The organism is Pseudomonas sp. ITEM 17296 (genome assembly GCF_028895205.1).
Classification (GTDB): domain Bacteria; phylum Pseudomonadota; class Gammaproteobacteria; order Pseudomonadales; family Pseudomonadaceae; genus Aquipseudomonas; species Aquipseudomonas kermanshahensis.
In genome coordinates, this window is record NZ_WJRS01000004.1 from 281,370 (window position 1) to 335,939 (window position 54,570).

46 protein-coding genes and 1 pseudogene (1 of these 47 cut by a window edge) are annotated in these 54,570 nt (G+C 63.3%); 27 read left to right on the plus strand and 20 right to left on the minus strand.

From position 1 onward, the window contains the following. Positions 1-317, minus strand: partial view of a LysR family transcriptional regulator gene (locus GIB19_RS07315; protein ID WP_027592182.1) — the 5' end (the start) only. The gene continues 568 nt to the left of window position 1, outside the view; only the first 317 of its 885 coding nucleotides appear in the window; it begins with the start codon at positions 315-317; the stop codon falls past the left edge of the window. A 135-nt stretch (positions 318-452) separates the two neighbouring features. On the opposite strand from GIB19_RS07315, the gene amaB reads away from it, so the two are divergent. Further along, positions 453-1,943 (plus strand): L-piperidine-6-carboxylate dehydrogenase, encoded by a 1,491-nt coding sequence (gene amaB / locus GIB19_RS07320; RefSeq protein WP_012274799.1) that lies wholly within the window; start codon positions 453-455, stop codon positions 1,941-1,943. 181 nt (positions 1,944-2,124) lie between these two features. After that, on the plus strand, positions 2,125-3,411 hold the full coding sequence (amaA, locus tag GIB19_RS07325; RefSeq protein ID WP_027592183.1) for an L-pipecolate oxidase: 1,287 nt from the start codon (positions 2,125-2,127) through the stop codon (positions 3,409-3,411). A gap of 117 nt (positions 3,412-3,528) precedes the next feature. Here amaA and GIB19_RS07330 read toward each other — a convergent pair whose 3' ends face one another. Further along, a complete protein-coding gene (locus GIB19_RS07330; RefSeq protein WP_099430783.1) occupies positions 3,529-4,956 on the minus strand; it encodes a mechanosensitive ion channel family protein in 1,428 nt (475 codons plus the stop codon). 336 nt (positions 4,957-5,292) lie between these two features. After that, the gene (locus GIB19_RS07335) at positions 5,293-5,754 is read right to left on the minus strand and encodes a PBECR2 nuclease fold domain-containing protein (RefSeq protein WP_274884836.1); all 462 of its coding nucleotides are present in this window, start codon (positions 5,752-5,754) and stop codon (positions 5,293-5,295) included. A 434-nt stretch (positions 5,755-6,188) separates the two neighbouring features. Here GIB19_RS07335 and ycaC (GIB19_RS07340) point away from each other — a divergent pair, with 434 nt between their 5' ends. The 4 genes from ycaC (GIB19_RS07340) to GIB19_RS07355 all read left to right on the plus strand — a co-directional run bounded on the left by ycaC (GIB19_RS07340) (position 6,189) and on the right by GIB19_RS07355 (position 10,607). Beyond that, positions 6,189-6,818 (plus strand): isochorismate family cysteine hydrolase YcaC, encoded by a 630-nt coding sequence (gene ycaC, locus GIB19_RS07340; protein ID WP_027592185.1) that lies wholly within the window; start codon positions 6,189-6,191, stop codon positions 6,816-6,818. A gap of 117 nt (positions 6,819-6,935) precedes the next feature. After that, the gene (locus GIB19_RS07345) at positions 6,936-7,502 is read left to right on the plus strand and encodes an antibiotic biosynthesis monooxygenase (protein ID WP_027592186.1); all 567 of its coding nucleotides are present in this window, start codon (positions 6,936-6,938) and stop codon (positions 7,500-7,502) included. Between the two features lie 39 nt (positions 7,503-7,541). Further along, the gene (locus GIB19_RS07350) at positions 7,542-8,360 is read left to right on the plus strand and encodes an alpha/beta fold hydrolase (protein WP_085272179.1); all 819 of its coding nucleotides are present in this window, start codon (positions 7,542-7,544) and stop codon (positions 8,358-8,360) included. Positions 8,361-8,765: 405 nt separating this feature from the next. Next, complete coding sequence (locus tag GIB19_RS07355; protein WP_027592188.1) at positions 8,766-10,607, plus strand: amidohydrolase; 1,842 nt, start codon at positions 8,766-8,768, stop codon at positions 10,605-10,607. A 215-nt stretch (positions 10,608-10,822) separates the two neighbouring features. On the opposite strand, the gene GIB19_RS07360 is transcribed toward GIB19_RS07355, so the two are convergent. Together GIB19_RS07360 and GIB19_RS07365 are read right to left on the minus strand one after the other, a co-directional pair. Continuing rightward, positions 10,823-12,085, minus strand: a complete 1,263-nt coding sequence (locus tag GIB19_RS07360; RefSeq protein ID WP_274884837.1) for an OprD family porin — start codon at positions 12,083-12,085, stop codon at positions 10,823-10,825. Positions 12,086-12,374: 289 nt separating this feature from the next. After that, positions 12,375-13,286 (minus strand): LysR substrate-binding domain-containing protein, encoded by a 912-nt coding sequence (locus GIB19_RS07365; RefSeq protein ID WP_027592190.1) that lies wholly within the window; start codon positions 13,284-13,286, stop codon positions 12,375-12,377. Positions 13,287-13,421: 135 nt separating this feature from the next. Between GIB19_RS07365 and ycaC (GIB19_RS07370) the strand changes: the two genes are divergently transcribed. After that, positions 13,422-14,051, plus strand: a complete 630-nt coding sequence (gene ycaC / locus GIB19_RS07370) for an isochorismate family cysteine hydrolase YcaC (protein ID WP_274884838.1) — start codon at positions 13,422-13,424, stop codon at positions 14,049-14,051. Positions 14,052-14,126: 75 nt separating this feature from the next. On the opposite strand, the gene ycaC (GIB19_RS07375) is transcribed toward ycaC (GIB19_RS07370), so the two are convergent. Beyond that, a complete protein-coding gene (gene ycaC / locus GIB19_RS07375; RefSeq protein WP_004375560.1) occupies positions 14,127-14,753 on the minus strand; it encodes an isochorismate family cysteine hydrolase YcaC in 627 nt (208 codons plus the stop codon). Positions 14,754-14,835: 82 nt separating this feature from the next. Then, on the minus strand, positions 14,836-15,216 hold the full coding sequence (locus tag GIB19_RS07380; protein ID WP_274884839.1) for a helix-turn-helix domain-containing protein: 381 nt from the start codon (positions 15,214-15,216) through the stop codon (positions 14,836-14,838). 179 nt (positions 15,217-15,395) lie between these two features. On the opposite strand from GIB19_RS07380, the gene GIB19_RS07385 reads away from it, so the two are divergent. Both GIB19_RS07385 and GIB19_RS07390 read left to right on the plus strand, forming a co-directional pair. Further along, on the plus strand, positions 15,396-16,370 hold the full coding sequence (locus tag GIB19_RS07385; RefSeq protein ID WP_274884840.1) for a GlxA family transcriptional regulator: 975 nt from the start codon (positions 15,396-15,398) through the stop codon (positions 16,368-16,370). A 145-nt stretch (positions 16,371-16,515) separates the two neighbouring features. Continuing rightward, a complete protein-coding gene (locus GIB19_RS07390; RefSeq protein ID WP_252826214.1) occupies positions 16,516-18,303 on the plus strand; it encodes a monovalent cation:proton antiporter-2 (CPA2) family protein in 1,788 nt (595 codons plus the stop codon). Positions 18,304-18,463: 160 nt separating this feature from the next. Here GIB19_RS07390 and GIB19_RS07395 read toward each other — a convergent pair whose 3' ends face one another. Next, the gene (locus tag GIB19_RS07395; RefSeq protein ID WP_274884841.1) at positions 18,464-23,566 is read right to left on the minus strand and encodes a trifunctional serine/threonine-protein kinase/ATP-binding protein/sensor histidine kinase; all 5,103 of its coding nucleotides are present in this window, start codon (positions 23,564-23,566) and stop codon (positions 18,464-18,466) included. Positions 23,567-23,811: 245 nt separating this feature from the next. On the opposite strand from GIB19_RS07395, the gene GIB19_RS07400 reads away from it, so the two are divergent. Both GIB19_RS07400 and GIB19_RS07405 read left to right on the plus strand, forming a co-directional pair. Beyond that, positions 23,812-24,804: a response regulator gene (locus GIB19_RS07400; RefSeq protein ID WP_274884842.1), complete on the plus strand. Its 993-nt coding sequence runs from the start codon at positions 23,812-23,814 to the stop codon at positions 24,802-24,804. 29 nt (positions 24,805-24,833) lie between these two features. After that, positions 24,834-25,187 (plus strand): response regulator transcription factor, encoded by a 354-nt coding sequence (locus tag GIB19_RS07405; RefSeq protein WP_099430982.1) that lies wholly within the window; start codon positions 24,834-24,836, stop codon positions 25,185-25,187. A 99-nt stretch (positions 25,188-25,286) separates the two neighbouring features. Here GIB19_RS07405 and GIB19_RS07410 read toward each other — a convergent pair whose 3' ends face one another. Beyond that, positions 25,287-26,774 (minus strand): YifB family Mg chelatase-like AAA ATPase, encoded by a 1,488-nt coding sequence (locus tag GIB19_RS07410; RefSeq protein ID WP_027592198.1) that lies wholly within the window; start codon positions 26,772-26,774, stop codon positions 25,287-25,289. A gap of 256 nt (positions 26,775-27,030) precedes the next feature. Between GIB19_RS07410 and GIB19_RS07415 the strand changes: the two genes are divergently transcribed. Next, entirely contained in the window at positions 27,031-29,058 is a 2,028-nt protein-coding gene (locus GIB19_RS07415) for a DUF4034 domain-containing protein (RefSeq protein ID WP_274884843.1), read from the plus strand. 3 nt (positions 29,059-29,061) lie between these two features. Here the strand turns inward: GIB19_RS07415 and GIB19_RS07420 are convergent, their stop codons facing one another. Further along, a complete protein-coding gene (locus GIB19_RS07420; RefSeq protein WP_027592202.1) occupies positions 29,062-29,322 on the minus strand; it encodes an accessory factor UbiK family protein in 261 nt (86 codons plus the stop codon). 385 nt (positions 29,323-29,707) lie between these two features. On the opposite strand from GIB19_RS07420, the gene glnK reads away from it, so the two are divergent. The 3 genes from glnK (at position 29,708) to sutA (ending at position 32,183) form a co-directional block, all read left to right on the plus strand. After that, complete coding sequence (gene glnK / locus GIB19_RS07425; protein ID WP_002555808.1) at positions 29,708-30,046, plus strand: P-II family nitrogen regulator; 339 nt, start codon at positions 29,708-29,710, stop codon at positions 30,044-30,046. Between the two features lie 47 nt (positions 30,047-30,093). After that, entirely contained in the window at positions 30,094-31,425 is a 1,332-nt protein-coding gene (locus GIB19_RS07430) for an ammonium transporter (protein WP_027592203.1), read from the plus strand. 431 nt (positions 31,426-31,856) lie between these two features. Next, a complete protein-coding gene (gene sutA / locus GIB19_RS07435) occupies positions 31,857-32,183 on the plus strand; it encodes a transcriptional regulator SutA (RefSeq protein WP_099430769.1) in 327 nt (108 codons plus the stop codon). Positions 32,184-32,277: 94 nt separating this feature from the next. On the opposite strand, the gene GIB19_RS07440 is transcribed toward sutA, so the two are convergent. From GIB19_RS07440 to lptM, 6 genes are read right to left on the minus strand one after another with little or no spacing between them, the layout of a single operon-like run. After that, complete coding sequence (locus GIB19_RS07440) at positions 32,278-32,973, minus strand: HAD family hydrolase (protein WP_085272188.1); 696 nt, start codon at positions 32,971-32,973, stop codon at positions 32,278-32,280. After that, the gene (gene xerC, locus GIB19_RS07445; RefSeq protein WP_274885108.1) at positions 32,970-33,869 is read right to left on the minus strand and encodes a tyrosine recombinase XerC; all 900 of its coding nucleotides are present in this window, start codon (positions 33,867-33,869) and stop codon (positions 32,970-32,972) included. Before xerC ends, GIB19_RS07440 begins: the two co-directional genes overlap by 4 nt. Next, a complete protein-coding gene (locus tag GIB19_RS07450) occupies positions 33,869-34,579 on the minus strand; it encodes a DUF484 family protein (RefSeq protein ID WP_099430767.1) in 711 nt (236 codons plus the stop codon). The genes xerC and GIB19_RS07450 overlap by 1 nt, the downstream gene beginning before the upstream one ends. Before the next feature lie 13 nt (positions 34,580-34,592). Continuing rightward, positions 34,593-35,423, minus strand: a complete 831-nt coding sequence (gene dapF, locus GIB19_RS07455) for a diaminopimelate epimerase (RefSeq protein ID WP_027592208.1) — start codon at positions 35,421-35,423, stop codon at positions 34,593-34,595. A gap of 4 nt (positions 35,424-35,427) precedes the next feature. Then, positions 35,428-36,675: a diaminopimelate decarboxylase gene (gene lysA / locus GIB19_RS07460; protein ID WP_274885109.1), complete on the minus strand. Its 1,248-nt coding sequence runs from the start codon at positions 36,673-36,675 to the stop codon at positions 35,428-35,430. A gap of 9 nt (positions 36,676-36,684) precedes the next feature. Beyond that, positions 36,685-36,888: an LPS translocon maturation chaperone LptM gene (gene lptM, locus GIB19_RS07465; RefSeq protein ID WP_033693895.1), complete on the minus strand. Its 204-nt coding sequence runs from the start codon at positions 36,886-36,888 to the stop codon at positions 36,685-36,687. Between the two features lie 190 nt (positions 36,889-37,078). Between lptM and cyaY the strand changes: the two genes are divergently transcribed. From cyaY to rnk, 3 genes are all read left to right on the plus strand, one after another. Continuing rightward, positions 37,079-37,411 (plus strand): iron donor protein CyaY, encoded by a 333-nt coding sequence (cyaY, locus tag GIB19_RS07470; protein ID WP_027592210.1) that lies wholly within the window; start codon positions 37,079-37,081, stop codon positions 37,409-37,411. 1 nt (position 37,412) lies between these two features. Beyond that, positions 37,413-37,625 (plus strand): DUF1289 domain-containing protein, encoded by a 213-nt coding sequence (locus tag GIB19_RS07475; protein WP_027592211.1) that lies wholly within the window; start codon positions 37,413-37,415, stop codon positions 37,623-37,625. A 132-nt stretch (positions 37,626-37,757) separates the two neighbouring features. Next, positions 37,758-38,168: a nucleoside diphosphate kinase regulator gene (gene rnk, locus GIB19_RS07480; protein WP_027592212.1), complete on the plus strand. Its 411-nt coding sequence runs from the start codon at positions 37,758-37,760 to the stop codon at positions 38,166-38,168. A gap of 69 nt (positions 38,169-38,237) precedes the next feature. Here the strand turns inward: rnk and GIB19_RS07485 are convergent, their stop codons facing one another. After that, positions 38,238-41,096 (minus strand): class I adenylate cyclase, encoded by a 2,859-nt coding sequence (locus tag GIB19_RS07485; RefSeq protein WP_274885110.1) that lies wholly within the window; start codon positions 41,094-41,096, stop codon positions 38,238-38,240. A 199-nt stretch (positions 41,097-41,295) separates the two neighbouring features. Here GIB19_RS07485 and GIB19_RS07490 point away from each other — a divergent pair, with 199 nt between their 5' ends. Next, entirely contained in the window at positions 41,296-41,751 is a 456-nt protein-coding gene (locus tag GIB19_RS07490) for a YaiI/YqxD family protein (RefSeq protein WP_027592214.1), read from the plus strand. 189 nt (positions 41,752-41,940) lie between these two features. Here GIB19_RS07490 and elbB read toward each other — a convergent pair whose 3' ends face one another. After that, positions 41,941-42,609 carry an isoprenoid biosynthesis glyoxalase ElbB gene (gene elbB, locus GIB19_RS07495; RefSeq protein ID WP_027592215.1) on the minus strand — a complete coding sequence of 223 codons (669 nt, stop codon included), beginning with the start codon at positions 42,607-42,609 and terminating at the stop codon, positions 41,941-41,943. Between the two features lie 112 nt (positions 42,610-42,721). On the opposite strand from elbB, the pseudogene GIB19_RS07500 reads away from it, so the two are divergent. Beyond that, positions 42,722-43,348 (plus strand): annotated as a pseudogene (locus tag GIB19_RS07500) (sterol desaturase family protein); the annotation flags it as partial. 501 nt (positions 43,349-43,849) lie between these two features. Here GIB19_RS07500 and GIB19_RS07505 read toward each other — a convergent pair. After that, a complete protein-coding gene (locus GIB19_RS07505) occupies positions 43,850-44,494 on the minus strand; it encodes a DedA family protein (RefSeq protein ID WP_177323866.1) in 645 nt (214 codons plus the stop codon). A 216-nt stretch (positions 44,495-44,710) separates the two neighbouring features. Between GIB19_RS07505 and ppk1 the strand changes: the two genes are divergently transcribed. After that, positions 44,711-46,948: a polyphosphate kinase 1 gene (gene ppk1, locus GIB19_RS07510; protein ID WP_099430762.1), complete on the plus strand. Its 2,238-nt coding sequence runs from the start codon at positions 44,711-44,713 to the stop codon at positions 46,946-46,948. Here the strand turns inward: ppk1 and ppx are convergent. Further along, a complete protein-coding gene (ppx, locus tag GIB19_RS07515; protein ID WP_099430761.1) occupies positions 46,935-48,437 on the minus strand; it encodes an exopolyphosphatase in 1,503 nt (500 codons plus the stop codon). The two genes, ppk1 and ppx, sit on opposite strands and share 14 nt — an antisense overlap. Positions 48,438-48,681: 244 nt before the next feature. On the opposite strand from ppx, the gene trxA reads away from it, so the two are divergent. The 6 genes from trxA (at position 48,682) to GIB19_RS07545 (ending at position 54,546) form a co-directional block, all read left to right on the plus strand. After that, positions 48,682-49,011 carry a thioredoxin TrxA gene (gene trxA / locus GIB19_RS07520; RefSeq protein ID WP_009684153.1) on the plus strand — a complete coding sequence of 110 codons (330 nt, stop codon included), beginning with the start codon at positions 48,682-48,684 and terminating at the stop codon, positions 49,009-49,011. A 228-nt stretch (positions 49,012-49,239) separates the two neighbouring features. After that, positions 49,240-50,499 carry a transcription termination factor Rho gene (gene rho / locus GIB19_RS07525; RefSeq protein ID WP_003253661.1) on the plus strand — a complete coding sequence of 420 codons (1,260 nt, stop codon included), beginning with the start codon at positions 49,240-49,242 and terminating at the stop codon, positions 50,497-50,499. A 301-nt stretch (positions 50,500-50,800) separates the two neighbouring features. Beyond that, positions 50,801-51,133, plus strand: coding sequence for an addiction module antidote protein (locus GIB19_RS07530; protein WP_099455686.1), 333 nt, complete (start codon positions 50,801-50,803; stop codon positions 51,131-51,133). 81 nt (positions 51,134-51,214) lie between these two features. Then, the gene (gene ubiD / locus GIB19_RS07535) at positions 51,215-52,681 is read left to right on the plus strand and encodes a 4-hydroxy-3-polyprenylbenzoate decarboxylase (RefSeq protein WP_033702193.1); all 1,467 of its coding nucleotides are present in this window, start codon (positions 51,215-51,217) and stop codon (positions 52,679-52,681) included. Then, entirely contained in the window at positions 52,681-53,649 is a 969-nt protein-coding gene (locus GIB19_RS07540) for a CDP-6-deoxy-delta-3,4-glucoseen reductase (RefSeq protein WP_027592223.1), read from the plus strand. Before ubiD ends, GIB19_RS07540 begins: the two co-directional genes overlap by 1 nt. A 246-nt stretch (positions 53,650-53,895) precedes the next feature. After that, positions 53,896-54,546: a gamma-glutamylcyclotransferase gene (locus GIB19_RS07545; RefSeq protein ID WP_099455685.1), complete on the plus strand. Its 651-nt coding sequence runs from the start codon at positions 53,896-53,898 to the stop codon at positions 54,544-54,546. Positions 54,547-54,570: the final 24 nt, after the last annotated feature.

Consider the following 54,570-nt stretch of genomic DNA (forward strand, 5'->3'; position numbering starts at 1 on the left):
AAACTCGGTTGAGTGGCTACCTTCAATATCTCGGTCTGCTCGCCATAGGTCAGTACGTAGCGGCTGGACATGTCCACCTGGGTGAGGATCTTGTTGACCTCGGCCAGGTACAGGCTGCCCGCTGGCGTCAGTTGCAGGCGGCGGCGAATGCGCAGGAACAGGTGGTGGCGCAGCATGTCTTCGAGTTGCGCCACTTGCTTGCTGACCGCGCTCTGGGTCAGGTGCAGCTCTTCGGCGGCACGGGTGAAACTTAAATGACGGGCTGCAGCTTCAAAGCACTGCAGGGCGGTCATGGAGGGCACCAAGCGTTTGGACATAGCGGTCTCTGCGGCTCAAATCATTACCTGACGGAATGATATGCGGAATAAAGGTCGTTTGTTGCACTGGTGTGATCGGATTAATACTGATCCACATCATTTTTCCACCCCATCACCGATGTAGGAGATGCACAAATGGTTGCTGGATTGCTCGAGCGCCTTGGCGTTGCCGCCGAGGCTTACACCCAGGGCGACTACCCTGTTCACACGCCGATCGACGGCAGCCAGATCGCCTCGGTGAAACTGCTCGGCAAGGCCGAGACCATCGCCCGCATCGATCAGGCCCAAAGCGCCTTCGACGCCTGGCGCACCGTGCCGGCCCCACGCCGTGGCGAGCTGGTCCGCCTGTTCGGTGAAGTGCTGCGTGAACACAAGGCTGACCTCGGCGAACTGGTATCGATCGAAGCCGGCAAGATCACCCAGGAAGGCCTTGGCGAAGTCCAGGAAATGATCGACATCTGCGACTTCGCCGTCGGCCTGTCGCGTCAGTTGTACGGCCTGACCATCGCCTCCGAGCGCCCTGGCCATCACATGCGTGAAACCTGGCACCCGCTGGGCGTGGTTGGTGTGATCAGCGCCTTCAACTTCCCGGTTGCCGTCTGGGCCTGGAACACCGCGCTGGCCCTGGTGGCCGGTAACTCGGTGGTGTGGAAGCCGTCGGAAAAGACCCCACTGACCGCCCTGGCCTGCCAGGCGCTGTTCGAAAAAGCCCTGAAAGCCTTTGGCGATGCACCGGCTGGCCTGGCGCAACTGGTCATCGGTGGCCGTGAAGCGGGCGAAGCGATGGTCGATGACCCACGTGTGCCGCTGGTCAGCGCCACGGGCAGCACCCGCATGGGCCGTGAAGTCGGCCCACGTGTTGCCGCCCGCTTCGGCCGCAGCATCCTCGAACTGGGCGGCAACAACGCCATGATCCTGGCCCCGAGCGCGGACCTGGACCTGGCTGTGCGCGGCATCCTGTTCTCCGCCGTGGGTACTGCGGGCCAGCGCTGCACCACCCTGCGCCGCCTGATCGTGCACCGCTCGATCAAGGACGAAGTGGTTGCCCGCGTCAAAGCCGCCTACGGCAAAGTACGTATCGGCGACCCACGCAAAGACAACCTGGTGGGCCCGCTGATCGACAAACTGTCGTTCGACGCCATGCAGGGCGCGCTGGCCAAGGCCCGCGACGAAGGTGGCCAGGTGTTTGGCGGCGAGCGTCAGCTGGCTGACCAGTACCCGAACGCCTACTACGTGTCCCCAGCCATCGCCGAGATGCCGGCCCAGAGCGACGTGGTTCGCCACGAGACCTTCGCGCCGATCCTCTACGTGCTGGCCTACGATGATTTCGAAGAGGCCCTGCGCCTGAACAACGAAGTGCCACAAGGCCTGTCCTCGTGCATCTTCACCACCGACATCCGTGAAGCCGAGCGCTTCCAGAGTGCCTCGGGTAGCGACTGCGGCATCGCCAACGTCAACATCGGCACCAGCGGCGCCGAGATCGGCGGTGCGTTTGGTGGCGAGAAAGAAACCGGCGGTGGTCGTGAATCCGGTTCGGATGCCTGGAAAGGCTACATGCGTCGTCAGACCAACACCGTCAACTACTCGCGCGAGCTGCCGCTGGCGCAGGGTATCGTGTTCGACTGATGCTGCATGGCCGGGGGCTTTGCCCCCGGTTCGCGGGGCAAGCCCGCTCCCACAGGATCCCCGCTGCCTTTCAGGCCTGTGTGGTCCCTGTGGGAGCGGGCTTGTCCCGCGAATGGGCCGCAAAGCGGCCCCAACAAAACCAGATGCACCCGCAATAAGAACAACACTGCTGGAGCCGGCCATGTCCGAACTGCGTCAACAATGCTTGTGGGAATTCGTCAGCAAACCGACCGTCGCCGCCCAGGCCCTGGCCGGTGAGCACAAGGCCGATGTCTGTGTCATCGGTGGCGGCATCACCGGCCTGTCCGCAGCGATCCACCTGCTCGAACAGGGCAAGTCGGTGATCTTGCTGGAAGCCTGGAAGATCGGCCACGGTGGCTCCGGACGTAACGTCGGCCTGGTCAATGCCGGCACCTGGATCCGCCCCGACGACGTCGAGGCGACCCTCGGCCAGAAGCAGGGCAGCCGCTTGAACAAGGTGCTTGGCGAAGCACCGGGCGAGGTATTCGCCATGATCGAGCGCCTGGGCATCGACTGCCAAGCCCAGCACAAAGGCACGCTGCACATGGCGCACAACGCCACCGGCATTGCCGACCTCGAAGCCCGGCATGAACAATGGAGCCGCCGCGGTGCTGACGTCGAGCTGCTGACCGGCGCCCAGTGCCAGGAATACTGCGGTACCGACAAGATTTCCGCCGCGCTGCTCGACCGCCGCGCCGGCACCATCAACCCCATGGGTTACACCCAAGGCCTGGCCGCTGCGGTTTCGCGCCTGGGTGGCAAGGTGTTCCAGCAGTCCTCGGTCGAGGGCCTGGAGCGCGAAGGCGATGGCTGGCGCGTAAAAACGGCACGTGGCTCGGTGCGCGCCGACAAGGTGGTGATTTCCACCGGTGCCTACACCGAAGGCGACTGGAGCAACCTGCAGAAGCAGTTCTTCCGCGGTTACTACTACCAGGTCGCGTCCAAGCCGCTGCACGGCGCTGCCGCTGACAAGGTGCTGCCGCATGGCCAGGGCTCCTGGGACACCCGCACCGTGCTCAGCAGCATCCGCCGCGACGACCAGGGCCGCCTGCTGCTCGGCAGCCTGGGCCGGGTCGACAACAAGCCGGCCTGGTTCGTGCGCAGCTGGGCTGACCGTATCCAGAGCCATTACTACCCTGAGCTGGGCAAGGTCGAGTGGGAGATGCACTGGACCGGCTGCATCGACTTTACCCCCGACCACCTGATGCGCCTGTTCGAGCCGGCGCCGGGGCTGGTGGCGGTGACCGGTTACAACGGCCGCGGCAACACCACCGGGACCGTGATCGGGCGAGCGTTTGCCGAGTTCTTGCTCAAGGACGAAGCGGACAGCCTGCCGATTCCGTTCTCGCCGATGACCGGGGTGAGCGCGCCGTCGCTGCGCACGGCGTTCTACGAGTCCGGGTTCTCGCTGTACCACGCGGGGCAGTGCTTGAGGGTGGTGTTGTAGCCACTGGCCTCTTCGCGGGGCAAGCCCGCTCCCACAAATACACCGGTGTATTCAACCTTTGCGATGTATCTGTGGGAGCGGGCTTGCCCCGCGAAGAGGCCTGCACAGTGAAAAATATTACTTGTGCAACCAACTGAGAAAGCCACCTTTCTTGATCAGGGTCGGCTTCTGCAGCAATAACGACTCCCGGCTCTGCCGCCTGAACCGCTGCAACTTGCTCAACGCCGTCTGCACCTCGCCCCGCTGCACCAGGCAGCTCTTCACCTGTTCCTTGTCGATGCGGTAAAGCACGCAACTGGTCAGTGTGCGGAACTCGGCAAAGCCGTCGTCTTCGTCGATGATGCCCTCGATCCCCAGCACTTCCCCCGGCCCCATGCGCCCGGCCTCCAGCAGCTTGTCGCCATCGCGAATCGACGCTGAAACCACGCCGCTGCCAATCACCAACAGGTGATCCGAGCGCTCGCCCACACCCAGGATCACTTGGTCCGCCAGGTATTCCACGGCCGTCATGCGCTGGCTCAGCGCATCGCGCTCTTCATCGCTCAGCGAGCGGAACACCCGCACTTCATCCAGCACCTCGCGTTGGCGGCTGCGCGGCGGCAGGGCCAGGTCGACGTTCCACATCACGCCACTGGCCTCCAGGTGCCGATGGGCCAGGTCGAACAGCTGATTGCGCGCGTCGGTCTTGCCGCCCATGTCGGCAATGAAGCCACTGGCTTCGTACTCCACCGACTCCAGGGTCGACGCCTTCACCGTGACCTTGGGCTTTGGCGTGGCGAGTATCGCGCGCGTGCCCTGCAGGGCCTTTTCCAGCGCATCGAACACCCGCTTGGGGCGCACCTTGGCCGGCACCACCACACTGATCGACACCCCATGCACGTCAGGCGGGCGGCTGTGGTTGAGCAGTTTGGCTTTGGCCGCCACCGAATTGGGGATCACCGCCAGGCTGCCGGCACTGGTCAGCAGCCGCGTGGCACGCCAGTCGATGTCCAGCACCTTGCCTTCGGTGCCGTCGATGGAGATGGCATCGCCGATCTGATACGGCCGCGTCGTGTTCAGCACGATGCCGCTGAACACGTCGGCCAAGGTGCTTTGCAGCGCCAGGCCGATGACGATGGCCATCACCCCGGAGGTGGCCAGCAGCCCCTTCACCGGCAGTTGCATCACATAGCCCGCCGCAGCCACCACCGCCGCCAAAAAGATCAGCGCCCCCAGCACATCCTGCAGCAACCGCCCGCCATGGCTACCACGCGCCACCAGCAACAGCCCGAACACCACGGTCACCGTGCGCGCACCGAACAGCCACCAGCCGATCGTCAGCACTGTCGCCATCAGGTTGCGCGACACATCGTCAGGCCATGGCGGCGGCTGCAAAGGGCTCATGCCCGCGGCCAGCAGCACCCAGCTGAACAGCAGGAAAATCACCAGACGCGAGCCGATACGCCAGGCCCGGCGTTGGAGGGGGATCAGTTGCCAGAGAATCAGGTCGAGCAGGATCAGTGAAGTGCCGAGCAACAACGGGGACGACTGGATGAAAGCCAGCATGGTGGTCTCGGGGGTGAGGGGAGGGCTGTGCGTAGTAATAGAGCAGGTTGGGCAGGCAGGCAATGGGGGACGGGTGAGTTGTATCTGAAGGTCAAGGCCGTTGCCCTGTGGTCGAAGGGTTCGCGGCGCTGTGCTCCAACTACATCCCGCATTGCCGCAAAGCTGTTGACTTGCTCAAAGACTGTGATAGCGTTTTACCCGAGCGCGAAACCAGTTGCCATTCAGCGGCAGTAACTGGCGTAGGAACCCCGTCGATGGCTGAATCATCAGCGCAGGGTGAGACCTCCACACCCCGGCTTGAGGGTGTGTATATGAATATCAAGCGTCTATTCAGGGCTACTGGTGAAAGTGGCCCTTTTCTTTGCCCGGCAGAAACTCATAGCGCTTGTACAGCAGTTCGCCATGGCGGTGCTTGTTGAGTGCTTTCGCGTCGCACTGCATGAAATTCCACAGTATTTTTCCGCTCTCGAGCGTAACGATCGCCAGCATCTGCCGCTTGGCTTCATATACCCCTATAAATGCCAACCTATGTGTGTCGTTGGTATAGGCCACGCTCCACACCTCAAACGGCCCGGTCAGGGTATCCACAGCGACTTGGATGTAGCGCTCCCGCGCATCTTGCCTTTTCTCGACGATGTGATGGATGCAGCTGCGTCGAATCTGAACATCCCCCAAGGGTGTGTTGATGACCACAAAGGCGCTTGATGAGTTGCTCAAGCCTAGGTGGTGAGCAACGCGCTCAATGGCGCCCTCATGGGTGCCTGCTGCAGCGACCTCATCGATGGCTTGTGCACGCATTTCACGGTCAAGAGACCTGAGGTCTGGCAACCCCCTATCCAACCAAGTGCTCTGACACGTTTTCTCAGTGATTTTCTCGGGCGAGATAGGGGGGTTCAAAGAAGTACCTGGCGACTAGCGATTGCTGAAGCGACGGCAAGTCCACAAGCCTAGGTACCAGGGGCAACACGAGCAATCAGATCGGTATCGACACTACTTGTAGGGATTTTCCTCAGACGAAGTAATGGCGTAGGAATTGGCTTGTGGGCTTCAACAAGCCCAGCGTCCATGAAGCCGGCTTGCCCGTTTACAGGCCTGCCAATCCATCGTTCACAAAACAGAACGCTAAAGCCAAAAATCGCTATCTACCGCTCCAAAGGTGATGGTTTTAATCTTCTCCCATCAACGCGAAACACCCAACTTACTGAACATCAAAACCCTTAGGAGCAACGATCATGGCCCAATTCAAATACAACCGCCTGAACAAAGACGACGCCGCTGTGCTGCTGGTCGACCACCAGGCTGGCCTGCTGTCCCTGGTCCGTGACATCGAGCCAGACGCGTTCAAGAACAACGTGCTGGCCCTGGCCGACCTGGCCAAATTCTTCAACCTGCCAACCATCCTCACCACCAGCTTCGAGCAAGGCCCCAACGGCCCGCTGGTGCCTGAATTGAAAGCGCTGTTCCCAGACGCCCCTTACATCGCCCGCCCAGGCCAGATCAACGCCTGGGACAACGAAGACTTCGTCAAAGCGGTAAAGGCGACCGGCAAGAAGCAGCTGATCATCGCCGGTGTAGTGACCGAGGTCTGTGTCGCCTTCCCGGCATTGGCAGCCCTGGAAGAAGAGTTCGAGGTGTTCGTGGTGACCGATGCGTCCGGCACTTTCAACGCGATGACCCGCGATGCCGCCCATGACCGCATGAGCCAGGCCGGTGCGCAGCTGATGACCTGGTTCGGCGTGGCCTGTGAGCTGCACCGCGACTGGCGCAATGACGTCGAAGGCCTGGCGGCGCTGTGCTCCAACCACATCCCGGACTACCGCAACCTGATGACCAGCTACAACGCCTTCAACGCCGGCAAGTAAGCCGCCGCGCACCGGGCACCGACCGTCGGTGCCCGGCAAGGGCAGCACACCCATTCAATCCTCCGCCCGTTCGCTGTTGCACAGTGAGTGCGGGCCAGCTCATCCCAAGGAATGTCGATGAACACCGCACTCCAAGACAACCGCAACGTGGTCACCCTGGTCATCCAGCACAAGGTTCGCGCCGAGGCGCTGGCCGGCTACGAGGACTGGCTCAAGCACACGGTCAGTGCCGCGCGCCGCCAACCCGGCCACCTCGACGTCAACGTGATCCGCCCCGAAGACGGCGGCCGCCACTTCACCACCGTGGTGCGCTTCAGCGATGCCAGCCTGCTGCAGGCCTGGGTCAACTCCACCGAGCGCCAGACGCTGGTCAGCCAGGTGCTGCCGCTGCTGGAGGAGGGCGACAACACCCAGGTTCACGAAGACCCAGAGTTCTGGTTCACCCCACCGAGCACCACGGCGGCACAACCGCCGCGCTGGAAGCAGGCGTTGCTGACCTACCTGGTGATTTGCCCGATGACCATGGTCATTCCGCAACTGCTGGCGCCGTTGTTCGCGCGCTTTCCGCACTTGGGCGGCGCGATCACCGGCAACCTGATCGTCAACCTGTTTGTCATCCTGCCCGTGGTGTTCTACATCATGCCGTGGGTAACCCGCCGCTGCGCCAACTGGCTGCGTGGCTGATTCAGCCCCTTCCCCATAGACTTTCAAGGAGATACCGATATGAGCACACTCGTAACCCGCGATGGCACTTCGCTCTATTTCAAGGATTGGGGCAGCGGCAAGCCCGTGCTGTTCAGCCACGGTTGGCCGTTGGATGCCGACATGTGGGATTCGCAGATGGAATTCCTGGCCAGCCGTGGCTACCGCGCCATCGCCTTCGACCGCCGTGGTTTCGGCCGGTCGAGCCAGCCGTGGAATGGCTATGACTACGACACGTTTGCCGATGACATCGCCCAACTGATCGAACACCTCGACCTGCGTGAAGTGACCTTGGTGGGCTTCTCCATGGGCGGTGGCGATGTCAGCCGCTACATCGCGCGCCATGGTAACGAGCGGGTGGCCGGGCTTGTGCTGCTGGGGGCGGTGACGCCGGTGTTTGGCCAGCGGGATGACAACCCTGAGGGGGTCGAGGCTGCGGTTTTCGAGGGTATTCAGGCGGGCCTGCGTGCCGACCGGGCGCAGTTCATCGCCGATTTTGCCACACCGTTTTATGGCTTGAACCAAGGGCAGCAGGTGTCCCAGGGGGTGCTGACGCAGACCTTGAACATCGCGCTGCTGGCCTCGATCAAGGGCACGCTGGATTGCGTCACCGCGTTCTCCAAGACCGACTTCCGCCCGGACATGGCCAAGATCGAGGTGCCGACCTTGGTGATTCACGGTGATGCGGACCAGATCGTGCCGTTCGAGACCACGGGCAAGAAAGCCGCCGAGTTGATTCGTGGGGCCGAGCTGAAGGTGTATGAAGGTGCGCCGCATGGGTTTGCCGTGACGCATGCGCAGCAGCTGAATGAAGACTTGTTGGCGTTCCTCCAGCGATGACGGTGTGAGGCATTCGCGGCGGTCCGGCGCCCCGGTAAACCCGCTCCCACAGGTTCAACACAGCTTTTGGGGCATGTGATGCCCTTGTGGGAGCGGGTTCACCGGGGCGCCGGACCGCCGCGAAGAGGCCGGCCCTGGCAGCACAACACGTGAACAGGACTAACCTTCTTCAACCCACCGCACATCCATGCAATCCCTGACCAGGCTTGAACCGGCATGCTCGGCAGTTGCGCTTGCCGCTGCCGCACCCAGACGGAGAAGACCATGTCCCAGGACCCTAACGACAAGAGCCGTCGCCAGTTCCTCGCCACCAGCACCGTGCTCGGTGCCGCCGGCGCGCTCTGGTCCGCATTGCCCTTCGCCGGCTCCGCCGGTTCCGCCCATGCATCCACTCAAGGAGGCTCCATGACCGCCGACCTCATTCTGTTCAATGGCAAACTGCACACTGTCGACCGTGAGAAGCCCACCGCCACCGCCGTCGCCATCAAGGACGGCCGCTTCATCGCCGTCGGCAGCGACGCCGAAGCCATGGCCCACAAAAGCGCCACCACGCAGATCATCGACCTCAAGCAGCGCACGGTCATCCCGGGCCTGAACGACTCCCACCTGCACCTGATCCGCGGTGGCCTGAACTACAACCTGGAGCTGCGCTGGGAAGGCGTACCTTCGGTAGCCGATGCCCTGCGCATGCTCAAGGACCAGGCCGCCCGTACCCCGACCCCGCAGTGGGTGCGTGTGGTCGGTGGCTGGAACGAGTTCCAGTTCGCTGAAAAGCGCATGCCGACCCTGGAGGAAATCAACCAGGCCGCGCCCGATACTCCAGTGTTCCTGCTGCACCTGTACGACCGCGCGCTGCTCAACCGCGCCGCGCTCAAAGCTGTGGGTTACACCAAGGACACGCCGAACCCGCCGGGTGGCGAGATCCAGCGCAACAAGTTTGGCGAGCCGACCGGCATGCTCATCGCTCGCCCTAACGCGATGATCCTCTACGCCACCCTGGCCAAAGGGCCGAAGCTGCCGCTGGAGTACCAGGTCAACTCGACCCGCCAGTTCATGCGTGAGCTCAACCGCCTGGGCCTGACCAGCGCCATCGACGCCGGGGGCGGCTACCAGAACTTCCCCGACGATTACTCGGTGATCCAGGAGCTGGCAGACAACAACCAGCTGACCGTGCGTATCGCTTACAACCTGTTCACCCAGAAGCCCAAGGAAGAACTCGACGACTTCAAGAAGTGGACCTCCAGCGTCAAGCTGCACAGCGGCACCGACTTCCTGCGCCATAACGGCGCGGGTGAGATGCTGGTGTTCTCCGCGGCCGACTTCGAGGACTTCCTCGAGCCGCGCCCGGACCTGCCGCAAACCATGGAAGAAGAGCTGGAACCGGTGGTACGCCACCTGGTCGAGCAGCGCTGGCCGTTCCGCCTGCACGCCACCTACAACGAATCCATCACGCGCATGCTGGATGTGTTCGAGAAGGTCAACCGCGACATCCCGTTCAATGGCCTGCCGTGGTTCTTCGACCACGCCGAGACCATCACCCCGCAGAACATCGAGCGCGTGCGCGCCTTGGGCGGCGGTATCGCCATCCAGGACCGCATGGCCTTCCAAGGTGAGTACTTCGTCGACCGCTACGGCGCCAAGGCTGCCGAGCAGACCCCGCCGATCAAGCGCATGCTCGACATGGGGGTGCCGGTTGGGGCCGGTACCGACGCGACCCGTGTCTCCAGCTACAACCCGTGGACTTCGCTGTACTGGCTGGTCAGCGGCAAGACTGTCGGCGGCATGGAGTTGTACCCCGAGGGCCTGAGCCGTGACACCGCGCTGCAATTGTTCACGCAGGGCAGCGCCTGGTTCTCCAGCGAGCAGGGCAAGAAGGGCCAGATCAAGGTTGGCCAGTTGGCGGACCTGGCGGCGTTGTCACTGGACTTCTTCAGTGTCGAGGAAGAAGCGATCAAGGGCATCGAGTCGGTGCTGACCATCGTTGACGGCAAGGTCGTGTACGCTGCCGGCGAGTTCGACAGGCTCGGCCCACCGCAGGTACCGGTATTGCCGGAATGGTCGCCGGTGGCCAAGGTGCCGGGGCACTGGCGTGTGGGTACGCCATCGCTGGCAGCGGCGGTGCACCAGTGCAGCGGGCCGTGTGGGGTGCATGCACACAGCCACGAGAAGGCGCGGCATTCCAGCGTGCCGGTGAACGACTTCCAAGGGTTCTGGGGGGCGTTGGGTTGTTCGTGCTTTGCGTTCTAAGCTGATGTGAAGAAAGGGGCGCGCTCATTGGCCTTAATTGGGGCTGCTGTGCAGCCCATCGCAGCGGTTCGGCGCCCCGACAAGCCAGCTCCTACAGGTGAGCGAGATTCACAAGAAATATGCTACCCCTGTAGGAGCTGGCTTGCCTGCGATGGCCGCGCAGCGGCCCCTTGGCCCTAACTGACTGGCATTACCCGTAAAGCCCCCTTCTTTGTTCAAAAGCCGCCTTTGAGTGGGTATTCGATGATCAGGTAGAGGCGGTCGATATCATCGCCCGCCTGGGCTTGGTTGGCGCGGTGGCTGACGTGGGACAGCGCCAGGCTGAGGTCTTTGGCGGCACCGGACTGCACCACGTACTTGAGGTCGACATCGCGCTCCCAGTGACGCCCGTCCTGGCCCTGTTGCGCCGTGTAGGCGCCCCCTGCCGGGGCATGCGTGCCATCGACACCGCGGCCGCTGACGTAGCGGCCCATCAGGCTCAGGCCGGGCATGCCGAGGGTGGCGAAGTCGAGGTCGTAACGCAGTTGCCACGAACGCTCGCCGGGGCCGTTGAAGTCGGCGTACTTGATCGAGTTGGCCAGGTAGATGGAGTCGCCGCCGACGAAGTCGAAGGGGGTGTCGCCTTCGACCTTCTGGTAGGCCAGGGTCAGCGCCTGGGCACCGAAGCGGTACTTGCCCGCCAGGCTGTAGGCGGTGGTGTCGATGGCGCCAGCGCTGGCGTTGCCGGTATCGCGGGTTTTGTAGAGGTTGCCGTCCAGGCGCCAATTGCCCTCGGCCAGGTTGAGATTGAGGTAGGCCTGGCGCCAGGTGTCTTGCAGCTGGCTGGTGTACAGCGCACCGCCGAACGGGCCATCGGGGGCGAACGTGGCGCCGGCCAGGCTTATAGCGCGGCCATGGGTGGTGGCGCCGTAGCCGGCGAAATCGTCGTGGGTCGAACTGTTGTCCTGGTTGTTGAACGCAGTGAAGCGGCCCGCCTGCAGGCGCCAGTCGGGCAGGTCGGTGTTCTCCAGCAACCAACCCGTGGCGTATTCGGGGTGCAGGCGTTTGTCGCCGGTGTCGAACACCGGTGTCTCGACAGTCATCTCGCCGTAGCGCAGCAGGGTATTGCCCAGGCGTAGCTTGAGGGCTGCACCGGCGCTGGAATAGTCGGACTCGGCACGCCCATCGCTGTCACGCGGCAGCAAGCCGGTACCGGCATGGCCGCGGCCACCGTCGAGCTTGAGGCCGAGAAAACCATGCGCGTCGATGCCAACACCCACCGTGCCTTCGGTGAACCCCGAACGGATTTCACCGATGAAGCCTTGGGCCCATTCCTGGCGGTAGTTTTGGCCGCTGCCGGAAGGCGAGCGGAAGTCGCTGTGCAGGAAGTAGTTGCGGCTGAGCAGCGACCAGCCGGGTTCATCTGCCTGGCTAAGTGCGGGGCAGAGGGCGAGGGAGGCGAGCAGGGCGCGGCCTGGTCCGTGATTGGCGCGGATCATGAGGGCTCCGGGGTGGATGATCCGAGACTGTGAGGCAAGCGTAGGCCAAGGTCTTGTAAGGGTGTGCTGGCCTCTTCGCGGGGCAAGCCCGCTCCCACAGGAATCGCGTGGTCTCCAGGGCGCTGGTGCCCCGGAGGGAGGGCACCGGGGTGGATGATCCGAGACTGTGGCGCACACCTAGGCGAGGGGCAAGCCCGCTCCCACAGGGTTGGCGTGATCTCCAGGGCGCTGGTACCCCCTGTGGGAGCGGGCTTGCCCCGCGAAGAGGCCGGTACGGACAGCAACTGACTCAGGCCATGTCGCTGATCGCGAACTCCTCGGCCAGGTGATCGATCAGCGACCGCACCGACGGCAACAACCCGCGCCGTGACGGGAAGATCGCATGCACGATGCCGCACCGCGGGTGCCACTCCGGCAGCAACTCCACCAGCCGGCCCTCGGCCAAGTCTTCGCGCACGGCGACCCGTGGCAAGTGCGCGATGCCAACCCCGGCCACTACAAAATGCCGCAGCGCGAACAGGTCGTCGGTGACCATGCGCGGCGTGTGCGGGATCACGATGCTGCGGCTCATGTCCTCGCCCTGGAACAGCTCCCATTGGTACTCACGCTGGGCGCTGCCCCAATGCACGCTGGGCAGCGTGCCAAGCAGCTGCGGGTCGAAGCCTTCGGGCAGTTGCGCCAGGTACTGCGGATGCCCCACCAGGCACTGGGTGCTGTTGCTCAGCACCTTCATCACCATGTCGGTGTTTTCCAGTGGCGGAAAGCGCACGCGCAGCGCGACATCGAAGCCTTCGTGCAGCAGGTCGACGCGGCGGTTGGTGCTTTCGATGAACAGCTCCACCTGCGGGTACTTGAGCATGTAGCGGGTCAGCATTGGCCCGACCCAGGAATTGAGCAGGGTGGTCGGGCAGCTGATGCGCACCAGGCCGCGCGGCTCGCTGCGGTTGCGCTCGATGATCTCCGCCGCGCCCTCGGCTTCCACGCGCATGGCCAGGCAGCGGTTGTAGTAGGCCTGGCCGATTTCGGTCAACGAGCAGTGCCGGCTGGTGCGGTGCAGCAGGCGCACGCCCAGGCGGTCCTCAAGGTCGGCAATGCGCCGGCTGAGTTTTGACTTGGGCATGTCCAGCGCCCGCCCGGCCGGGGCGAAGCCGCCGTGCTCGACGACTTGGGTGAAGTAGTAGAGGGAGTTGAGGTCTTCCAATGATCGTTCTCCAAATGGAACGCTAAAGGCAATTTTCGCAGTCTACCGCAGCAAAGGTGATGAATTTAATCTGTGCCCATCAACGCGAAACACCCCACTTACTGAAAACATCGAAACCTTTTAGGAGCACGGACCATGAGCAAATTCACCTACAACCGCCTGAACAAAAATGACGCCGCTGTGCTGCTGGTCGACCACCAGGCTGGCCTGTTGTCCCTGGTCCGTGACATCGAGCCGGACAAATTCAAGAACAACGTACTGGCCCTGGCGGACCTGGCCAAGTTCTTCAACCTGCCAACCATCCTCACCACCAGCTTCGAGCAAGGCCCGAACGGCCCGCTGGTCCCCGAGCTGAAAGCGCTGTTCCCAGAGGCCCCGTACATTGCCCGCCCAGGCCAGATCAACGCCTGGGACAACGAAGATTTCGTCAAGGCAGTGAAGGCCACTGGCAAGAAGCAGCTGATCATCGCCGGTGTAGTGACCGAGGTCTGTGTGGCATTCCCGGCGCTGGCAGCCTTGGAAGAAGAGTTCGAGGTGTTCGTGGTGACCGACGCTTCCGGCACCTTCAATGCAATGACCCGCGATGCCGCCCATGACCGCATGAGCCGTGCCGGTGCGCAGCTGATGACCTGGTTCGGCGTGGCCTGTGAGCTGCACCGCGACTGGCGCAATGACGTCGAAGGGTTGGCGGCACTGTGCTCCAACCACATTCCGGATTATCGGAATTTGATGACCAGCTACAACGCGCTGACGGCGGGTAAGTAATCACCCGCTAGTGGCAAACGAAAAGGCCGGCGCCCTGTGAGGGCGCCGGCTTTTTTGTCGCTGTGCAGGCGTGGATCAGCGAGCGCTCAACGCCGCATAGCTGTTCATCAGGTTGCGGTAGTTGGGAATCCGCTGCGACAGCAGATTGCCCAGCCCTTCGATGTCGTTGCGCCAGTCGCGGTGCAGCTCACAGGCCACCGAGAACCAGTTCATCATTTGTGCGCCCGCTTGGGTCATGCGTACCCACGCGGCCTGCTGCACGGTTTCGTTGAAGGTGCCGGAAGCGTCGGTCACCACGAACACCTCGAAGCCTTCAGCTAGCGCCGACAAGGTCGGGAAGGCCACGCACACGTCAGTGACCACGCCGGCGATGATCAGCTGCTTGCGGCCTGTCGCCTTGATCGCCTTGACGAAGTCTTCGTTGTCCCAGGCGTTGATCTGGCCAGGGCGGGCAATGTACGGCGCGTCTGGGAACATCTCTTTCAGCTCGGGCACCAGCGGGCCGTTGGGGCCTTGTTCGAAGCTGGTGGTCAGGATGGTCGGCAGGCCGAAGAACTTGGCCAGGTCGCCCAGGGCCAGTACGTTGTTCTTGAACTCGTTGGGCGAGAAGTCCTGCACCAGGGAGATCAGGCCGGTCTGGTGGTCGACCAGCAGCACCACGGCGTCGTCTTTGTTCAGGCGCTTGTAATCCGGTTGGCTCATGAGGGTAACTCCTTGCATTGGGCTTAGGGTGTGAAACTCAGGTGTACTACCCGAAGGTGGTATACCAATGGATAAAAGGCGCTTAAGAATGCGTGCCGGACGCGGCACCTTGCGTGGTCAACCGCCACGCTTTGGGCGGCTGGCCGACCAGGCGGCTGAATGCCCGGGTGAAATGGGACTGGTCGCAGAAACCACATTCGAGGCTGACATGGGTGATCGGCGCCTCGGTGGCCAGCAGGCGCTTGGCCTTCTCCATGCGCGCCAGCAGGCGCCAGGCCTGGGGCGACAAACCGGTATTGACCTTGAACGCGCGCGAAAAATGGCTGCGGGTCAGGTTGCACACACCGGCGATCTCGATGATCGACAAAGGGCTGTGCAGCATCAGTTCCTTGGCCTGGCGCAGCCGCGCAGGGGTCAGCGCGCCTGGGGCCGGTGAGGTGCTGCGGATCGTCAGAGGGCTCATGGCGACTCTCCTGTTCAATGAGGAAAGTCTCGCCCCCGGGTCATGACAAAGTCCTGAGGCAAACCTGAAGAGTTCTTAATTGTGCAGTGCTGGCCCTGGCCGCTATACCAATACCTTAAGATGCGCGCGTGTTCAGTTTCAGGCCGCTACCGGCGGCCCGCATTCAAGGCGAAAGAGGCATGCAGGAAAATCCCGCCCACCGCACCGTGGCGATGGTGCTGTTCAATGATGTGCTGTTGCTGGATGTCACCGGCCCCATGGACGCCTTTGCCATCGCCAACCGGTTTTTGCCCGCTGAGCGGCAGTACCGGCTGATCACCTTGGCCGAAGGCCAGGGTACGGTGCGCGGCTCATGCGGGCTGAGGGTGATGGCCGACCTGCGCCTGGAAGAGCTGCCCGAAGCCGTCGACCTGTTGCTGGTACCCGGCGGCCCAGGGGCCTATGACGTCGCGCTGCCGGGCCTTGAGCACTGGCTGCCACAGGCCGTGCGCGGGGCCAAGCGGTTTGGTGCCATCTGCACCGGCGTGTTCTTGCTGGGCCGGGCCGGCCTGCTCGGCGGCTATCGCTGCACCACCCACTGGAACTACGTCGAACGGCTGGCGCGGGCCTTCCCTGAGGCGAACGTCGAGACCGAACAGATCTACGTGATCGACCGCTGCCTGATCACCTCGGGCGGCATCACCGCCGGTATCGACCTGGCGCTGGCCGTGGTCGCCGAAGACCACGGCAAGGCCCTGGCCCTGGAAGTGGCCAAGGTGCTGCTGGTCGCTCGCCATCGTCAGGGCGGGCAAACCCCGTATGGGCCGTTGCTGGCGGCCGTGCCGCGTGATGATTCGCCAACCGCGCGGGTGCAGGCCTATATCGTCGACCATATCGACCAGGCCTTTACCGTGCAGAAAATGGCCGACCTGGTGGCCATGAGCAGCCGCAACTTTGCCCGTACATTCCAGCGCGAGGTCGGTATCACGCCGTTGCAGTACCTGCAAAATGCGCGCATCGACCAGGCGCGCAAACTGCTCGAAGGCAGCGACCTGGCGTTGAAGGTGGTGGCGGCACGCTGTGGGTTTGGCAGTGATCGGCATATGCGCAAGGTGTTTTGCGAGCGCATCGGCATGACGCCAGCACAGTACCGGGCGCAGTTTGGCGAAAGCTGAGCCGATGCGCGTGTGATCAGCTGATTGTCTTGCTAAGCGGGACAATGTTTCTCCTGCAAGCCGGATTGTCTGATACCCGCACAATGCCCAGAATTGCCGGCCACATTGTTCAACGCTGCCCCGGCAGCTCATGGAGTACGAGCCAATGCCACACGAAGGCAGCCTTCTGCAAACCGCGGTGATCTTCCTGCTCGCTGCGGTCCTTGCTGTTCCCCTGGCCAAGCGCCTGCAACTGGGCGCCGTGATCGGCTACCTGCTGGCCGGCGTGGCCATCGGCCCGCAGGCACTGGGGCTGATACGCGATACCGAAAGCGTCGCGCACATCTCGGAACTCGGCGTGGTGCTGCTGCTGTTCATCATTGGCCTGGAACTGTCGCCCAAGCGTTTGTGGCTGATGCGCAAGTCGGTGTTCGGCGTGGGCGCTGCGCAGGTACTGCTGACCGGCGCGGTAATTGGCGCCATCGCCCTGTTCGGCTTCGCCCAGTCACTGGCCGCCGCCTTGGTGCTGGGCCTGGGCCTGGCGCTGTCATCCACCGCCCTGGGCCTGCAGAGCCTGGCCGAAAGCAAGCAGCTCAACGCGCCGCACGGTCGCCTGGCGTTTGCCATCCTGCTGTTCCAGGACATCGCTGCCATTCCGCTGATTGCCCTGGTCCCGCTGCTGGCCGCCAGCGGCCCGGATACCGGCCACGGTGACAGCCTTGAACATGCACTGAAGGTGTTCGCCAGCATCGCCGTGGTCATCGTGGGCGGCCGCTACTTGCTGCGCCCGGTGTTCCGCATCGTCGCGCGCACCGGCCTGCCAGAGGTTTCAACCGCCACCGCACTGCTGGTGGTGATCGGCACCGCCTGGCTGATGGAAGAGGCCGGTATTTCCATGGCCTTGGGTGCATTCCTGGCCGGCCTGTTGCTGGCCGACTCGGAGTACCGGCACGAGCTGGAATCGCAGATCGAGCCGTTCAAAGGGCTGTTGCTGGGGCTGTTCTTCATCAGTGTTGGCATGGGCGCCAATCTCAGCCTGCTGCTGGAAATGCCACTGGTGCTGCTGGGCCTGACCCTGCTGCTGATCGCGGTCAAGCTGACCTTGCTGATAGTGGTCGGCCGGCTGGCCGGCGGCCTCAACAGCGCCAGCGCCCTGCGCCTGGGCATGGTGCTGGCGGCGGGTGGCGAGTTCGCCTTCGTGGTGTTCAAGCTGGGCAAGGACCAAGGCTTGTTCGACACGCAGACCTACGACCTGCTGATGATGACCATCACCTTGTCGATGGCTATCACGCCCCTGTTGATGCTCGGCTGCGCCCGTGCCCTCAAGCGCCCGCAACCGCAGCGTGAAGTGCCCGAACAGTACAAGCAGATCCAGACCGATGCACCGCGCGTGGTGATCGTTGGCATGGGCCGCATGGGGCAGATCGTCTCGCGCATCCTGCGTGCCCAAAAGATCCCTTTCATCGCCCTGGAAACCTCGGTGGACGCCATCGAGATGACCCGCATGTTCGAGCAGGCCCCAGTGTTCTACGGTGACCCCCTGCGCCCCGAAGTGCTGCATGCGGCCAAGGTGGGCGAGGCGGAGTATTTCGTGATCACTACCGACGACCCGGAAGTCACCACCCGCACGGCGGAGCGGGTCAAGCGCCTGTACCCGCACCTGAAAGTGTTGGCTCGGGCACGTAACCGCCAGCATGTGCACAAGCTGGTGGACGTGGGTGCCGAGCCTATTCGCGAGACGTTCTACTCAAGCCTGGAGCTGACCCGCCGTGCGCTGGTGGGGTTAGGGTTGAGTGACGAACAAGCGGCGGACCGTATTGCGCGGTTCACCCAGCATGACGAAGAAGTGCTGGAGGCGCAGGGGCAGGTGCGCGATGACCGGGCCAAGGTGATGCAGACGGCGAAGGAAGCGCGGGTGGAGTTGGAGCGGTTGTTTGATTCGGATGCGGATTGAGTTTTGATTTTGCGCAGTGTCACCGTCCGCTATCTACATGGGATGTTTCCCAGAGTTTTTCCTTCATAGACTGGGGCTGCAGGGCAGCCCTTCGCGGGCAAGCACACGGCCCTGTGGGAGCGGGCTTGCCCGCGAAGAGGCCGGTGCAGGCTAAAACAGGTCAATCATCCGCCCGAACCGGCACCGTCAACCTGATCCGGCACCCGCCCAGCTCCGAAACCTGAGCCTGCAACTGCCCACCATGGGCCTGAATCACCGAGCTGCAGATCGCCAGCCCCATTCCCAGGCCGCCACTCTTGGTGGTGTAGAACGCACCAAACACCCGCTCCAGCTCCTCTGGCGCAATCCCTGGCCCATTGTCGTCCACGCAAATCTCCACCCCCGCCTCGACCACGGCAGACGTGATGCGCAACAGGCCATCGCCGCGGAACCCCGCCAGCGCTTCCAGGGCATTGGTGATCAGGTTGTAGATCAGCTGCTGCAGCTGCACCGGGTCGGCCATGAGGCTCGTTGCGGCCTGCAACCGGGTTTGCACCTTCACGCCGCCTTTCAAGGCATCCGAGGATGTCAGGCGCACCACTTCCAGAATCAGCGCATCGAGCTTCACCGGCTTGAGTTGCATCGGCGACTGTTTGGCCAGCGACCGCAGTGCGCGGACGATGTTGGCTGCCCGTTCACTGTCGTTGCGGATATCTTCCAGGCCGGCGATGGCTTCTTCCAGGTCGGGCTGGCCTCGCTTGAGCCAGCGCAGGCTGGCGGCCGCATTGGCGGCGATGCCAAGCAGGGGCTGGCTGATCTCGTGGGCGATGGAGGCGGACAACTCGTTCATCACCTGCAGGTGCGCGCTGCGGGCAAGCTCTGCACGTGAGCGGCGCAGCTCGGCCTCCATCTGCGCGCGGCTCTGGTTGTCTTCGGCCAGGCGCGTATAGAACTTGGCGGTTTGCAGCGATACCGCAGCCTGCGAAGCGAGAATCTCCAGCATGGCCAGGCGCTGGCTGCCGAACAGGTTCGGCACCAGGCGGTTTTCCAGGTAGACCAGGCCGATCAGCACACCCTGCAGCAGCAGCGGCAGGCACAGCACCGAGCGGGCGTTGCGTGCGTGCAGCTCCTGGCGAAACGCTTCTGGGCAGTCGCTGAGGGCGTCGTTCAGCACCATGGGTTTCTTGGTGCGCAGGGTGGCATTGATGATCGACAGCGGCGCCTGGGTCAGGAACTTCTGGCAGTTGTCCATGCGCACGTGCAGACCGGCATCGTCGATGTAGGCCAGCGCGGCCATCTGGAACTCGGCGCCGCTGACGATCAGCAGGGCACCGTGGTCGGCGCCGGAGTGCTGGGTCAGGTGGCCCATCAAGGTTTCGATCAGGCCCTCTAGCAGCACCTCTTCGGACAGCGCGCGCGCGGCTTCCAGGCCGACTTCCAGGTCGAGCCTGGCCTGGCTGGCAGAGCGGTAGGTTTCCTGCACGGGCTGGGTGCGCAAGAACGGGTGCAGGGTTTCGAGCTGGCGCACCTTGCCCGTGGCACCCCAGATGTGGAAGCAGTCACGGGCAATGCGCAGGTGCAGGTTGGCGCCAGAGATCAAGCCACTGGGGATGCACACTTCAGCCAGTTGCTCGTGGGCCAGGGCCTGCTCATGGATGAAACCGGCGGCCGTGGCGGCGATCTGGGCCTGGTCGAAGCAGCGGATGGCGGCCAGGCCATCGCCGCTGAGCTTGGCGATCACACCTTCGATCAGCAGGAGCTTGTTGCGGAAGGTGACCGGGTTGAAGCTCGCCCACGCAGCAAAGCGCTCGCGCAATTCGTGCAGCGCAGCCAATTTGCCCATCGCGCTGCCCGGGGCTTCCGGGCTGCCCAGGGTCAGGCCGCGGAACAGGTGGTAGTCGGCCAGGTTGATGTGTGCAGGGGCAGCCCAGGCATGGCTGCCGGCGCTGGCGAGTTGGCGTACGGCCTGTTTGATATCGCCCAGGTAAAAGGCCGACATGCCGGCGTAGAGGTGCTTGAAGAACAGCGTGGTGCAGGACTTTATGGTGTGCACGCGGGCTTCGGCAGGCGCTTGGCACCCCAAGCGCGACGCAAGGCCGACCCTGCCGCTGCTGCCGGTCATGACAGCGACGAACGCCTGCTGGGCCAAGAGGATGTGTTCGACATCGCTGTAGCCGTAGCCGCGAACGGTGACCAACCCTTGCTCCACTTCGCCGCTGACTTCCTGCAAGGGTTGGCCCATGAACAGTGAGTCGGAAACCAGGTGATTGCGGGCATAGCAGGCCATCGCCAGGTCGCCGCTCAGGCGCGGCGATTCGACTGCTTCCAGTGCCGTGCGCCGGGCAAACTCCATCGGCGCGGTCCAGGCGCTGACCTGGTCGAGGGCGAGCAGGGCGCTGGTCAAGTCGGCCTCGAAACCGTGCCGCTCGATCAGCTTGAGCGCTGCCAGGCAGTAAGCATGGCCGTCGTGGTAGGCGGCAAAGCGCTCGGCCGCCATCACGCCGAACCAGGCCAGGCCATAGGTACTGCCGGGGGCGACGCCGTGGAGCAATGACAGCTCCATGATCTTGGCCAGGTGCAGGAAGCAGAGGTCGTCCTTGACGAAGAACGATGATGACAGGGTCGCCAGCAGCGCGATTGCCACCGCCGCGTCTTCCGAGTCGGCCCTGGGCAACGATTCCAGGCAATGACGGCCCTTGTTCTCGATCAAGGCGTGGACACGGCCATAGGCTGCCTCGACTTGCTCGGGGTGGATGCCCTGGACAAGCGTGATGCCCAACAGCTCAAGGCCGCCGATGGCGCAGGCGATGGCGGCTGGGTAGTCCGAACGCAAGGTATGCAGGCGTGCTTCAAGCTTGCATACCCGGGCCTTGTCGAGCGCCGATAGCGCACGCTGGTGGCATTCGAGGATGCGAACGTTGGCCTGTGGCATGCGTGACAGTTGCATGTCGCACTCAGCGGCCAGGCAGGCGATGGCAAAGGCATGGTTTGCCTGGCTGCCGGGCGTGGTGCCGAGGCGCAGCAGTTCGTCGGCCGCCTGCAGGTAGCCGGCGGCCTGCTCATAGGCGGCATTGTCGCGCGCCCGCAACGCGGCCTCCTGCAGCAGCACCAGAAACCCTTCGCAGTCGCTGGCAGCAAATGCATGCGGGCTGGCCAACTGCACCTGGTTGGCGATTTCAAACAGCGCGTCGTGTTGAGCCGTTTGCCAGGCCGCCCGCATGGTTTGGGCAATATGCGCGTGCAGCGCCGGCCGCTCGCGCGATGGGGTGAGTGCGTAGGCGGCGTCCAGTACGCGATCGTGCGAGAACACCAGCGGCTTGTGCCCAGGTAGCAGGAAGCCCGCGCCAATCAAGGCCTTGAGCTGTTCGGCCAGTTGCTCGGCGGGCAGTGGCAGCATGCTGCGCAGCAGGCGCTCGTCGCATCGGCCACCCGCGGCGCTGGCAAAGCGCAGCACAGTGCGCTGGGCTTCAGGCAGGCGTGTCAGGCGATGGACCATCAGGTCGGCGACGTTGTCGGCATAGCGGTGTTGCGCTACTGCTGGCAGCGACCACGACCAGCGCATGGTCTGGGTGTCGAAGGTGAACAACTGGTCCTCGACCATCGCCCCGAGGATCTGGTGGATGAAGAACGGGTTGCCAGCGGTCTTCGCGTGCACCAGTTCGGCGAGCTGCAAGGCAGCGTCAGGCGCGGCGTGGTAGCGCTCGCTGATCATCTCCATCACGGCGCCGACGGTGAGGGGGCGTAGGTCTAGGGTGGTGCTACGGATGGACGCGGGGGTAACCAGGGGCTTGCTGCCGGGTGGTGCATCGCTGCGCCGGGCGAAGATCAACAGCAGGTTGCTGGGTGCTTGCTCCAGCAGCTCATCAAGCAAGTGCAGCGTGGCGTCGTCAGCCCACTGCATGTCATCGAGAAACAGCGCCAATGGTCGCCCGGGGCGGCTGAACACCTGCAGGAATTCGACGATCGCTCGCAGCTCTTTCTGCAAGGCGAGCCGTGTGGGCTTTTCCGGGAACTCGGCCATGGGCCCGATCACCAGCTTCAAGTCTGGGGCCAGCTTGCCCAGCAAACGGCCGCGCCCTTTGATGCGCCGCAGAATTTCACGGCGCAGCGCGTCAAGGTCATCGCGGTTCTTGGCCAGCAACTGGGTGGTCAGCGAACCGAGAATCTCGATCCAGGGCCCATAGGGCACCGCCCGTTCCAGGCTGTTGCACTTGCCGCTGGCCCAATAACCCTCGGCGCCGCCCTTGAGCGCTGCCTGTACCAGGCTGGACTTGCCCATGCCGGTAGCGCCCTTGATGAACAGGGCCTGGGGCGCGCTGTCGCGGCGCAATGCCTTGAGCAGCAGGGTGATGACCTTCTGCTCGGCTGTGCGGCCATAGAGGCGTTCGTGGTTGGGCGAAAGGGGGTCAGCGCTGCCAGGCTCGAAATCTTCGATGGCCTGGGCCGCCAGCCACTGCCGCTGGCAGTGAGCAAAGTCCACCGCCAGCGCACGGGCGGTCTGGTAGCGGGCATCGGGCTCTTTGGCCAGGGCCTTGGCGAGGATGCGGCTGAGTGGCTGCGGCACGCGGTTGTCGACCTCGACGGCCGCCCGTGGCTGCACGCCGGCATGCAGCTGGCGCCAGTGCAGTGTGTCGCGCCCGGCGAGCGGCAACTCGCCCAGCAAAAGCTGGTACAGGATGGCACCCAGCGCATAGATATCGCTGCGTTGGTCGCTGCTGGAGCCGAGGGGGCAGATCTGTTCCGGCGCCAGGTAGGACCAGTTGCCGATGGGGGCGCCTTGCTCGCTGATGAGCGAGTGCGCATCCGCGCGAAACCCGCCAAGCCTCACCCGCTGCGCGTGCTGCACGCAGATATGCGCGGGTTGCAAGGCGCCGTGCAGTACGTTGGCAGCGTGTGCCAGCGCCAATGCTGATGCGGCGTTGACGGCGATGTCGAGGAAGCCGGGGAGCGCTGCCGGGCCTTGGGCGATGAGGTCGGCGACCGAGCGGCCGCCCGGATACACCAGCAGCGGCCCTTCGGCCGAACGCACATAGGCCGAGGGCATCACGGCCCACTTCGGGTCGAGGCGCAGGCGATAATCGTGCTCCAGGCGCTGGCAGGCAGCAGGGGATTCGATTGGGGCGCGCACAGCGATCCAGGCCTGCCCCGTGCCGGGGTCACACAGGCGGAAGTAGGTCAGCTCGCCTTCCTGCCCCAGACGAGTGATGTCGCACCGATTCAACCAGCCCTCGTCGATCGACTGGTCATAATCGATGGGCCTGTAAGCGAGGCGTTCATCGAGCATCAAGCACCCCCTGCTAACCACATCCAAGGGCGCGAGTATACGCAGCGATCCCCCCGCGCATGCGCGGGCCAGACGGCTTGGCAGGAACGGGAACCATCTTGACCGTTATCGTCCCCTTGGCCGTGGCGGGCGCTTGTATAGTCCCAAGGCCAACCTATCCCTCGGGATAATTGTATGAATGCGGGCGCTGGCCTAGATTGCACGGGGCTGCGCAACCGCCCGGACCCGTGAGACTCGAGAAGACCATGATCCGATTTGGCAATGCCCAGGTGTCGCTGGAGCGACGAGAAGCGTTTCTCGACGGCAAGCCGATCGTGTTGGGCGGGCGCGCTTTCGAGGTGCTGGCAACACTGATCCGCGCCAAAGGCCGCGTGGTTGGCAAGGACGAGCTGTTCAGCCAGGTGTGGGCCGGCACGGTGGTCGAAGACAACAACCTGCAGGTGCAGATCTCCTTGTTGCGCAAGGCCTTCGGTGACCGCGGCCTGATCCAGACCGTGCCACGCCGCGGCTATCGGCTGGCGGCTGAAGTGGCCCTCGACCTGCCGGCGAGACCTTTGAGCAACGCTTCGCTAGCCTTCGACCTCGATACGGCTGAGCCCGCGGCTGATTGCGCAGCGGTGCCCGTGCTGGTGGTGGATGACGACCCATCGGTGCTTAAAGCCTTGGGGCGACTCTTTCGCTCGCACGACATTGTGCATCGCCTGTACGCCTCGGCTGAGGCGCTGCTTGAAGCGCATGCCGACACGCCTTATGCCTGCCTGTTGCTGGACATGAACCTGCCTGAGGCCAGCGGTTTGGAGCTGCAGGCGATGGTGCGTCGGCTCGACCTGCCCTGGCCGATCGTGTTCATGACCGGCCACGGCACTATTCCCATGACCGTTCAGGCGATGCGTGCGGGTGCTGTGGAGTTCCTGACCAAGCCCTTTGATGAGGCGCAATTGCTGACCCTGCTGACGGCTCTGCGTGCCCGTGCGCTGACGGCTGGGCGCGCGTGGCGGCATACACGGCAAGTCAGGGAAAAGTACGCGCGGCTGACCCAACGTGAGCGGCAGGTGTTCGCGCTGGTGGTCGGCGGGTTGTCGCACAAACAGATTGCCAAAGAGATTGGCACCAGCGAGGTGACGACCAAGGTGCACAAGAAGAACATCATGAACAAGATGCAGTCCCGCTCGCTGATCGAACTGGTCGCCATGCACAACGTGCTCGAGGCCCGTGCCGAGGGCCAGGGCGCCGCATGAAACCCGAGGTTGAGCGCGACAGGGCGTGGGTGTGCATCGTCGACGATGATGCGTCTGTGCGTAAAAGCCTGGCCAACTTGCTGCGAGCGACAGGCTTCGGCGCGTTGCTGTTTGGTTCGGGCGAAGAGTTCTTGGCCTCGACGCTGGCGCACGAGACCGGGTGTGCGTTGCTGGACTTGAAGATGCCTGGGCTTTCCGGGCTGGACGTGCTGCGTGAGCTGGCGCGCAGGGGCTGGCGGTTGCCGGTCGTCTGCATGTCGGCGCATTGGGATGACATGGCACTTAATGCTGCGCAGCGCCATGGGGCGGTGGCGTGCCTGGGCAAGCCGTTTTCTGAAGAGGCGTTGCTGGCGGCGGTGGAGGCGGCGTTGGCCGACCGATAGCGCCGCACAGACTCCCCGGGCGGAGGCGGGCGCTGTACTTGTAGGAGCGGCCTTGCGTCGCGATGGGCCGCAAAGCGGCCCCAAAATCGCGGATCCAAATCAACTCCCCGGCCGATACTGCAGCGCCTCGGCCAGGTGCGCCCTGGTAATCGACGCCACACCTTCCAGATCCGCCAGCGTGCGTGCCACTTTCAGCAGCCGATGTGCCGCGCGCAACGACAGGGTCAACCGTTCGCAGGCTGTCTCCAGCCAGGCTTGGTCCGCCGCCTCCAGCGGGCAATGGCGGCGCAAGCCGTTGAGGTCGAGAAAGGCATTTGCGCACCCTTGCCGACGTTGCTGCAGCTCGCGTGCTTCGGCAACCCGTTCGGCGACAGCGGCGCTGGTCTCGCCGCTGGGTTGGTTGTTGAGGGTGGTGGTTTCACGCGCCACGGTCAGGTGCAGGTCGATGCGGTCCAGCAGTGGGCCCGACAGTTTGTTGCGATAGCGCTGGATCTGCTCGGTGCTGCAGCGGCAGCGGCCGGTAGGGTCGCCCAGATAGCCACAAGGGCAGGGGTTCATCGCGGCCACCAACTGGAACCGCGCAGGGAAGCGTACCTTGTCCCGAGCCCTTGCAATCACGATCTCGCCGGACTCGAGCGGCTCGCGCAATACCTCCAGCACACGCCGCTCAAATTCGGGCAGTTCATCGAGAAACAGCACACCATGGTGAGCCAAGGTGATCTCGCCGGGTTGCGGCCGACTGCTACCGCCTACCAGCGCAGGGCCCGAGGCTGAGTGGTGTGGGTGGCGGAACGGGCGTTGCGGCCAGCTGTTCAACGGCGCATGGCCGCTGACTGACTGAATGGCTGCCACCTCCAGCGCTTCGCGCTCGTCCAGTGGCGGCAACAGCCCTGGCAGGCGGCTGGCAAGCAAGGTCTTGCCGGTGCCAGGCGGACCGGTAAACAGCAGGTTATGGGCCCCGGCGGCCGCCAGCAGCAAGGCGCGCTTGGCCGCGATTTGGCCCTGTACCTCGCTGAGGTCGGGGTAGGGCCGGCTGTTCAAGACCAGGCCATTGGCGGCATACGGCGGCAAGGGCACTTGGCCGTTCAGGTGGGCGACCAGCTCCAGCAGGTGCCCGACGGCATACACCACCAGCCCGCCTGCCAGGCTTGCTTCCTCGGCGTTCTCCCGCGGGACTACCAGCGCCCGGCCCGCTTCCCGTGCCGCCAGCGCCGCCGGTAGCACGCCCTGCACGGGGCGCAATTGGCCGGACAGCGCCAGTTCGCCAAGGCATTCGATGTCGCAGAGGGTGGCCACCGGCACCTGCCCACTCGCGGCGAGGATGCCCAAGGCAATGGCCAGGTCATAACGCCCGCCATCCTTGGGCAGGTCGGCAGGCGCCAGGTTTTGCGTGATGCGCCTGGCAGGGTAATCCAGGCTGGAATTGACGATGGCACTGCGGACCCGGTCTTTGCTTTCCTTGACCGTGGTTTCGGGCAGGCCGACCAGGGTCAGGTGGGGAAGGCCGTTGGCCAGGTGGGTTTCGACGCTGACCGCCGGTGCCTGCACGCCGACCTGGGCGCGGCTGTGGACGAGAGCAAGTGACATGGACGCTCCATTGTCGCGGAATGGGGCCGCTTCCTGCGGCTTGGGCAAGCTTAGCGGCGGCAGCCAGGATCAGCGCAATAAGTGTGCGTCCTGGTTTTTCAGGTCAGGTATTTCCCCTGGGTTTTCTTAGAATCCGACACAAATGGATCCAATTATTTTTGCGCAGATCCAGGGTATGGCTTAGTGTTGAAGGGCTACTGTGATTGCCATGGGATGGCAACACAACTTCCTACAAATGGACTTGAGGTATTGCCCCGTGCAAACGCTCACTCGCACTCGCCAGGCAATTCGTGAACTGGTGCAGGCCAGTGCATTCGTTGAACTCAACCGCTTCTTCGACATCCTCGAAGTACGCTGGCGGCAGTCGCCGCCCGGCGAGTTTCCGGCCTACCTGGAGGCCGTCGAAGGGCACATGCTGGTCGATTGGGACAGCCAGGGCGACAAGGCCCTGACGCAGATCCTCAAGGCCTGGATCGATGCCTGCCCCAAGGCCTATCACCCTCAGGTGGTGATGGGTTTTCATTGTTTCAGCCGGGCCTGCCATATCCGCGAGTCTGCCAACACCCAGCCCATCAGCGCCGAGCGTCGGCTGGCGGCGGAGCAGGTTTGCGAGATTGGCGCGGCGCACCTGCTGCGTGCCATGGAGCGCTCGAGCCAGCCCGTGGCAGCGGCGATCGGCATGCTTAAGATCAGCGCGCATTTCGCTGAGCCAGGCTGGTTGCTGGGCCTGTTCGACGGCCAGCCGGTGCGCTTCAGCCCCTGCACTGAGGCCGACGTGGAGGTGCAAGAGGCTGCAGCGCCGCTGCTGGTGAAATACGGCCTGCTACCCCTGGCCGAACTGCCACAGGCCTTACCGGCGTGCCTGGGCGAACGGGCCGAGCAGGGGCGAGAAAACGCCCAGCACTATTGGCTGCATCAAGCACTTGGCGCATTCCCCGGCTGTTTCGAAGCGATTCAGGCTTATGCAACCTACCTGTTGCCCTGCTGGGGAGGCAGTGACGCCGCGATCGACGCCCTGGCCAGTGGGCCGCTGTGTGAGCGTTGGCGCGAGGAACAACGCAATGCACTGCGCTGGCTGGCTATCGAGGACCAGCTCGAACTGCCGCATGCCGGCCAGTCGCAGTCGATCGCTGTGTGGCTGCAGGTCTTCAAGGCATGGTCGCTGCGAGCACTCAGGCCCAGGGAGCGCGCCAACTTGCTGGCCTGGCGTGGTGCTTTGCGTGGTTGTGCTCAGCAGGATTACGCCGGCGCCCTGCGCGATTTTGCCGCCAGTGTAAATCTTTACCCTGACCTTGGGTTCGTCCCGGGCATCGGCCAGCCCTTCCGTAGTTTTGTCTGCGTCATGCTGTTCCACGCAATGAAGGATGACCAGCAGGCCTTTCGTATCGCTATCGAGCAGCTCTGCGCGAGCCGCTCGCACCCCGCCGCCTGTGCGTTGCGGGCGGTTGGGCATGCGTTTGGGCTGTGGGGTTTTCAGTGCTCGAACGAGCAGGCGCGTGTGTGGTCACTGGCTGCGGTAAAGCGCCAATGTGGCCGCCAAGGGCCGGGATTGGACGTGCTTGAAGTGCCACGCCTACTTTGGGCTGCCAACCAGCACGAGGCGGCGTTCTACCTTTATGAGCGCTGTGCCGAACTGAGCCTGCCAGAGGCTGCCCTTAGCCTTCATGACCTGCACCGAGGCGCGCTGCCCAACACCCCCGCGCAGTACCTGGACGCGAGTGCTGCCGACTATTGGTTGTTGCGCGCGGTAGAGACCGGTTGCAAGCAGGCGAAATACACCTTGGCCTGCCGTCGCATGCAAAGCGCAGAAGCCTTGAATGAGCGCAGTGCCATGCTGGCCGTCAGGCGATTGTTGAACGATGCGTTGGGCGATTTGCAGACCGCTGCCAGTGCGCGTTTGCAGCTGGGTATTCTGCTGCGTCAGTTCGGCGAACCGCAGGAACAGGCCGAAGCCGTCGACTACTTGCAGGCGCTGGTCGAGCACCCGGACGCCAGTATTGCCGCTCGCGCCAGTGCTGAACTAGGGCTGGCCTGGATGCAAGGGCATGGCACGCGCAAGCAAAGCCGCTTCGCCGCCATCGAGTGGATCAACCGTGCGGTCGCATTGCAGCCGGCGGATAACGACATCGAGCATATCCAGGCCGAGATACTCAACTCGCACAACCGGGTGAAGACACTGTTCACCTTGTGCGGCGCGACGCTGTTTCGCGGCACACTGCACGCCAGCGAGCTACCGCCGAAACCAGGTAATCGGCGCGAGGATCGATTGCAGGCCTCCGCCTGAGCCTTATTCGCTGGTCGGCGCCATCCGCGCTTCCAGCTCGGCGACCTGTTTCTCCAGGGCCTCCAGGCGGGCGCGGGTACGGGCCAGCACGACCATCTGGCTGTCGAATTCGTCGCGGCTGACCAGGTCCAGCTTGCTGAAGGCACCCTGCATCAGCACCTTGAACTGGCTTTCCAGTTCGGCGCGGGGCTGGGCGGTATCGCTGCTGAACAGGCGTGAGGCCTGGTCGCTCAGGGCATCAAGAAGGGCTTTGGGCGCGAGCATGTTCGGCTGTCCACTGAAACTGAAAAATGACCCGCAGTGTAACACGCAGCAAAACGCGGTTTGGCCAGTGAGCAAGCAGTGTGCACTGCACATTTTTCGCGCAGTGGGCCAAGCCGGCACGCACCGAAATCGTGCATCTTTTCAATGCTGGCGACTGGCCAATCCCGACTATTTCGTGCAACTCGCTGTTTTCTGGCGTTTTAGTGGAACTGGCAAGGTTTCTGCAATGACCTGTACGAGCCATGCACTGATGCAGTTCCTTGTGACCAGGCAGTGCGCACGCGGAGCCGGATGCCGACGACGCGTTACAAAGCCAACCGCTGCGCTTAGACTTGAGACGGGTTTGTTTTCCTGGGGCAAGTCCACCAAATCGGGAGAGAGTTTCATGAAGCTAGTCACAGCCATCATCAAGCCGTTCAAGCTGGACGACGTGCGCGAGTCACTGTCGGAAATCGGCGTGCAGGGCATCACCGTCACTGAAGTCAAAGGCTTCGGTCGGCAGAAGGGCCACACCGAGTTGTATCGCGGTGCTGAATACGTGGTCGACTTCCTGCCCAAGGTGAAGATCGACGTCGCCATCGACGACAAGGACCTTGATCGGGTAATCGAAGCCATCACCAAGGCAGCCAACACCGGCAAGATCGGTGACGGCAAGATCTTCGTGGTGAATCTGGAGCAGGCGATCCGCATCCGTACCGGCGAAACCGATACCGACGCGATCTAAGTAACAAAAAAAGCCTCACCAAACCCAACGCCCCAGGAGAAAACAACATGACTCTGCGTAAGATCGCAGGGCTAGGAGCCCTATTGTCCCTCGTAATGCCCGGGCTCGCCCTGGCAGAGGAAGCTGCCCCAGCGCTGAACTCCGGCGACACCGCCTGGATGTTGACCGCTACGGCGCTGGTGCTGTTCATGACCATCCCGGGCCTGGCCCTGTTCTATGGCGGCATGGTGCGTTCCAAGAACGTACTTTCGGTGATGATGCAGTGCTTCGCGATCACCGGTTTGATGAGCATTCTCTGGGTCGTCTACGGCTACAGCATGGCCTTCGATACCAGCGGTATGGAAAAGGGCGTGCTCAACTTCAATTCCTTCGTCGGTGGCTTCTCCAAGGCGTTTCTCAGCGGCGTCACGCCCGACAGCCTGACTTCGGCCACCGCATTGTTCCCTGAGGCGGTGTTCATCACCTTCCAGATGACCTTCGCCATCATCACCCCGGCGCTGATCGTTGGTGCCTTCGCCGAACGCATGAAGTTCTCCGCGATGCTGGTGTTCATGGGCATCTGGTTCACCCTGGTGTACGCACCGATCGCGCACATGGTGTGGAGCGGTGATGGCGCGCTGATGTGGGACTGGGGCGTGCTGGACTTCGCGGGCGGCACCGTGGTGCACATCAACGCAGGTATCGCTGGCCTCGTGTGCTGCCTGGTGCTGGGCAAGCGCAAAGGCTACCCGACCACGCCGATGGCCCCGCACAACCTGGGCTACACCCTGATGGGCGCTGCGATGCTGTGGATCGGCTGGTTCGGCTTCAACGCAGGTTCTGCCGCCGCCGCCAACGGCACGGCCGGCATGGCCATGCTGGTGACCCAGATCGCCACCGCCGCCGCAGCCTTGGGCTGGATGTTTGCCGAGTGGCTTGGCCACGGCAAGCCGAGCGCCCTGGGCATCGCCTCGGGTGTGGTCGCCGGCCTGGTCGCAATCACGCCTGCCGCAGGCACCGTGGGCCCGATGGGCGCCCTGGTGATCGGCCTGGCTTCGGGTGTGATCTGCTACTTCTGCGCCACTAGCTTGAAGCGCAAGCTGGGCTATGACGATTCGCTGGATGCCTTCGGCGTACACGGTATCGGCGGTATCGTCGGCGCCATCCTTACCGGTGTGTTCGCCGCACCGGCCTTGGGCGGCTTCGGCACGGTCACCGATATCGGCATGCAGGTCTGGATCCAGGCCAAAGGCGTGATTTTCACCGTGGTCTACACCGCCATCGTCACCTACGTGATCCTCAAGGTGCTGGACCTGGTGATGGGCCTGCGGGTCAACGAAGAAGAAGAGTCGGTCGGCCTCGACCTGGCTCAGCACAACGAACGCGGCTACAACCTGTAACTGCGACGCGGTAAAAACTTGCCCGGTTCGCCGGGCATTTTTTCGTCTGATTTTTGCCATTTCCCGCACGGCAAACGGTTTATCCGTCACGTTCGCGACGTAGGCAGAAAACTTACAAGATGCCGAGCGTTTATGGAGCTTTGCTTTTTCCACGGGCGCGCTAGAATGCGCGCCGAAGGGTGTTTGACATGCAGTCCGCACGCTTCCCCAGCCTTTGCTAGGCTTGCCATTAGCGCGTGGCCAGCAGGTGGCTCAAGGATTTTGTCAGGTCCTGCCAGGAGCAGGGCCTGCAGGGTACGACCCTCCCATCAGGAGGTGGTTGCCCAAGGCAGTGGCCAACCCACGGCCAGTTGAATTTTCACTGGTGGCTGCCGGTCTACGGCTGCACTGGTCTATAACCAACCTGCTTTTCGCAAGTCATGAGGTAGAACATGAGCGACGATGATCTGGAAAACGACGACCTCGAAGTAGGCGACGAAGATGAGGCTGATGAGGGTCTCGAAGCAGCGGCTGACGACGTTGCGGAAGACGCTGGCGAAGACGATAGCCCTGCGCCCACTGCCAAAGGCAAGTCCAAGGCCGCTGTCTCGGTAGACGAGATGCCGAGCATGGAAGCCAAGCAGAAGGAGCGCGATGCCCTGGCCAAAGCGATGGAAGAGTTCCTTTCGCGCGGTGGCAAGGTGCAGGAAGTGGAGGCCAACGTGGTCGCCGATCCGCCCAAGAAGCCGGACAACAAATACGGCAGCCGCCCTATCTGAGTGGCCGCCCACAAAAAAGCCCGCCGTCGCTGCGGGCTTTTTTGTGCGTGTCTGCTAGGCCGCTCCTACAAGGGACCTTACGGGGGCCGTGCTTTCAGCGCCAGCGCGCCATTACCTCAGGCAGTTGCGAAAGCCGCTGGATCTCGGCATCGGGTGCCCGCTCACCGGCCCAGGCCTTGCCTTGTGGGTTGAACCACACGGCCCGCAGCCCGGCCCGTTGGGCACCGGCGATGTCATCGCCGGGGTGGTCACCCACATGCACCGCCGCGCTGGCCTCGACCTCGCCACGTTTCAGCGCCTCCAGAAACGGTGCCGGGTCCGGTTTGCCGATGCCCAGGTCCTCGGCGCACAAGGCAAAGCGGAAGTAGTCCGCCAAGCCCAGGCGGCTCACATCGGCGTTGCCGTTGGTGACCACCCCCAGGGTGTACTGGTGGCGCAGGATTTCCAGCACCGGCTGCACCTCAGGGAAGATTTCTACCTGGTGGCGTGCATGCAGGAACACTTCAAAGCCTTCGTTGGCCAGCGCCTGCGCGTGCTTTTCGCTGTAGCCGACTTCTTCCAGGGCATGGAACAGCACCCGCCGGCGCAGGGCGCTGATACGGTGCTTGAGGCCGGGCTCGGCCTGCACCAGGCGCTCGCGAATGGCGAACAGGTGTTCGACCGGTACGCCGCCGAGGATCGGCGCGTTGGCTTCGAGCCAGTCGCGCAGGACCACTTCAGCGCTGGCAATCACCGGCGCGGTGTCCCACAGGGTGTCATCGAGGTCGAAGGTGATCAGCTTGATGCTCATGAGTCTGTGCCTTTGCTGCGTTTGGCCCGAGGGTGGGCGCTGTCGTACACCGCGGCCAGGTGCTGGAAGTCCAGGTGGGTGTAGATTTGCGTAGTGCTGATGTCGGCATGGCCGAGCATCTCTTGCACCGCACGCAGGTCCTGGGACGATTCCAGCAGATGGCTGGCGAAAGAATGGCGAAGCATGTGCGGGTGCAGGTGCTGGCCCAGCTCGCGCTCGCCGGCGACCTTGACCCGCATCTGGATGGCCCGTGGGCTCAGGCGATTACCCTGGCGCGTAATGAACACGGCGCTGTCGCGTGGGCCGCCGATGCCGCGCAGGCGCAACCACGCTTGCAGGGCCTCGCGGGCTTGACGGCCGACAGGCAGTACGCGCGCCTTGCCACCCTTGCCCAGCACCTGCACCAGCCCGCCGGCAAGGTCGAGGTATTCGAGGTCGAGGCCAGCCAGTTCGGACAGGCGCAGGCCTGACGAATAGAACAGTTCGAGGATGGCCTGGTCACGTCGGGCAATGAAGTCGTCGTCGACGCCGCCGTCGAGCAGTTGCAGGGCGCGGTCGGTATCCAGCGTCTTGGGCAGGCGGCGCTCGCCCTTGGGCGCAGACAGGCCGCTGGCCGGGTCGTGCTGGCACAGCCCTTCACGGTTCAGGTATCGGTACAAGCCGCGCACGGCCGACAGCAGGCGCGCCAGGCTGCGCGAGGATTGGCCTTGGTGGTGCTGACGGGCGATCAACTGGCGTAGCTGCTGGATTTGCAGCGCTTGCCAGCCGGCGATGCCCTGATCGTTGCAGTAGGCAATGACCTTGTCGAGGTCACGGCGGTAGGCCAGCAGGGTGTGCTCGGACACCTGGCGCTCATTGCGCAGGTGTGCGCAATAAGCCTCCAGCTGGCGTTCCATCAGCGCACCGGACGCAGGGTCTGGGTAACGCGCGGCACGACACGGCCCAGCACCTCGGCAATGTAGCCGAGGAACAGGGTGCCGACGCTGCTCTTGTAGTGTTGCGGGTCGCGGCTGCCAATCGCCAGTACGCCGTGCAGCCCTTGGTATTCGAGGGCGGCAACGGCGCTGGAGCCGACTTCGAGGCGCTGATCTTCACCGAACAGGAACGCCAGCTCATGGTCGCGCAGGTTGCCGCTGACCGTTTTGCCGCCCCCCAGCAGGCCGCCGATGGCTTGGTGCGCCTCGGCGTTGCTGACCCAGCGGCCCACTGGCGCGACGTTATCGCCGAACAGGATCAGGCTGACGAAGGGCACCTGGAACTCCTGGCGCAGGCTGTCTTCGACCGCCATCACCACTTCTTCCAGGCTGCCAGCATCGAGCAGGTCGAGGATCAGCCGGCGGGTCTTGTCGAACAGCCGGTCGTTGTCTCGCGCCACGTCCATCAATTGCGACAGGCGATGGCGCATCTCGATGTTGCGGTCGCGCAGCAGCTTGAGCTGGCGCTCCACCAGCGACACGCTGTCGCCACGCTGGTGGGGGATGCGCTGCTCGACCAGCAGTTCGTCGTGCTCGGCGAAGAAGGTCGGGTGGGCGCGCAGGTACGCGACCACCGCCTCGGCATCGAGCTCGGTGGACTGCTGGGGTACAACCTTGGGCTGATCGGTCATGGCGGTTACTCGCTTAGAGACGAACCTGTCCTTCGTAGACGCGTACGGCCGGGCCGGTCATCAACACGGGCTTGCCGGGGCCGGCCCATTCGATGTGCAGGCGGCCACCCGGCAGGTCGAGGGTCACCGGTGAGTCCATCCAGCCTTGGCTGATAGCCGCCACGGCCGCAGCGCAAGCGCCGGTGCCGCAGGCCTGGGTCTCGCCGGCACCGCGTTCCCAGACCCGCAGGTTGGCACGGTGACGGTCGATGACCTGGATGAAGCCAGCGTTGACCCGCTGCGGGAAGCGCGGATGGTTTTCGATCTTCGGGCCCAGGGCATGCACAGGCGCGGTATGCACGTCATCGACGCGCAACACGGCATGTGGGTTGCCCATGGACACAGCGGCAATGGCGTGAACCTCGCCGTCGACTTCCAGTGGGTAACTCAGTGCCTGCTCGTCGGCGACGAAGGGGATTTCGGCCGGCACCAGGCGCGGCGGGCCCATGTCGACACTCACCTGGCCGTCGTTCTGCACGTCCAGCTCGATGATGCCGCTCTTGGTTTCGACGCGGATGCGCTTTTTCGCGGTCAGGCGCTTGTCCAGCACGAAGCGGGCAAAGCAGCGCGCACCGTTGCCGCACTGTTCGACTTCGGAGCCGTCGGCATTGAAGATCCGGTAGCGGAAGTCCACTTCTGGATTGTTCGGTGCCTCGACGATCAGCAGCTGGTCGAAGCCGATGCCGGTGTGGCGGTCGCCCCATTGCTTGGCATGCTTAGGCTGGATGTGTGCGTGCTGGCTGACCAGGTCGAGGACCATGAAGTCATTGCCCAGCCCATGCATCTTGGTGAAACGCAGCAGCATGGGCTCACTCCGGCAGCAGGCTTTCGCCAGCATACAGTTCGGCGACGATTTCGCGGCGGCGTACTTCGAACGCCTGGTCACCGTCGACCAGGATTTCGGCGCAACGGCCACGGGTGTTGTAGTTCGAACTCATGACAAAACCATAGGCGCCGGCAGACTGCACAGCCAGTAGATCGCCTTCGGCCAGGTTCAGCTCGCGCTCCTTGGCAATGAAGTCGCCGGTTTCGCAGATCGGCCCGACCAGGTCGTAGGCGCGGCCTTGGCCTTCGCGTGGGGTGACCGCGCTGACGCCCATCCAGGCCTGGTACAGGGCCGGGCGGATCAGGTCGTTCATCGCCGCATCGATGATGGCGAAGTCTTTGTGTTCGGTGTGCTTGAGGTACTCGACGCGGGTCAGCAGAACACCGGCGTTGGCCACGATGTAGCGGCCCGGCTCGAAGACCAGGGCCAGGTCGCGGTCGCCGACGCGCGCGCGGATGGCCTTGATGTAGTCAGCCACCAAAGGCGGCTCTTCATCGCGGTAGCGCACGCCAACGCCGCCACCCAGGTCAAGGTGGCGCAGGTGGATGCCGCAGTCGGCCAGGCGGTCGACCAGGTCCAGCAGGCGGTCGAGGGCATCGAGGAACGGCTCGACGGTGGTCAACTGCGAACCGATGTGGCAGTCGACACCGACCACGTCCAGGTTCGGCAGTTGGGCGGCACGCACGTAGATGGCTTCGGCGTCGGCGATGGCGATGCCGAATTTGTTTTCTTTGAGGCCGGTGGAGATGTACGGGTGGGTGCCGGCGTCGACGTCCGGGTTGACCCGCAGCGAGACCGGGGCAACCTTGCCCATCTCGGCGGCCACCACTTGCAGGCGCTCAAGCTCGTCGGTGGATTCGACGTTGAAGCAGTGCACGCCGACCTCCAGCGCGCGGCGCATGTCTTCGCGGGTCTTGCCGACACCGGAGAACACCACACGATCAGCACGGCCGCCAGCGGCCAGTACACGCTCCAGCTCACCGCCGGAGACGATGTCGAAGCCTGCGCCCATACGGGCCAGCACGTTCAGCACACCGAGGTTGGAGTTGGCTTTGACTGCGAAGCACACCAGGTGTTCGACGCCTTGCAGCGCGTCGGTATAGCTGCGGTACTGGGCTTCGATGTGGGCGCGCGAGTACACGTAGGTCGGGGTGCCGAAACGTTCGGCGATGGCCGACAGGGCTACACCTTCCGCGAACAGTTCACCGTCGCGGTAATTGAAAGCGTTCATCTGATTTCCTTACTGCTCTGGCGTTTGCTCGGGCTGGATAGGCTGCTCTTCTTGCGGCTGTACCGCCGGAGCGTGCTTGTGCTGATGCGACTTCTGGCTGCCCTTGCCGTCCTTGCCGTCTTCCGGCAGGTACAGGGGGCCCTTCTGACCGCAGGCCGAAACGAGGCAGGCAACCGCGACCAGCGCCGCGAGCGAGGAAATCAGGCGCTTCATGGGTGAAATCCTTTGAAATATGCAGTATTGCGCCCGAGTATACCGAGCGACCGGCGGATTGCCTATGCAAGAGCCGGTCCGCCGGGCGGGCTATTCTTGCCGCCTGCAATGGCTAATCTTTGCATTCGGCGGCAAGCGCCCGTATCTTGCCCGGCTTGCCTGTAACGCAGCCAATTTCGAGGTTCCTGCAATGAGTTTGAGCGAAGCGCGTTTCCATGATCTGGTCGACGCGACCCAACAGGCCCTGGAAGACCTGTTCGACGAGAGCGGCATGGACCTGGACATGGAGAACTCCGCCGGTGTCCTGACCATCAAGTTCGACAACGGCAGCCAGTTGATCTTCAGCCGCCAGGAGCCCCTGCGCCAGTTGTGGCTGGCGGACAAGTCGGGTGGCTTCCACTTCGACTACGACGAAGAGAGCAAGAAGTGGATCTGCGAGAAGAGCGAAGAGCTGCTCGGCGAGATGCTGGAGCGCATCGTCTGGGAGCGGGCCGGCGAGAAGCTGGACTTCGACGAGATCTGAGATGAGTGAGCAGCCGCGGCCGCCCAAGCCGCTCTACAGCAATGTCAGCACGGCCGTGAAGTCGCCGTGCATCAGCGTCTGCCGCCTGGATGAGCAGCGTGTCTGCACCGGCTGCCACCGCCCTGTGGAGCACATCCGCGAATGGCGGTCTGCAGATGACGAGCGGCGCCGGCAGATCTGCCGCGAAGCCGAGGCCTTGCGCGCACGGGCTTGAGTATTTGCCCGGCTGTGGTAGTGTCAGGTTCTGCGTCGGTGACGCCAAAGTCATCATAAACCCCGCCCTTGGGCGGGGTTTTGCTTTATTTGCCCGACGAAAATTGCCTGTTCAAAGGAGTCTGACTGGATCATGAGCACCAAGCCTTCCCTCATCCTCACCCGATTGGACGTACAACGTCTCGAGCGTCTGATCGACAGCCTCGACGAAAGTACGCCGGGTGTGCTCGCCCTGCAGGACGAGCTTGACCGCGCCGAACAGGTGGTCGGTCACGAGGACGTCCCGGCCGGGGTGGTGACCATGAACTCGCGCGTGCACTGCCGTGAAGAGGCCAGCGGCAAGGACTACCACTTGACCCTGGTGTACCCGAAGGATGCTGGGCCGGAAGGCAAGGTGTCGATCCTGGCGCCGATTGGTTGTGCCTTGCTGGGCCTTTCGGTCGGTGAGCAGATCGACTGGCCGGCGCCGGGCGGCAAGACCCTCAAGCTGAAGCTGCTGGAAGTCGAGTACCAGCCAGAAGCGGCGGGTGATTTCGACCTGTGAGCCTTGAGGGCCGCTGCGCCAAGTCTCCTGTGGCAGCGGGCAAGCCCGCTCCCATACGGCCCCGCTGGTTCACCCCCCGACCGCTGCCTGCAACTGCTCTAGCCCCTCATTCAGCGCCTGTTCCAGCTCCCGCTTGTAACGCAGGTACAAAACGGTCGCGCCCAGCTCATCACCCAGCAGTTCGGACAAATCCAGGTCGGTAATGTAGCAGCGGTAATGACCGGCGCTGCGGCGTTGCCCGATGATCTGCCGGGCGACCACGGCGTACAGCTGGTCGCCATGGTCCAGCTCGGAGAACTCCTGCTGGTCACAGTACAACGTCACCGTCACGGCGCCCGCGGCACCGCCCTGGATAATCGCCTGAACCTCATAGTACGGCTGGCCGCTGCCCTCGACAGGCACCAGCCGTGGCTCGATGCTGCGCGCCTTGCCCGGGCCTGACGGCAACAACTGCCCATAGTGGATATCCAGCGAAGCAGGGCGCAGGGCGTCCAGCGGCAGTTGGGTATCGCGGCGCATCAGCACCGAACGCAGGAAGCGTTGCAGCGGCAGCAGCAGATGGGCTTCATCCTGCAATGGCAGGCGCTGTTGCCACAGCGCGTTGTACTCATCCAGCACATACAGATCGGCCCAGGCGCCTTGCAGGCGATAGAACACTTGGATGCACGCGGGCCGCCCCTGCTCCAGCACCAGTGCCAGGTCGTGGTCCTGCAGGGCATTGGCGTCCAGGTGCAGCGGGCTGTAGCGGCTGCGTTCTTCGCTCAGGTAGTCCAGCAGCGCCTCATGGTTGGCCAGGGTCGCCAGGCTTACCTGGCCGGGCAGCAGCTCCAGCACATGGGTGTGCTGGGCCACCTGCAGCAGGTAGCGGTAGTTCGCCCCCTGGTCGAGCAACTGTTGCACCGTGGCGAAAACCTCCTCGACCCGCTGCTCGATGGCCTGGGCGCGGTTGTGGCAGAAGCAACGCACCTGTAGCCGGGGACGGTGGCCGCGCTGGCCGAGGCTGTTGAGGTAGTCGCGCAGGCAGCGCAGCAATGCGTGCTCGCCGTCGTAGCGCTGCACCAGCACTTCGTTCCAGCTGTTGAGGGTGACCTGGTCCAGCGTCAGCACCAGGTTTTCGCGCACGCCGGCGTAGCTCAGCGAGTCGGTGCGCTCGGTGGTCATCAGGATGTTCAGGTCGCGGTGCTGGCGCAGCGGGTCGATGCCGACGTTGATCAGCAACAGGATTTCGTCGGCCACACTGGGTTGCAGCAGGCGGACTTCGCTGACGGTCGGCAGCGGCAGGTCGAGGGTCTGCTGCAAGCTGCCCAGCAGGTTGAACAGCTCGAGCTCGCGCAGGTCACTGGCGCCAGGGTGCACGGCGAAGCGTGTACTGCTGTCGATGACGCCATTGCGATGGGCCCAGGTCAGCAGTTCGAGCAGCTCGCGGCAGCGTTTGATAGGGCTGAAATGCGTGACCTCGTGCGTGCTCAGGTTACCGGTGTAAAGCTCCCAGTGGTGGCTACCCGGCTCTTTGCGGTTGGGGGCCTGGACCAGGGTGAGGGTGCCCTCTGCCAGGTCCGGGGCGATCCCAGGGTTGATCACCTCGGTCTTGCCGGCACGGCGCTCGAAGGCGGCGTACAGGCGCCGGCCCAGCACATTGAGGTCACGCTGGTCGGCGCGGCTGCTGGCGTTGCGGGTCTGGGCGAACTGGCTGAGGAAGCGGTAGCTGTGGTTCAGCTCAGCCACCAGCTCGCGGCGTTCGACCGCGACCTGGCCAACCTTCCATTGGCTGCGGCTGTCGAGCAGGGCCAGCTGGCGCTCGTCCCAACCCCATTCGTCCGCCAGGCGCTGCAGCAATTGGCGCTGCCAACCGTTGGCGCGCACTTGGCCGCTGAGTTTCTTGTTGACCTTCAGGTACAGGCTGCGCCTGACCAGCTCGAGGCGCGCCGTTTCGCCGCGTTGTCGCAGATAGTGCTCGATGCGCCGATAGACCATCACGTAAGGGTCCAGCTCGTCGAGGTCGAGCTGGTTGGCGAACACCGCATGCTTGTAGTCCAGGCTCAAGCAGCGCACGGCAGGGTGCTCGCTGGCGTAGGCTTCGGTCAGCAGCAGTTTGAGCAGCGATTTGTAGGGCGAGTCGATGCCTTTGAACAGTTGCCACAGCCCTGCACCCACGAACTCGCCGGGGGGGATATGCGCCAGGTTGCCGAGGTCGAGCACGTCCTGGCTGCGGATGAAGCGCTTGCTGAGCAAGGTCTGCGTATAGGCACTGTAGTTGTGCTCTTCGTAGACCGGCACCAGCCACCACAGCGGCGTACGCCCAGCCAGCCAGATGGCGGTGCGGTAGAACTCGTCGAGCAGCAGGTAATGCTGGGTGGTGCCGCAGTCGTCGGAGCCAAGCTGGCCGTCCCGCTCGCCTTGTGCAAAGCCTTGCGGGTCGATGAGGAAGAAGTGTGCCTCGGCGCCCAGGCTGGCGGCCCAGGTTTCCAGCAGTTGGCATTTGCGGCGCAGTTCGTTCAGCAGGTCATCACCCAGGCCTGGCGCATGGCAGACCCACAAGTCCATGTCGCTTTGTTCGGCCTGGGCCAGCGAGCCCAGGCTGCCCATCAGGAACACGCCATGGATTGGGCGCGCTGCCTGCCCCTGGCGGGCCTTGTAGGCGAACGAGCGTGCCAGCCGTTGCGCTTCGGCGACCAGCTCGTCGGCAGGCTCGAAACCGGCCACCCCGGCGGGCGTGCTGCTGGAGACATAGCCGGGCAGCAGTGGGTGGTTGACGTGGAACAGCAGCGGCAACAGCGTCAGTACCTGTTGCTGGCGGGTCGACAGCCCCTCCATCGCACGTTGCAGGCGACCTTGGTTGAGCGTCAGAAAGCGCGCACGCAAGGTCGCCAGAACTTTGCGGTCGATGCCTTCGTCCAGGTCTGGGCGGATTTCTTGGGGGTGGTTCATTGCGCGCTCGTGGCAGGCCAGTAGGGCTGCGGCGAGTTTAGCCTGAGTGAACCAGTCGGATAAGCGCTAAATCGATTTGTTGGCGTCATTTTTCCAGCGTCCTTGCGTGTGGGTGAAACCCGCCGACTCCAGCTTTCAGCCCGCTTCGGGCATGATGGGCTGCATGAGCGTAGTCTCGCTGATTTAGAGGTGTTTACGGATGCGTGTATGGATCGATGCCGACGCTTGCCCCAAGGCGGCAAAGGATTTGATCGTCAAGTTCGCCCTCAAGCGCAAACTCGAGGTGGTGATGGTGGCAGGCCAAGCGCAAAGCAAGCCGGCCTTTGCCTGTGTGCGGCTGATCGTGGTACCCAGCGGTATGGATGCGGCCGACGACTATTTGGTCGACAACGCCGAGCCTGGTGAGCTGGTGATCTGCAGCGACGTGCCGTTGGCCGATCGGCTGGTCAAGAAAGGCGTGGCGGCGCTGGACCCGCGCGGGCGCGAGTTTGACGAGCGCAACATGGGCGACCGGCTGGCGACGCGCAACCTGTTCACCGATTTGCGCGAGCAAGGGCAGGTTGGGGGAGGGCAGGCGCCGTATGGCGAGCGCGAGAAACAGGCATTCGCCAATGCGCTGGACCGGATTATCGCGCGCTTGTCCAAGCCCACCTGACGTCCACGGCTTTTGTACGCGCTTGTCTAAACCCACCTGACGTGCATGGCTTTTGTAGGAGCGGCCTTGCGTCGCGAAAGGGCCGCGCAGCGGCCCCACGATCTGCGCATCAGGCATAGATTGCCGGGGCCGCTGCGCAGCCCTTTCGCGACGCAAGGCCGCTCCTACAAAGGCAGGGCAGGCTGGGGGTTATTGGTCGCCCTCGTGGGTCAGCTCCAGCACCCGGTCTACCAGCTTGTAGATCCCACCGGCCGCTTCGCTGATCGACTTGGCAACCATGTAGGCCGGGGTCGTCACCAGCTTGCGCTGGGTGTCTTCAACGATGTCGTGCACATCGCACTCTTCATGCTTGCCACCCATCTTCTCTACCGCAGCAGCCGTGCCGGCATCGTTGCCGATGGTGCAGACCACGCCTGGGCCGTAAATCTTCGCCGCCAGTGCTGGCGAGATGCAGATCAGCCCAACCGGTTTGCAGGCATCGGCAAAGGCTTCGGCCAGGGCCAGCACGTCTGGGTTGACGCTGCAGTTGGTGCCTTCGACGGCAAAGTTGGAGAGGTTTTTCGCCGCCCCGAAACCACCGGGCACAATCAGTGCATCGAAGTCTTCGGCATTGGCTTCGCGGATGTCCTTGACCTCGCCACGGGCAATACGCGCCGACTCCACCAGCACGTTGCGCGACTCGGGCATTTCTTCGCCGGTCAGGTGATTGATCACATGCATCTGCGCGATGTTCGGCGCAAAGCACTGCACCTGCGCCCCGCGCTGGTCGAGGCGCAGCAGGGTGATCACGCTTTCGTGGATTTCGGCGCCGTCATAGACGCCACAGCCGGAAAGTATCACCGCTACTTTTTTCGTCATGCTCATTACTCCAGTGTCGAGGCGCTAAATGTCCTCTAGTTTGGCAGATGTAGCCATAGGGATTCCCGCGGTCGCGGCCTAATCTTTGTGGATAACGCCTGAGGTCGTCACCATGGACCTGATACTGCTGGCCGTGCCGTTCTTCTTCGTATTGATCGCCGTCGAGCTGGTGGCTGACCGCGTGCGTGGCCAGCGTAATTACACCCTGGCCGACGCGATCAACAGCCTGAGTACAGGCGCCTTGTCGACCAGCACTGGCCTGTTGACCAAAGGTGTCGGGCTGCTGACCTATGCCTTGGCCTGGGAGCATCTGGCGCTGCTGCGCTTGCCCCAGCAAGCGTGGTGGGTGTGGGTGCTGGCGTTCGTCCTGTACGACCTCTGCTACTACTGGCTGCACCGCCTGGGGCACGAACGCAACGTGCTGTGGGCGGCTCATTCGGTGCACCATCAGAGCGAGGAGTACAACCTCACCACGGCGCTGCGCCAGACCAGCAGCGGCTTCATCTTTTCGTGGATCTTCTACCTGCCATTGGCGCTGATTGGCGTGCCGCCCCTGGTGTTCATCACCGTGGCGTCGCTGAACCTGCTGTACCAGTTCTGGGTGCATACCCGGCACATTGCCAAACTCGGTTGGCTTGAGTGGATCTTCATCACGCCATCCAACCATCGCGTCCACCATGCGCAAAATCCTGTTTACTTGGATCGCAATTACGGCGGCGTGTTCATTCTCTGGGACCGCCTGTTCGGAACGTTCAAAGAAGAGGACCCGGCCGAGCCTGTGGTGTTCGGCGTGACCACCCCGCTGGCCAGCTGGAACCCGCTGTGGGCGAACCTGCAGTTTTACGCCCAGCTGTGGCGTGATGCCCGGCGCACGCGCAGCGTGTGGGACAAGTGGCGGATCTGGTTCATGCCCACGGGCTGGCGCCCGGCCGATGTCGCGGCGCGTTACCCGCAGGCCAAGCCGGACCTGGCGCTGTTTCGCAAGTTCGAGGTTGCCCTGGTGCGGGCGCAGCAGGCCTATATAGCGGCGCAGTTCGTCGTCTATGTGGCATTGGGCAGCTATTTGATGGAGGCCGCGGAGCGCGTGCCTGCCGCCGCCCTGATACTGGGCTGGTCGGTCATGGCCTTGGGCCTGTTCGTGCTCGGCGCGCTGCTGGAGAACCGGCCCTGGGCCGTGCGCCTGGAGTGGGCGCGGTTGCTGTCGAATGCGCCAGCGCTGTACCTGGCTGGCGCTCTGGGCTTAGCGGTGATCACGCCGCTTGGGTGGGTCCTGCTCCTGGCTTACAGCCTGCTCAGCGTCTGGGGCCTGAGCCAGTGCCGCCGCCTTGCGCTCCGCGCGCAGGGTGCGGAAGCGCCGGCGCAGCCAGAGCAGGACGCCGAGCAACAACAGGCCGCCGAGCACCCATAGCTCGTACTTCTTCACATTGCCCAACAAGCCTTCGAGGATGGCGCCGAAGTGGTAGGCCGCTGCGCCCAGGGCCAGCGCCCAGATGGCGGCACCGAGGCCGTTGAGCAGCAGATAGCGGCGCGGCGGATAGCCCGACAGGCCAATGGCCACCGGCATGACCGTGCGCAGCCCATAGACGAAGCGGAAGCTCAGCACCCAGATGTCGGGGTGGCGGCGGATGTGGTCCAGCGCCCGATCACCCATGGCCTGCCAGCGCGGTTTGCGTGCCAGGATCTTGCGCCCATGGCGACGGCCCATGAAGTACCACAGCTGATCGCCGGCATAGCTGCCGAAGAAGGCCACCAGGCACACCAGCTTGATGTCCATGTAACCGCGGAACGCGAGGAAACCCGCAAGCACCAGGATGGTCTCGCCTTCAAAAAAGGTGCCTAGAAAAAGGGCGAAGTAGCCGAAATCCTGCAGGAATTGTTGAAGCATTTTCTGAGGTGCTGGCGAAATGAACGCGCAGCCTACCCCTTCGCGCGCGTGGATGAAAGTGTCCAAATGTGTCTCGACGTGAACAATTCCTACAAGGACAATGCCTTCGGCCACAAGTCGCAGGCTTGCCAGTGGGTGTAACACAGGCGTCATAATGGCCGCTTATCGTCCCGCTCAATTGATGATAGGGCGTTAACGTCCTCCAGGAACGTCCAGATGAATAATGAAGTGCTCACCCCTGTCGCGATCAAGGACGCCCAGGCAGTCCCCGAAGAGATGGTGCAAACCCCGCCAGACCTGCCGCCGGCGCCAGAGCCAGAGCCTGTGGTCGAGGCCGCGGCACCGGCCCCCGCGCCGGCACCGGCGATCACCGTCCCGGGCCTTGACGACAGCAGCCTGTACATTCATCGCGAGCTGTCGCAGCTGCAGTTCAACATTCGGGTACTGGAGCAGGCACTGGACGAGAGCTACCCGCTGCTCGAGCGTCTGAAATTCCTGCTGATCTTCTCCAGCAACCTCGACGAATTCTTCGAGATCCGCGTCGCCGGCCTGAAGAAGCAGATCAATTTCGCCCGCGAACAGGCCGGGGCCGACGGCTTGCAGCCGCACCAGGCGCTGGCGCGCATCAGCGAGCTGGTGCACACCGAGGTGGATCGCCAGTACGCGATCCTCAACGACGTGCTGCTGCCAGAGCTTGAAAAACACCACATCCGCTTCATCCGTCGCCGTCACTGGACGCCCAAGCTCAAGACCTGGGTGCGGCGCTTCTTCCGTGACGAGATCGCGCCGATCATCACCCCGATCGGCCTCGACCCGACGCACCCGTTCCCCTTGCTGGTGAACAAGAGCCTCAACTTCATCGTTGAGCTCGAAGGCGTCGATGCCTTCGGCCGCGACTCGGGCCTGGCGATCATCCCGGCGCCGCGCCTGTTGCCGCGGGTCATCCGCGTGCCTGAAGAAGTCGGTGGCCCGGGCGCTAACTATGTATTCCTGTCGTCGATGATCCACGCGCACGCCGACGACCTGTTCCAGGGCATGAAGGTCAAGGGCTGCTACCAGTTCCGCCTGACCCGAAACGCCGACCTGGCGCTGGACTCCGAAGAAGTCGACGACCTGGCCCGCGCCCTGCGCGGCGAGCTGTTCTCGCGCCGTTACGGTGATGCCGTGCGGCTTGAGGTGGCTGATACCTGCCCGAAACACCTGTCGGACTACCTGCTCAAGCAGTTCAGCCTGAGCGAGAGCGAGCTGTACCAGGTCAATGGCCCGGTCAACCTGACCCGCCTGTTCAGCATCACCGGCCTCGACAGCCACCCGCAGCTGCAATACATGCCGTTCACCCCGGCGATCCCCAAGCTGCTGCAGAACGCCGACAACATCTTCAGCGTGATCAGCAAGCAGGACGTGCTGCTGATGCACCCGTTCGAGTCGTTCACGCCGGTGGTCGACCTGCTGCGCCAGGCCGCCAAGGACCCGCATGTGCTGGCCGTGCGCCAGACCCTGTACCGCTCCGGTGCCAACTCGGAAATCGTCGACGCGTTGGTGGACGCTGCCCGTAACGGTAAGGAAGTCACTGCGGTGATCGAATTGCGCGCGCGTTTCGACGAAGAGTCCAACCTGCAGATGGCCAGCCGCCTGCAAGCGGCGGGTGCGGTGGTGATTTACGGGGTGGTCGGGTTCAAGACCCACGCCAAGATGATGCTGATCCTGCGGCGTGAGCAGGGCGAAATCGTCCGCTATGCGCACCTGGGTACCGGCAACTACCACGCCGGCAACGCCCGCCTGTACACCGACTACAGCCTGCTGACCTCTGACGACGCCCTCACCGAAGACGTCGGCAAGCTGTTCAGCCAGCTGATCGGCATGGGCAAGACCCTGCGCATGAAAAAGCTGCTGCACGCACCCTTCACGCTGAAGAAGGGCATGCTCGACATGATTGCCCGCGAGACCCAGTTCGCGCTCGAAGGCAAACCCGCGCACATCATCGCCAAGTTCAACTCGCTGACCGATGCCAAGGTCATCAAGGCGCTGTACAAGGCCAGCCAGTCCGGTGTGCGCATCGACCTGGTGGTGCGCGGTATGTGCTGCCTGCGGCCAGGTATTCCGGGGGTTTCGCACAACATTCACGTGCGCTCGATCATCGGCCGCTTCCTGGAGCACACCCGGGTGTTCTACTTCCTCAATGGCGGCGAGGAGCAGATCTACCTGTCCAGTGCCGACTGGATGGAGCGCAACCTCGACAAGCGCGTCGAGACTTGCTTCCCGGTCGAAGGCAAGAAGCTGTTGCTGCGGGTGAAGAAAGAGCTGGAAAGCTACCTGACCGACAACACCCATGCCTGGACGCTGCAGTCGGATGGGCGCTACGTGCGCAGCACCCCGACCGGCAACCAGAACCCGCGCAGTGCCCAGGCGACCCTGCTGGAGCGCCTGAGCAACCCGGTCCTCAACGTACGCTGAGGACGAAGCCGACCCGGGCCAGCCACTCCGCCTCGTTGGCGAAGTCGGCCTGGGTCAGCTGGTTCTGCTCCAGCCAGCCTTCTGGGAAGACCACATCGAGGCTGTTGTCGCCTGCTTGCAGCTGTACCTTCGGCATTTGCTGCGTGCCACGAATGTGGTGGAACAGGATGGCGAAGCGCAGCAGCACGCACAGGCGAATCAGCTGCACGCTTTCATCGCCGAACTCGGCGAACTTGTCCTTGGGGATGTTGCGGCGATGGCCGCGTACCAGCAGGGCCATCATCTGCTGATCCTCACGGGAAAAGCCCGACAGGTCGGAGTGCTCGATCAGGTAGGCGCCGTGCTTGTGGTAGTGATAGTGGGCGATATCCAGCCCAACTTCGTGCACTTTCGCGGCCCATCCCAGAAGATCGCGCCAATTTCCCTCTTCCAGCTTCCAGGCTTTTGCTACCTGGTCGAACGCGTGCAGTGCCTTGCGCTCGACGCGCGCGGCCTGGCCTTGGTCGACGTGGTAACGCTCCATCAATGAATTGAGGGTGCGCTCGCGCACGTCTTCGTGGTGATGGCGGCCGAGCAGGTCGAACAGCACGCCTTCGCGCAGGGCGCCGTCGCAGTGGTCCATGCGTTGCAGTTCGAGGGCGTCGAAGATGGCCTCGAGAATCGCAAGGCCTGCCGGGAAGATGGTGCGGCGGTCTGGCTTGACCCCTTCGAAGTCGATCTTGTCGACCTCGCCCAGCTTGAACAGTTTGCGTTTGACCCACGCCAGCCCTTCGGCGTTGACCTCGCCATTGCCCAGGCCGCTGGCCTTGATGGCTGCGCCGATGGCGCGGATGGTGCCGGACGAACCGATGGCTTCGTCCCAGGTCAGGCGGTGCAGGGCGTTTTCGATGCTCATCAGCTCCAGCCGCGCGGCGGTGTAGGCCTGGGCATAACGCGCCGGGGTGATCTTGCCGTCGCGGAAGTAGCGCTGGGTGAAGCTGACGCAGCCCATTTGCAGGCTCTCGCGCAGCAGTGGCTCGAACCGCTGGCCGATGATGAACTCGGTACTGCCGCCGCCGATGTCGGCGACCAGGCGCTTACCGGGGTTGTCGGCCAGGGTGTGGGAGACGCCGAGGTAGATCAGGCGGGCTTCCTCACGGCCGGAAATCACTTCCACCGGATGCCCGAGAATGGCCTCGGCGCGCTGGATGAATTCGTTGCGGTTGCGCGCCTCGCGCAGGGCGTTGGTGCCAACGATGCGCACCGCACCTGCGGGCAGCCCGTTGATCAGTTGGGCGAAGCGCTTGAGGCAGTCGAGGCCCCGTTCCATGGCTTCTTCGCTGAGCTTGCGCTCTTCGTCGATGCCGGCGGCCAGCTGAACCTTTTCCCCCAGCCGTTCGAGAATGCGGATCTCGGTGTGGTGGGCCTTGGCCACGACCATGTGAAAACTGTTGGAGCCAAGGTCGATGGCGGCGATCAGAGACAGGTTCTTCGCGTTGGTATGCGGCATGATCTGGATGTTCTCGGTCGTTAACCTGGCAATCGTGCCACGATACGGGGCTGTCGCCAACGCGTGGCACGCCAAGGCTTGATGCAGGGCAATGTGCCATTCGATGTTATGACACGCATATGACAGTTTCGATTCGCGGCGTCTTGCACAACTATAGTTACACTCAATCGTCTGTGACTTCCTGTAGTCAGCCGCTGCGGCTATGATGGGCCACGTTTTTATGCTTACGACCCCGGAGATATCCATGAGCAGCGATCTGATCAAACACGTCACCGACGCCACCTTCGAGGCCGAAGTCCTGCAAGCCCAAGGCCCGGTGCTGGTCGACTACTGGGCTGAATGGTGCGGTCCATGCAAGATGATCGCTCCGGTTCTGGACGACATCGCTTCTACCTACGAAGGCAAACTGACTGTCGCCAAGCTGAACATCGACGACAACCAGGAAACCCCGGCCAAGCATGGCGTGCGTGGCATCCCGACGCTGATGCTGTTCAAGAACGGCAACGTCGAGGCCACCAAGGTCGGCGCACTGTCCAAATCGCAGCTGGCCGCGTTCCTCGACGCCCACCTGTGATGTGAAAAAGCCCCGGAAATACCGGGGCTTTTCTTTTCCAACCCACTAGACGTCGAAAAAAGCAAGTGTTACATTCGGCCTCGCACTGCTTCTCCAGTGCCCCCTGCACGCCGTCGCCGACGCACTCCTAATTAGAATCTGTGCGCGATCCTATCGCCTTCTAGCGGCGCGGCTTCATTAAGCCAGAAGCTTAATCCTCCCTTCATACATGATTACGTCACTCCCCTTATGAACCTGACTGAACTCAAGCAAAAGCCGATTACCGATCTGCTGGAAATGGCCGAACAGATGGGCATCGAAAACATGGCCCGTTCGCGCAAACAGGACGTGATTTTCGCCCTGCTGAAGAAGCACGCGAAAAGCGGCGAAGAGATCTCGGGTGACGGCGTGCTGGAGATTCTCCAGGATGGTTTCGGTTTCCTGCGTTCGGCTGATGCGTCCTACCTGGCCGGCCCCGACGACATCTACGTCTCGCCTAGCCAGATCCGCCGTTTCAACCTGCGTACCGGCGATACCATCGTCGGCAAGATCCGCCCGCCGAAGGAAGGGGAGCGTTACTTCGCCCTGCTGAAGGTCGACACGATCAACTTCGATCGCCCTGAAAACGCGAAGAACAAGATCCTGTTCGAAAACCTGACGCCGCTGTTCCCCAACAAGCGCCTGAAGATGGAAGCCGGTAACGGTTCCACCGAAGACTTGACCGGCCGCGTCATCGACCTGTGCGCCCCGATCGGCAAAGGCCAGCGTGGCCTGATCGTCGCCCCGCCGAAAGCGGGTAAAACGATCATGCTGCAGAACATCGCGGCGAACATCACCCGTAACAACCCCGAGTGCCACCTGATCGTCCTGCTGATCGACGAGCGCCCGGAAGAAGTGACCGAAATGCAGCGCACCGTGCGCGGCGAAGTGGTCGCCTCGACCTTCGACGAGCCGCCAACCCGCCACGTGCAGGTTGCCGAGATGGTCATCGAGAAGGCCAAGCGCCTGGTCGAGCACAAGAAAGACGTGGTCATCCTGCTCGACTCCATCACCCGTCTGGCACGTGCCTACAACACCGTGATCCCGAGCTCCGGCAAGGTCCTCACCGGTGGTGTCGACGCCCACGCCCTGGAGAAGCCGAAGCGTTTCTTCGGTGCCGCGCGTAACATCGAAGAAGGCGGTTCGCTGACCATCATCGCCACCGCGCTGGTCGAAACCGGCTCGAAGATGGACGAAGTGATCTACGAAGAGTTCAAGGGTACCGGCAACATGGAGCTGCCCCTGGACCGTCGTATCGCCGAGAAGCGTGTGTTCCCGGCCATCAACATCAACCGCTCCGGCACCCGCCGCGAAGAGCTGCTGACCGCCGACGACGAACTGCAGCGCATGTGGATCCTGCGCAAGCTGCTGCACCCGATGGACGAAATCGCCGCCATCGAGTTCCTGGTCGACAAGCTCAAGCAGACCAAGACCAACGACGAGTTCTTCTTGTCGATGAAGCGTAAGTAAGCTTCGCTGCATCACGCAAAAAGCCGGGGAAACCCGGCTTTTTGCTGTCTGTCACAAAAGATCGTTCGCCAGCCCCCAGAACGCAGGCCACCATGCTGCCTGCGGTTTTCGGTCATGCCCCTGCAGGCATCAACCTCACGCCGTCATCGAGCCTAGCCCCTAGGGTCGGTGAATAAGTCGACACATGGATTGTCTCTTATAAGGTACAGTATGGATGTACACAGTTCATCACGTCGAAAGACCGGCAGCAGGCTGATATCGACCAAGCCAAGTTGCTTTGGCACAGGCACAAGGTAACGCTATGACCGGCACACGTTCGCATGAAGAAAGTGTTCTTGAGATGCTTCGCAATGACGAAGCCTTCGCCATCGACTATCTCGCCGTGGCACTCGAGGAAATCGATGAGCCTGGTGGTGCTGCGGGCTTTCTGACGGCGGTCCGCCGCGTGGCTGAAGCGCGCGGCGGCATGGGCAATCTTGCGCAGGCCACGGGGCTTGCCCGCCCCAATCTCTATCGCGCGCTGGCAGCGGACGGTGATCCTCGGCTATCGACCGTGCTGAAGGTGCTGCAAGCACTGGGAATCGGGCTGTCAAAAGTGGTTTCGCATAATAGTGAACAGCACCACAGCCGCTGATCCCAGACTCCTTTGGCCAATTTGCCCCCTTAGGCGCTACACTCTGCACCCCGACCGATACGGCCAACACGAGGCTCCTGCATGCAGTATCGCGACTTGCGCGACTTCATCCGTGGCCTGGAACAGCGCGGTGAACTCAAGCGCATCCAGGTTCCGATCTCTCCCGTCCTGGAAATGACCGAGGTCTGCGACCGCACCCTGCGTGCCAAAGGCCCGGCGTTGCTGTTCGAGAAGCCCACGGGGTACGACATCCCGGTACTGGGCAACCTGTTCGGCACGCCCGAGCGGGTGGCCATGGGCATGGGCGCCGAGTCGGTCGAAGAACTGCGCGAAATCGGCAAGCTGCTGGCCTTCCTCAAAGAACCAGAGCCGCCGAAAGGCCTGAAGGATGCCTGGTCGAAGCTGCCGATCTTCAAGAAGGTCGTGTCGATGGCGCCGAAGGTGGTCAAGGACGCGGTGTGCCAGGAAGTCGTGGTCGAAGGTGACGACGTCGACCTTGGCCAGTTGCCGATCCAGCACTGCTGGCCAGGCGATGTGGCCCCGCTGATCACTTGGGGCCTGACCGTTACCCGCGGCCCGAACAAGGACCGCCAGAACCTGGGCATCTACCGCCAGCAGGTCATCGGCCGCAACAAAGTCATCATGCGCTGGCTGAGCCACCGTGGCGGCGCGCTGGATTACCGCGAGTGGTGCGAGAAGCACCCCGGCCAGCCGTTCCCAGTGGCCGTGGCGCTGGGCGCAGACCCTGCAACCATCCTGGGCGCCGTGACGCCGGTGCCGGATACCCTGTCCGAATACGCCTTCGCGGGCCTGCTGCGTGGCAACCGCACCGAGCTGGTCAAGTGCCGTGGCAGCAACCTGCAGGTGCCGGCCACCGCCGAGATCATTCTCGAAGGTGTGATTCACCCGGGCGAAATGGCGCCGGAAGGCCCCTACGGCGACCACACCGGCTATTACAACGAAGTGGACAGCTTCCCGGTGTTCACGGTCGAGCGCATCACTCACCGGCAAAAACCGATCTACCACAGCACCTACACGGGCCGTCCGCCGGATGAGCCGGCGATTCTCGGCGTGGCGCTGAACGAAGTGTTCGTGCCGATCCTGCAAAAGCAGTTCCCGGAGATCGTCGACTTCTACCTGCCACCGGAGGGTTGCTCGTACCGCATGGCGGTGGTGACCATGAAAAAACAATACCCAGGCCACGCCAAGCGCGTGATGCTGGGTGTGTGGTCGTTCCTGCGACAGTTCATGTACACCAAGTTTGTTATCGTCACCGACGATGACATCAACGCCCGCGACTGGAACGATGTGATCTGGGCCATCACCACGCGCATGGACCCCAAGCGTGATACGGTGATGATCGACAACACCCCGATCGACTACCTGGACTTCGCGTCGCCGGTGTCCGGGTTGGGGTCGAAGATGGGCCTGGACGCCACCCACAAGTGGCCGGGCGAGACTACACGCGAATGGGGACGGGTCATCGTCAAGGACGAGGCCGTCACCCGCCGTATCGATGAGCTGTGGGATCAGTTGGGAATAGATTGATGCAGGTAACGTTGCAGCCGTCCGGGGCAGTGCTGGCGCTTGAACCCGGGGAACGGATCCTGGATGGAGCGCGGCGGCTCGGCTATGACTGCCCGAACAGCTGCCGCAATGGCAATTGCCATGTTTGCGCCGCCTTGCTGGTGGAAGGGAGCGTCCGCCAGAACGGCGAAGTACGCGACCATGGCGAGCTGTTCACCTGTATTGCCGAACCGCTGGAGGATTGCGTGTTGCTCTGGGACGGTGTGCTCGCCCTGGGCGAGCTGCCAGTGCGCAAGCTGGCGTGTAGCGTGAGCGAATGCGTCGAGGTCGGTGGCGACGTTTGGCGCGTGCGCCTGCGTGCGCCTGCCGGCAAGCCGCCGCGTTATCACGCCGGTCAGTACCTGATGATCGAGCGCGAGGGCGGCAAGCAGGCGGCGTTCTCCCTGGCCTCTGCGCCCCATGGTGGGCGTGAGCTGGAACTGCACGTGCTGGCGCGTGAGCCCAGCGCGCTGCAGCTGATCGAGCAACTGCAGCGTGATCGCCTGGCGCGCATCGAAATGCCTTTCGGTGATGCGCACCTGGCCGAGTTGCCAGACGGGCCGCTGGTGCTGATCGCCGCCGGTACGGGAATGGGCCAGATGCACAGCCTGGTCGAGCATTGCCGCGCCCAGGGCTTCAAGCATCCGGTACACCTTTACTGGGGTGTGCGTCGGCCTGAGGACTTTTACCAGATCGAGCATTGGGACGAATGGTTGCGCCTGCCCAACCTGTTCCTGCACAAAGTCGTCAGTGACCTGTGTGGGTGGGAAGGCCGTTGCGGCATGCTGCACGAGGCCGTTTGCGAAGACATCCACGACCTCAACGGCGTGCACGTCTACGCCAGCGGCTCGCCAAACATGGTCTATGCCACCCTCGATGCCCTGGTCGAGGCCGGTATGGATGCACACCGCATGCGCGCCGATGTATTTGCCTACGCGCCGCGCGGCTAATAACTCAAGTTCAACCGAGTGGGTATAAGGCGGTAATTGTTACCGCCTTGGCTAATAACTTTCACTCCGCTCGAAACAATGCTCTCCAATCGTCGGAAGTTCGCGTGAAACTTTAGCTTTCGGGCTTGAGTGTTGGCGCGTTTCTATCCTAAGGTTAATGCAGACACCTTAGGTGCGGGGCGCAAACCCCGGCACACAGCGATTCTCGCTTCATCTGTAGTTCACAGGGAATAATGGCGGCAGCGTATGTCGGCAATTGAAAGTTTGTCCTGGAAAAGTGCTTACCCTCCGGCGCTCGACTTCGGCCAGCAACTGACCCGCGAGCAATTGATCAACTCCATGCAACTGACCATGTCACGCCATGAAGGCGGGCCTGTGTGGTTGTTCGCCTATGGTTCATTGATCTGGCGACCGGAGTGCAGTTCGGTAGAGCGGCAGCGCGCACGGGTGCACGGTTATCACCGTGGGCTGTACCTGTGGTCGCACGAGCACCGTGGCACACCGGAAACGCCCGGCCTGGTGTTCGGCCTGGACCGTGGTGGGTCATGCAGTGGTTTTGCCTATCGGCTGGATGAAAGCAACCTGGATGATTCGCTGATGGCCCTGTGGCAACGCGAAATGCCGTACCCGGCCTACCGCCCCCATTGGCTCAGTTGCCGATTGGGTGATGGCAGCAAGGTGCAGGCCTTGGGTTTTGTGCTGGAGCGCCATTTGCCGTGCTATGCGGGGAATTTGCCCGACACACTGCTCAGCCAGATCCTTGCCAGTGCCAAGGGGCGATATGGCACCACGCGCGAGTATGTGGAGCAGACGTTGAATGCGTTGCGCAGCCACCAGATGCCAGATCGCAACCTGGAGGCGCGGTTCAGGCGCTGCCATAACCTGCGGGAAGTCTGATTTATTGACTGGCAGTACCGGCCT

Excerpts from the sequence above, each read along its gene's own strand:
- amaB (WP_012274799.1), top strand. The coding sequence starts at position 453 with ATGGTTGCTGGATTGCTCGAGCGCCTTGGCGTTGCCGCCGAGGCTTAC.
- amaA (WP_027592183.1), top strand. The coding sequence starts at position 2,125 with ATGTCCGAACTGCGTCAACAATGCTTGTGGGAATTCGTCAGCAAACCG.
- GIB19_RS07330 (WP_099430783.1), bottom strand. The coding sequence starts at position 4,956 with ATGCTGGCTTTCATCCAGTCGTCCCCGTTGTTGCTCGGCACTTCACTG.
- GIB19_RS07335 (WP_274884836.1), bottom strand. The coding sequence starts at position 5,754 with ATGCGTGCACAAGCCATCGATGAGGTCGCTGCAGCAGGCACCCATGAG.
- ycaC (WP_027592185.1), top strand. The coding sequence starts at position 6,189 with ATGGCCCAATTCAAATACAACCGCCTGAACAAAGACGACGCCGCTGTG.
- GIB19_RS07345 (WP_027592186.1), top strand. The coding sequence starts at position 6,936 with ATGAACACCGCACTCCAAGACAACCGCAACGTGGTCACCCTGGTCATC.
- GIB19_RS07350 (WP_085272179.1), top strand. The coding sequence starts at position 7,542 with ATGAGCACACTCGTAACCCGCGATGGCACTTCGCTCTATTTCAAGGAT.
- GIB19_RS07355 (WP_027592188.1), top strand. The coding sequence starts at position 8,766 with ATGACCGCCGACCTCATTCTGTTCAATGGCAAACTGCACACTGTCGAC.
- GIB19_RS07360 (WP_274884837.1), bottom strand. The coding sequence starts at position 12,085 with ATGATCCGCGCCAATCACGGACCAGGCCGCGCCCTGCTCGCCTCCCTC.
- ycaC (WP_274884838.1), top strand. The coding sequence starts at position 13,422 with ATGAGCAAATTCACCTACAACCGCCTGAACAAAAATGACGCCGCTGTG.
- ycaC (WP_004375560.1), bottom strand. The coding sequence starts at position 14,753 with ATGAGCCAACCGGATTACAAGCGCCTGAACAAAGACGACGCCGTGGTG.
- GIB19_RS07380 (WP_274884839.1), bottom strand. The coding sequence starts at position 15,216 with ATGAGCCCTCTGACGATCCGCAGCACCTCACCGGCCCCAGGCGCGCTG.
- GIB19_RS07385 (WP_274884840.1), top strand. The coding sequence starts at position 15,396 with ATGCAGGAAAATCCCGCCCACCGCACCGTGGCGATGGTGCTGTTCAAT.
- GIB19_RS07390 (WP_252826214.1), top strand. The coding sequence starts at position 16,516 with ATGCCACACGAAGGCAGCCTTCTGCAAACCGCGGTGATCTTCCTGCTC.
- GIB19_RS07395 (WP_274884841.1), bottom strand. The coding sequence starts at position 23,566 with ATGCTCGATGAACGCCTCGCTTACAGGCCCATCGATTATGACCAGTCG.
- GIB19_RS07400 (WP_274884842.1), top strand. The coding sequence starts at position 23,812 with ATGATCCGATTTGGCAATGCCCAGGTGTCGCTGGAGCGACGAGAAGCG.
- GIB19_RS07410 (WP_027592198.1), bottom strand. The coding sequence starts at position 26,774 with ATGTCACTTGCTCTCGTCCACAGCCGCGCCCAGGTCGGCGTGCAGGCA.
- GIB19_RS07420 (WP_027592202.1), bottom strand. The coding sequence starts at position 29,322 with ATGCTCGCGCCCAAAGCCCTTCTTGATGCCCTGAGCGACCAGGCCTCA.
- glnK (WP_002555808.1), top strand. The coding sequence starts at position 29,708 with ATGAAGCTAGTCACAGCCATCATCAAGCCGTTCAAGCTGGACGACGTG.
- GIB19_RS07430 (WP_027592203.1), top strand. The coding sequence starts at position 30,094 with ATGACTCTGCGTAAGATCGCAGGGCTAGGAGCCCTATTGTCCCTCGTA.
- sutA (WP_099430769.1), top strand. The coding sequence starts at position 31,857 with ATGAGCGACGATGATCTGGAAAACGACGACCTCGAAGTAGGCGACGAA.
- GIB19_RS07440 (WP_085272188.1), bottom strand. The coding sequence starts at position 32,973 with ATGAGCATCAAGCTGATCACCTTCGACCTCGATGACACCCTGTGGGAC.
- xerC (WP_274885108.1), bottom strand. The coding sequence starts at position 33,869 with ATGGAACGCCAGCTGGAGGCTTATTGCGCACACCTGCGCAATGAGCGC.
- GIB19_RS07450 (WP_099430767.1), bottom strand. The coding sequence starts at position 34,579 with ATGACCGATCAGCCCAAGGTTGTACCCCAGCAGTCCACCGAGCTCGAT.
- dapF (WP_027592208.1), bottom strand. The coding sequence starts at position 35,423 with ATGCTGCTGCGTTTCACCAAGATGCATGGGCTGGGCAATGACTTCATG.
- lysA (WP_274885109.1), bottom strand. The coding sequence starts at position 36,675 with ATGAACGCTTTCAATTACCGCGACGGTGAACTGTTCGCGGAAGGTGTA.
- lptM (WP_033693895.1), bottom strand. The coding sequence starts at position 36,888 with ATGAAGCGCCTGATTTCCTCGCTCGCGGCGCTGGTCGCGGTTGCCTGC.
- cyaY (WP_027592210.1), top strand. The coding sequence starts at position 37,079 with ATGAGTTTGAGCGAAGCGCGTTTCCATGATCTGGTCGACGCGACCCAA.
- GIB19_RS07475 (WP_027592211.1), top strand. The coding sequence starts at position 37,413 with ATGAGTGAGCAGCCGCGGCCGCCCAAGCCGCTCTACAGCAATGTCAGC.
- rnk (WP_027592212.1), top strand. The coding sequence starts at position 37,758 with ATGAGCACCAAGCCTTCCCTCATCCTCACCCGATTGGACGTACAACGT.
- GIB19_RS07485 (WP_274885110.1), bottom strand. The coding sequence starts at position 41,096 with ATGAACCACCCCCAAGAAATCCGCCCAGACCTGGACGAAGGCATCGAC.
- GIB19_RS07490 (WP_027592214.1), top strand. The coding sequence starts at position 41,296 with ATGCGTGTATGGATCGATGCCGACGCTTGCCCCAAGGCGGCAAAGGAT.
- elbB (WP_027592215.1), bottom strand. The coding sequence starts at position 42,609 with ATGACGAAAAAAGTAGCGGTGATACTTTCCGGCTGTGGCGTCTATGAC.
- GIB19_RS07505 (WP_177323866.1), bottom strand. The coding sequence starts at position 44,494 with ATGCTTCAACAATTCCTGCAGGATTTCGGCTACTTCGCCCTTTTTCTA.
- ppk1 (WP_099430762.1), top strand. The coding sequence starts at position 44,711 with ATGAATAATGAAGTGCTCACCCCTGTCGCGATCAAGGACGCCCAGGCA.
- ppx (WP_099430761.1), bottom strand. The coding sequence starts at position 48,437 with ATGCCGCATACCAACGCGAAGAACCTGTCTCTGATCGCCGCCATCGAC.
- trxA (WP_009684153.1), top strand. The coding sequence starts at position 48,682 with ATGAGCAGCGATCTGATCAAACACGTCACCGACGCCACCTTCGAGGCC.
- rho (WP_003253661.1), top strand. The coding sequence starts at position 49,240 with ATGAACCTGACTGAACTCAAGCAAAAGCCGATTACCGATCTGCTGGAA.
- GIB19_RS07530 (WP_099455686.1), top strand. The coding sequence starts at position 50,801 with ATGACCGGCACACGTTCGCATGAAGAAAGTGTTCTTGAGATGCTTCGC.
- ubiD (WP_033702193.1), top strand. The coding sequence starts at position 51,215 with ATGCAGTATCGCGACTTGCGCGACTTCATCCGTGGCCTGGAACAGCGC.
- GIB19_RS07540 (WP_027592223.1), top strand. The coding sequence starts at position 52,681 with ATGCAGGTAACGTTGCAGCCGTCCGGGGCAGTGCTGGCGCTTGAACCC.
- GIB19_RS07545 (WP_099455685.1), top strand. The coding sequence starts at position 53,896 with ATGTCGGCAATTGAAAGTTTGTCCTGGAAAAGTGCTTACCCTCCGGCG.